Origin of the sequence: uncultured Paenibacillus sp. (assembly GCF_963515335.1) — a bacterium.
GTDB lineage: Bacteria > Bacillota > Bacilli > Paenibacillales > Paenibacillaceae > Paenibacillus_I.
The window spans coordinates 57,257-114,413 of the sequence record NZ_CAUPYC010000006.1; the positions used below are offsets into that span (position 1 = coordinate 57,257).

59 protein-coding genes and 1 pseudogene (1 of these 60 only partly in view) are annotated in these 57,157 nt (G+C 55.2%); 48 read left to right on the forward strand and 12 right to left on the reverse strand.

The features are described 5' to 3' along the window. From RWM61_RS03715 to RWM61_RS03825, 23 genes and pseudogenes are all read left to right on the forward strand, one after another. On the forward strand, positions 1–545 hold the 3' portion of the coding sequence (locus RWM61_RS03715; RefSeq protein ID WP_313997532.1) for a Gfo/Idh/MocA family oxidoreductase. Its footprint begins 451 nt before the window's first position; the window shows 545 of its 996 coding nt (coding positions 452–996); its start codon lies beyond the left edge, outside the window; it ends in the stop codon at positions 543–545. Continuing rightward, a complete protein-coding gene (locus tag RWM61_RS03720; protein ID WP_313997534.1) occupies positions 542–1,555 on the forward strand; it encodes a Gfo/Idh/MocA family oxidoreductase in 1,014 nt (337 codons plus the stop codon). Before RWM61_RS03715 ends, RWM61_RS03720 begins: the two co-directional genes overlap by 4 nt. Further along, positions 1,552–2,580: an SGNH/GDSL hydrolase family protein gene (locus tag RWM61_RS03725; protein ID WP_313997537.1), complete on the forward strand. Its 1,029-nt coding sequence runs from the start codon at positions 1,552–1,554 to the stop codon at positions 2,578–2,580. The genes RWM61_RS03720 and RWM61_RS03725 overlap by 4 nt, the downstream gene beginning before the upstream one ends. 79 nt (positions 2,581–2,659) lie before the next feature. Then, positions 2,660–4,501: a hypothetical protein gene (locus RWM61_RS03730; RefSeq protein ID WP_313997539.1), complete on the forward strand. Its 1,842-nt coding sequence runs from the start codon at positions 2,660–2,662 to the stop codon at positions 4,499–4,501. 51 nt (positions 4,502–4,552) lie between these two features. Then, positions 4,553–5,320 (forward strand): glucosamine-6-phosphate deaminase, encoded by a 768-nt coding sequence (locus RWM61_RS03735; protein WP_313997541.1) that lies wholly within the window; start codon positions 4,553–4,555, stop codon positions 5,318–5,320. After that, on the forward strand, positions 5,307–6,521 hold the full coding sequence (locus tag RWM61_RS03740) for an amidohydrolase family protein (RefSeq protein WP_313997542.1): 1,215 nt from the start codon (positions 5,307–5,309) through the stop codon (positions 6,519–6,521). Before RWM61_RS03735 ends, RWM61_RS03740 begins: the two co-directional genes overlap by 14 nt. A gap of 143 nt (positions 6,522–6,664) precedes the next feature. Beyond that, positions 6,665–6,910, forward strand: a complete 246-nt coding sequence (locus RWM61_RS03745; RefSeq protein WP_313997544.1) for a hypothetical protein — start codon at positions 6,665–6,667, stop codon at positions 6,908–6,910. A gap of 21 nt (positions 6,911–6,931) precedes the next feature. After that, complete coding sequence (locus RWM61_RS03750) at positions 6,932–7,363, forward strand: GntR family transcriptional regulator (RefSeq protein WP_313997546.1); 432 nt, start codon at positions 6,932–6,934, stop codon at positions 7,361–7,363. Positions 7,364–7,387: 24 nt separating this feature from the next. Next, positions 7,388–7,717, forward strand: coding sequence for an ATP-binding cassette domain-containing protein (locus tag RWM61_RS03755; protein ID WP_313997548.1), 330 nt, complete (start codon positions 7,388–7,390; stop codon positions 7,715–7,717). After that, complete coding sequence (locus RWM61_RS03760) at positions 7,714–8,616, forward strand: ABC transporter ATP-binding protein (protein ID WP_313997550.1); 903 nt, start codon at positions 7,714–7,716, stop codon at positions 8,614–8,616. Before RWM61_RS03755 ends, RWM61_RS03760 begins: the two co-directional genes overlap by 4 nt. Further along, positions 8,600–9,904 (forward strand): ABC transporter permease, encoded by a 1,305-nt coding sequence (locus tag RWM61_RS03765; protein ID WP_313997552.1) that lies wholly within the window; start codon positions 8,600–8,602, stop codon positions 9,902–9,904. The genes RWM61_RS03760 and RWM61_RS03765 overlap by 17 nt, the downstream gene beginning before the upstream one ends. A gap of 85 nt (positions 9,905–9,989) precedes the next feature. After that, complete coding sequence (locus tag RWM61_RS20205) at positions 9,990–10,247, forward strand: hypothetical protein (RefSeq protein ID WP_399537829.1); 258 nt, start codon at positions 9,990–9,992, stop codon at positions 10,245–10,247. A gap of 212 nt (positions 10,248–10,459) precedes the next feature. Next, positions 10,460–10,690, forward strand: a pseudogene (locus RWM61_RS03775) (metal-sensitive transcriptional regulator); the annotation flags it as partial. Between the two features lie 56 nt (positions 10,691–10,746). Continuing rightward, a complete protein-coding gene (locus tag RWM61_RS03780; RefSeq protein ID WP_313997555.1) occupies positions 10,747–13,194 on the forward strand; it encodes a heavy metal translocating P-type ATPase in 2,448 nt (815 codons plus the stop codon). A gap of 170 nt (positions 13,195–13,364) precedes the next feature. Beyond that, entirely contained in the window at positions 13,365–13,700 is a 336-nt protein-coding gene (locus tag RWM61_RS03785; protein ID WP_313997557.1) for a four-helix bundle copper-binding protein, read from the forward strand. Positions 13,701–13,904: 204 nt separating this feature from the next. Further along, positions 13,905–14,498 carry a FixH family protein gene (locus RWM61_RS03790; protein ID WP_313997560.1) on the forward strand — a complete coding sequence of 198 codons (594 nt, stop codon included), beginning with the start codon at positions 13,905–13,907 and terminating at the stop codon, positions 14,496–14,498. A 3-nt stretch (positions 14,499–14,501) separates the two neighbouring features. Next, on the forward strand, positions 14,502–14,666 hold the full coding sequence (locus RWM61_RS03795; RefSeq protein ID WP_313997562.1) for a hypothetical protein: 165 nt from the start codon (positions 14,502–14,504) through the stop codon (positions 14,664–14,666). A gap of 89 nt (positions 14,667–14,755) precedes the next feature. After that, positions 14,756–15,700, forward strand: coding sequence for a cysteine synthase A (gene cysK / locus RWM61_RS03800; RefSeq protein ID WP_313997564.1), 945 nt, complete (start codon positions 14,756–14,758; stop codon positions 15,698–15,700). Between the two features lie 16 nt (positions 15,701–15,716). Beyond that, the gene (locus RWM61_RS03805) at positions 15,717–15,983 is read left to right on the forward strand and encodes a DUF2933 domain-containing protein (RefSeq protein WP_313997566.1); all 267 of its coding nucleotides are present in this window, start codon (positions 15,717–15,719) and stop codon (positions 15,981–15,983) included. 292 nt (positions 15,984–16,275) lie between these two features. After that, positions 16,276–17,076 (forward strand): prolipoprotein diacylglyceryl transferase, encoded by an 801-nt coding sequence (lgt, locus tag RWM61_RS03810; RefSeq protein WP_313997569.1) that lies wholly within the window; start codon positions 16,276–16,278, stop codon positions 17,074–17,076. 94 nt (positions 17,077–17,170) lie between these two features. Then, the gene (locus RWM61_RS03815) at positions 17,171–18,049 is read left to right on the forward strand and encodes a cytochrome c biogenesis protein CcdA (protein WP_313997571.1); all 879 of its coding nucleotides are present in this window, start codon (positions 17,171–17,173) and stop codon (positions 18,047–18,049) included. 1 nt (position 18,050) lies between these two features. After that, positions 18,051–18,710, forward strand: a complete 660-nt coding sequence (locus RWM61_RS03820) for a redoxin domain-containing protein (RefSeq protein ID WP_313997665.1) — start codon at positions 18,051–18,053, stop codon at positions 18,708–18,710. After that, complete coding sequence (locus RWM61_RS03825) at positions 18,707–18,988, forward strand: hypothetical protein (protein WP_313997572.1); 282 nt, start codon at positions 18,707–18,709, stop codon at positions 18,986–18,988. Before RWM61_RS03820 ends, RWM61_RS03825 begins: the two co-directional genes overlap by 4 nt. Before the next feature lie 61 nt (positions 18,989–19,049). Here the strand turns inward: RWM61_RS03825 and RWM61_RS20210 are convergent, their stop codons facing one another. Both RWM61_RS20210 and RWM61_RS03830 read right to left on the reverse strand, forming a co-directional pair. Next, a complete protein-coding gene (locus RWM61_RS20210; protein WP_399537833.1) occupies positions 19,050–19,481 on the reverse strand; it encodes a double zinc ribbon domain-containing protein in 432 nt (143 codons plus the stop codon). 15 nt (positions 19,482–19,496) lie between these two features. Beyond that, the gene (locus RWM61_RS03830) at positions 19,497–20,807 is read right to left on the reverse strand and encodes an MFS transporter (protein WP_313997574.1); all 1,311 of its coding nucleotides are present in this window, start codon (positions 20,805–20,807) and stop codon (positions 19,497–19,499) included. Between the two features lie 330 nt (positions 20,808–21,137). Between RWM61_RS03830 and lspA the strand changes: the two genes are divergently transcribed. Then, positions 21,138–21,647: a signal peptidase II gene (lspA, locus tag RWM61_RS03835; protein ID WP_313997576.1), complete on the forward strand. Its 510-nt coding sequence runs from the start codon at positions 21,138–21,140 to the stop codon at positions 21,645–21,647. Positions 21,648–21,668: 21 nt separating this feature from the next. After that, a complete protein-coding gene (locus RWM61_RS03840) occupies positions 21,669–22,832 on the forward strand; it encodes a F510_1955 family glycosylhydrolase (RefSeq protein WP_313997578.1) in 1,164 nt (387 codons plus the stop codon). Positions 22,833–22,853: 21 nt separating this feature from the next. On the opposite strand, the gene RWM61_RS03845 is transcribed toward RWM61_RS03840, so the two are convergent. Then, complete coding sequence (locus RWM61_RS03845) at positions 22,854–23,600, reverse strand: ZIP family metal transporter (protein WP_313997580.1); 747 nt, start codon at positions 23,598–23,600, stop codon at positions 22,854–22,856. A 189-nt stretch (positions 23,601–23,789) separates the two neighbouring features. Here RWM61_RS03845 and RWM61_RS03850 point away from each other — a divergent pair, with 189 nt between their 5' ends. The 11 genes from RWM61_RS03850 (at position 23,790) to RWM61_RS03900 (ending at position 35,025) form a co-directional block, all read left to right on the forward strand. Next, positions 23,790–26,351, forward strand: a complete 2,562-nt coding sequence (locus RWM61_RS03850) for a heavy metal translocating P-type ATPase (protein ID WP_399537837.1) — start codon at positions 23,790–23,792, stop codon at positions 26,349–26,351. A gap of 309 nt (positions 26,352–26,660) precedes the next feature. Then, a complete protein-coding gene (locus RWM61_RS03855; RefSeq protein WP_313997582.1) occupies positions 26,661–27,506 on the forward strand; it encodes a cation diffusion facilitator family transporter in 846 nt (281 codons plus the stop codon). A gap of 113 nt (positions 27,507–27,619) precedes the next feature. Further along, on the forward strand, positions 27,620–27,835 hold the full coding sequence (locus RWM61_RS03860) for an SHOCT domain-containing protein (protein ID WP_313997584.1): 216 nt from the start codon (positions 27,620–27,622) through the stop codon (positions 27,833–27,835). Positions 27,836–27,867: 32 nt separating this feature from the next. Beyond that, the gene (locus tag RWM61_RS03865; RefSeq protein WP_313997586.1) at positions 27,868–28,440 is read left to right on the forward strand and encodes a class I SAM-dependent methyltransferase; all 573 of its coding nucleotides are present in this window, start codon (positions 27,868–27,870) and stop codon (positions 28,438–28,440) included. Positions 28,441–28,578: 138 nt separating this feature from the next. Beyond that, complete coding sequence (locus RWM61_RS03870) at positions 28,579–28,875, forward strand: hypothetical protein (protein WP_313997588.1); 297 nt, start codon at positions 28,579–28,581, stop codon at positions 28,873–28,875. 83 nt (positions 28,876–28,958) lie between these two features. Next, a complete protein-coding gene (locus tag RWM61_RS03875) occupies positions 28,959–29,666 on the forward strand; it encodes a response regulator transcription factor (protein ID WP_313997590.1) in 708 nt (235 codons plus the stop codon). Then, on the forward strand, positions 29,663–31,069 hold the full coding sequence (locus RWM61_RS03880) for a HAMP domain-containing sensor histidine kinase (protein ID WP_313997592.1): 1,407 nt from the start codon (positions 29,663–29,665) through the stop codon (positions 31,067–31,069). Before RWM61_RS03875 ends, RWM61_RS03880 begins: the two co-directional genes overlap by 4 nt. Next, positions 31,066–31,275: a hypothetical protein gene (locus RWM61_RS03885; protein ID WP_313997594.1), complete on the forward strand. Its 210-nt coding sequence runs from the start codon at positions 31,066–31,068 to the stop codon at positions 31,273–31,275. The genes RWM61_RS03880 and RWM61_RS03885 overlap by 4 nt, the downstream gene beginning before the upstream one ends. Before the next feature lie 95 nt (positions 31,276–31,370). Then, positions 31,371–31,703, forward strand: coding sequence for a hypothetical protein (locus tag RWM61_RS03890; protein WP_313997596.1), 333 nt, complete (start codon positions 31,371–31,373; stop codon positions 31,701–31,703). Between the two features lie 296 nt (positions 31,704–31,999). Beyond that, entirely contained in the window at positions 32,000–34,060 is a 2,061-nt protein-coding gene (locus tag RWM61_RS03895; protein WP_313997598.1) for a hypothetical protein, read from the forward strand. A gap of 164 nt (positions 34,061–34,224) precedes the next feature. Next, entirely contained in the window at positions 34,225–35,025 is an 801-nt protein-coding gene (locus tag RWM61_RS03900; protein WP_313997600.1) for a hypothetical protein, read from the forward strand. Positions 35,026–35,112: 87 nt separating this feature from the next. On the opposite strand, the gene spoVAE is transcribed toward RWM61_RS03900, so the two are convergent. The 4 genes from spoVAE to RWM61_RS03920 all read right to left on the reverse strand — a co-directional run bounded on the left by spoVAE (position 35,113) and on the right by RWM61_RS03920 (position 37,610). Further along, positions 35,113–35,463, reverse strand: a complete 351-nt coding sequence (spoVAE, locus tag RWM61_RS03905) for a stage V sporulation protein AE (protein ID WP_313997602.1) — start codon at positions 35,461–35,463, stop codon at positions 35,113–35,115. Then, a complete protein-coding gene (gene spoVAD / locus RWM61_RS03910; protein WP_313997604.1) occupies positions 35,460–36,479 on the reverse strand; it encodes a stage V sporulation protein AD in 1,020 nt (339 codons plus the stop codon). The genes spoVAE and spoVAD overlap by 4 nt, the downstream gene beginning before the upstream one ends. Before the next feature lie 2 nt (positions 36,480–36,481). Beyond that, positions 36,482–36,967, reverse strand: coding sequence for a stage V sporulation protein AC (spoVAC, locus tag RWM61_RS03915; protein ID WP_313997606.1), 486 nt, complete (start codon positions 36,965–36,967; stop codon positions 36,482–36,484). A gap of 187 nt (positions 36,968–37,154) precedes the next feature. Next, positions 37,155–37,610 (reverse strand): DMT family transporter, encoded by a 456-nt coding sequence (locus tag RWM61_RS03920; protein ID WP_313997608.1) that lies wholly within the window; start codon positions 37,608–37,610, stop codon positions 37,155–37,157. Between the two features lie 221 nt (positions 37,611–37,831). On the opposite strand from RWM61_RS03920, the gene RWM61_RS03925 reads away from it, so the two are divergent. Beyond that, positions 37,832–39,082 carry an MFS transporter gene (locus tag RWM61_RS03925; RefSeq protein WP_313997610.1) on the forward strand — a complete coding sequence of 417 codons (1,251 nt, stop codon included), beginning with the start codon at positions 37,832–37,834 and terminating at the stop codon, positions 39,080–39,082. Between the two features lie 116 nt (positions 39,083–39,198). On the opposite strand, the gene RWM61_RS03930 is transcribed toward RWM61_RS03925, so the two are convergent. Beyond that, on the reverse strand, positions 39,199–41,133 hold the full coding sequence (locus RWM61_RS03930; RefSeq protein ID WP_313997612.1) for an ATP-binding cassette domain-containing protein: 1,935 nt from the start codon (positions 41,131–41,133) through the stop codon (positions 39,199–39,201). A 410-nt stretch (positions 41,134–41,543) separates the two neighbouring features. Here RWM61_RS03930 and RWM61_RS03935 point away from each other — a divergent pair, with 410 nt between their 5' ends. The 8 genes from RWM61_RS03935 to groL all read left to right on the forward strand — a co-directional run bounded on the left by RWM61_RS03935 (position 41,544) and on the right by groL (position 47,819). Next, positions 41,544–42,158 carry a 5-formyltetrahydrofolate cyclo-ligase gene (locus RWM61_RS03935; RefSeq protein WP_313997614.1) on the forward strand — a complete coding sequence of 205 codons (615 nt, stop codon included), beginning with the start codon at positions 41,544–41,546 and terminating at the stop codon, positions 42,156–42,158. A gap of 10 nt (positions 42,159–42,168) precedes the next feature. Next, on the forward strand, positions 42,169–42,651 hold the full coding sequence (gene moaC, locus RWM61_RS03940) for a cyclic pyranopterin monophosphate synthase MoaC (RefSeq protein WP_313997616.1): 483 nt from the start codon (positions 42,169–42,171) through the stop codon (positions 42,649–42,651). Positions 42,652–42,695: 44 nt separating this feature from the next. Beyond that, the gene (locus tag RWM61_RS03945) at positions 42,696–43,190 is read left to right on the forward strand and encodes a MogA/MoaB family molybdenum cofactor biosynthesis protein (RefSeq protein ID WP_313997669.1); all 495 of its coding nucleotides are present in this window, start codon (positions 42,696–42,698) and stop codon (positions 43,188–43,190) included. Continuing rightward, on the forward strand, positions 43,187–44,248 hold the full coding sequence (locus tag RWM61_RS03950; protein ID WP_313997618.1) for a molybdopterin-binding protein: 1,062 nt from the start codon (positions 43,187–43,189) through the stop codon (positions 44,246–44,248). Before RWM61_RS03945 ends, RWM61_RS03950 begins: the two co-directional genes overlap by 4 nt. Before the next feature lie 49 nt (positions 44,249–44,297). Then, positions 44,298–44,531, forward strand: coding sequence for a twin-arginine translocase TatA/TatE family subunit (gene tatA, locus RWM61_RS03955; protein ID WP_313997620.1), 234 nt, complete (start codon positions 44,298–44,300; stop codon positions 44,529–44,531). A gap of 53 nt (positions 44,532–44,584) precedes the next feature. Beyond that, on the forward strand, positions 44,585–45,397 hold the full coding sequence (gene tatC / locus RWM61_RS03960) for a twin-arginine translocase subunit TatC (RefSeq protein WP_399537847.1): 813 nt from the start codon (positions 44,585–44,587) through the stop codon (positions 45,395–45,397). Between the two features lie 348 nt (positions 45,398–45,745). Beyond that, positions 45,746–46,027, forward strand: a complete 282-nt coding sequence (gene groES, locus RWM61_RS03965; protein WP_313997623.1) for a co-chaperone GroES — start codon at positions 45,746–45,748, stop codon at positions 46,025–46,027. A gap of 154 nt (positions 46,028–46,181) precedes the next feature. After that, positions 46,182–47,819: a chaperonin GroEL gene (gene groL, locus RWM61_RS03970; RefSeq protein ID WP_313997625.1), complete on the forward strand. Its 1,638-nt coding sequence runs from the start codon at positions 46,182–46,184 to the stop codon at positions 47,817–47,819. Positions 47,820–47,888: 69 nt separating this feature from the next. On the opposite strand, the gene RWM61_RS03975 is transcribed toward groL, so the two are convergent. Continuing rightward, positions 47,889–48,074, reverse strand: a complete 186-nt coding sequence (locus tag RWM61_RS03975) for a hypothetical protein (protein WP_313997627.1) — start codon at positions 48,072–48,074, stop codon at positions 47,889–47,891. A gap of 87 nt (positions 48,075–48,161) precedes the next feature. Then, entirely contained in the window at positions 48,162–48,359 is a 198-nt protein-coding gene (locus RWM61_RS03980) for a hypothetical protein (RefSeq protein WP_313997629.1), read from the reverse strand. 215 nt (positions 48,360–48,574) lie between these two features. Here RWM61_RS03980 and RWM61_RS03985 point away from each other — a divergent pair, with 215 nt between their 5' ends. After that, positions 48,575–49,846: a methyl-accepting chemotaxis protein gene (locus RWM61_RS03985; protein ID WP_313997631.1), complete on the forward strand. Its 1,272-nt coding sequence runs from the start codon at positions 48,575–48,577 to the stop codon at positions 49,844–49,846. 175 nt (positions 49,847–50,021) lie between these two features. Here the strand turns inward: RWM61_RS03985 and RWM61_RS03990 are convergent, their stop codons facing one another. Then, positions 50,022–51,239 (reverse strand): glucose-1-phosphate adenylyltransferase, encoded by a 1,218-nt coding sequence (locus RWM61_RS03990; RefSeq protein WP_313997634.1) that lies wholly within the window; start codon positions 51,237–51,239, stop codon positions 50,022–50,024. Between the two features lie 177 nt (positions 51,240–51,416). Between RWM61_RS03990 and glgB the strand changes: the two genes are divergently transcribed. Next, a complete protein-coding gene (gene glgB / locus RWM61_RS03995) occupies positions 51,417–53,441 on the forward strand; it encodes a 1,4-alpha-glucan branching protein GlgB (protein ID WP_399537851.1) in 2,025 nt (674 codons plus the stop codon). Further along, positions 53,441–55,048: a glycogen synthase GlgA gene (gene glgA / locus RWM61_RS04000; RefSeq protein WP_313997639.1), complete on the forward strand. Its 1,608-nt coding sequence runs from the start codon at positions 53,441–53,443 to the stop codon at positions 55,046–55,048. Before glgB ends, glgA begins: the two co-directional genes overlap by 1 nt. A 216-nt stretch (positions 55,049–55,264) precedes the next feature. Here the strand turns inward: glgA and RWM61_RS04005 are convergent, their stop codons facing one another. Further along, positions 55,265–57,013: an alpha-glycosidase gene (locus tag RWM61_RS04005; RefSeq protein ID WP_313997641.1), complete on the reverse strand. Its 1,749-nt coding sequence runs from the start codon at positions 57,011–57,013 to the stop codon at positions 55,265–55,267. Positions 57,014–57,157: the final 144 nt, after the last annotated feature.

Here is a 57,157-nt window from a genome sequence, read left to right on the forward strand (position 1 = left end):
GAGCATACCCCGAAGGCGAAGGAGACTGGTATCGCGACCGGGCGAAGAGCGGCGGCGTCATCATGGACTTGATGATCCATGACATCGATTTCGCCAGGACCGTCTTCGGAGAAGCAGAGTCCGTCTATGCCAATGTCAGCCGCACGTCTCATCCGGATATGGAATACGCCCAGGTAACGCTCCGCTTCAGCGGCGGAAGAATGGCCATACTGGAAGGGCTTTGGGGGTATCCGGGGGCGTTTACGACCGCTTTCGAAATCGCCGGCAGGCAAGGGGTCATCCGCTTCGACAGCAGTCAGGCGTATTCCCGGATGACAAAGGTTCACGGCGGTGAGAAGGGGCGCGCCGAGCCGGTGCAGGTTCCGAGAAGCACGATGCTGCACGATCCCTACCACGATGAACTGCTCCATTTCATCGATTGCATCCGAAGCGGGAAAGAACCGCTGGTCGGTGTGCGGGATGCGTATGAAGCGGTGAAAATCGCCCTCGCGGCCGAGCAGTCGGTTCGGACGAAACAGCCGGTCGGATTGGAGGATCTGCGATGACGATCGTTAAAGTAGGCATGATCAGCTTCGCCCACATGCACGCCGCCGGTTATTTGCGCGCGCTTCTGCAGCGCGGCGATGTGGAGGTGGTTGGTATTGCGGACGAGAACCGGGAACGCGTACGTCCGCTCACGGAGCAATACGGCATCCCTTATTACGCCGAAGCGAACGAGCTGTTACGCCAATCGCTCAACGCCGTCGTTATTTGCTCGGAGAACAGCCGCCACGCGGAACTGACGGTTTTGGCGGCGAATGCCGGCAAGCATGTGCTGTGCGAGAAGCCGCTGGGCGTCTCGGAAGAGGAAATGCTGGACATGATTCGGGTATGCCGCGAACAAGGGGTTCAACTGATGACCGCGTTTCCCTGCCGGTTCATCCCGGCCGTTATTGAAGCCAAACAGGAGATCGAGGCCGGGGCAATAGGAGACATCGTGGCCATCAAGGGGACCAACAGGGGGACAATGCCGCGCGGGTGGTTTATTGACCGGTCCTTCTCCGGGGGAGGCGCCGTTCTGGATCACACCGTGCATGTGATGGATCTGATGCTGTGGTTCACCGGAAGCGAAGCGGCAGAGGTTTATGCCCATGCCGAAACGCTGTTTCACGAGGTCGATATCGACGATGCGGGCATCGTCCATGTGCGGTTTGAGAACGGCATTTTCGCCACGCTCGACCCCAGCTGGTCCCGGCCGGAATCGTTCCCAACCTGGGGGGATGTGACGTTGGAGATCATCGGCACCAAGGGCGTGGCGACGATTGATGCTTTTGCTCAGAAGAATGAGATTTACAGCGATCTGCACGGCAAAGGGCAGTGGGCTTATTGGGGCGACAACATGGACACCGGCTTGATCGACGGCTTTATCGCGGCTTTGAAAGAAGGGCGTGAAGTCCCCATTACCGGAACCGACGGCTACCGGTCTGCGAGAATCGCGTTGGCGGCTTATGAATCCGCGCGGACGGGAGCCCCTGTCGTGATCGGACCGGCGTCCATGAAGGAGAGATCGTTTTGAGGACCGTATGGCATAGCCCGAGGCGGCAGCCGTTTCATATCGCGGGATTTCCTTGGCTGGAGCGGGACGGCGTTTACCGCAGATTGCCGCTCGACCCGGACGGTTCCCTTCCGCCTGCGGTCGAAGCGCTTGCCGGCTGCACGGCGGGGGGACAAATCCGGTTTCAAACCAATTCATCCCGGTTAGCCGTGAAGGTGCGTTTGACCGGCAAGGCGGATATGAACCATATGCCGGCGACAGGACAGTGCGGCTTTGATTGCTATATCGGAACGCCCGGCGGTTCGATATATTGCAATACGACTAAATATGACCATAGGCAGCCGGAATACGAAATTGTTTTATTCGAAAATTACGCCGGCGGCCTGAAACAGATTACGTTGTACTTCCCTCTCTTCATAGGAGTTGAGGAGGTGTTGATCGGCCTTGAATCGGGAGCGGTCGTTGCCGCTCCACCGCCATACGACAGCGGCAAACGGCTGGTGATCTACGGTACTTCGATCACGCAAGGCGCCTGCGCATCCAGACCGGGCATGGCGTACCCGAATATATTAAGCCGCAAGCTGAACGTCGAGTGCATCAATTTGGGCTTCTCCGGAAACGGGAAAGGAGAAGCGGTTGTAGCGCGCATGGTCAGTGAAATTACGAATCCGGGGCTTCTCGTATTGGACTATGAAGCGAATTGCGGCGGGCCCGAATTGCTGCAAAGCACGCTGCCGGCATTCATTCGCATTTTTCGCGGCATTCATTCCGGCGTGCCGGTTGTCGTTCTTTCACAAATCCGTTTCGCCGGGGAGATGTTCGACCGCGGTCTGCTCGACCTGCGGCTGACGTTGAAAAACATCCAGATGGAAACGGTGCGCGCTTTCCGGGAGCAAGGGGACGGGGAGGTTTATTTTCACGACGGCGAACAGCTGCTTGGAGACGATTTCCATGAATGCACCGTAGATGGCGTACATCCGACCGATCTCGGTTTCAGCAGGATGGCCGAACGGCTTGTCCCGGCGCTGAAGCCGTATTTTCAATGATTGAGGTGCTTGTGCATGAGCCGGACCGGAACGGGGCAAAGTTCGATCGGTTGGCGCACGGGGAAGGAGAGACGGGAAGGTGAAAACAGCGGTATATGATCCTTCGGGGCGAATGGAGCGGTATTTTCCCGGCGCCGAGTCGGTTGGAGATTTGACGGTTCTAACCGGACTCGATGCGGCTGAATACGGGACGGTTATTATTAACGGCTGGCATGCGGGCAAGCCCTTAAGGCTTGACTATGACGTTGCGGAAGCGTTGTGGCGGTTTGTGGAACAGGGCGGTCTTCTCTATGGCGAGATGGTGGAATGCGTAGACTTTCCATCCTCCCGTTTGTTCGGTTTCCGGCAGGATTTTCCCGCCACATTCCGGAGATTGGAGAAGCTGAAATCGGCGAAAGAAAATGTACATTGCCCGGGAGGAAGCCTGCTGGAGTGGAACGGGCCTTTCCTGACCGGATTCCATCTGTGTACCGAGGTGCTTCTGGAAATCGGCGCATTTGGCGAGACGCACCGGTCCGAAGGAGCCGGACAGCAACCCGCACTGATGACGAAGACGCTCGGCTCGGGCCGCGTGGTTTATGCCGCGATTCCGTTGTTCGCGAATGAACAGCCGTGGTCGCTCCGGCCTTATGGCTCATGGGCGGGGATGCTGTCCTTGCTCGCGATCGAGTACGGCTTGCCGTGCAGGTCGCCAGCGCCTTTGATTGGACTGCGAAAACAGAGCGTGGAGGCGGCAGTTGGCTCCGGCGTCCGGTGGTTTACGGATTCCGGCATAATGCCGGATCATGACGGATCCGGGGGCATATATGAGAACATCCACTCCTGCCGCGGCGACATAAGCCGCGATGTCCGGCCGGACTGCAACGCGCAAACGGCACTCATGTTTCATTTATACGGCCGTTATACGGGTGACGCCCGCTGGAGTGAAGTGTCGGCCAATATCGTCGACTTTCTGTTCCGTTCCGGGTTGCAGGATGACGAGGCCGGGTCGCCGACGTACGGATTTTGGAAGTGGTACCGGTTTCCGGCCGACAAGCCGGATCAGATCTTCAGCGACGATAACGCGTGGGTCGCCTTGGTACTGCTCTATTTGTACCGACAAACGGGCATCGAAGCATACAAGACAAGAGGCCTCATGACGGCCGAAGCGTTGTGGGACACGCAGAATAGGCTGGGACTGAGACGGGAGGTGCTGCTCGGCGGCGAGTTGCGCGACAAAGGGAAGGCGCATTTTGCCGCTTATGGCGAGAGCAACATGAACCCTCATTTCCAAAGCGTCGTACATGCCGCGTTCATCCAGGCGTACCTTGTTACGAACGACCGCAAATACGTGGAAAAGGCGCTGAAGGGCACTCATTATTTACTGGAGCATCGGGAAAAGCTCACGTATATGTACAGCAAAACCTCGGGATCCGCCCGGTTTCTTCTTGCGCTTTCCCATCTCTACGCGGTTACCGGGGACAAAAAGATCGAAAAAGGGTTATATGAGGTGTTCGATTATCTCAAGCTTCAACGCCATGCCTCCGGCGGCATCGAAGAGGCGGACAATCCGGATCCGGAGCGCTACGGAAAGGAAGACGCCGGCGTGTTCCTTTACAATGGGGAAGGGATTTCGGATCAACTGTATACGAACAATTTTATAGCGATGAACGGTTGGGAAGCTTGGAAAGCGACAAGGGACGAGAGCTTTTTCGGGTTTCATGACGACATTGCCGGATTTATGGCGAGCATTCAGATTGTCTCGGATCTGAAAGCCTATAACGGCGGATGGTTCAGAGCGTACGACTTGAACCGGCAGGAATATTTCGGGAACAATGGCGACACGGGCTGGGGACCGTACTGCATCGAAAGCGGCTGGACCAACGGGATAGCGGTTTCCGGGCTGTTGTTGAAGCTGTTGGATTCGTCTTTATTGGACTGATCCGTTCAAAACTCGGGTTGCCAGGAACGCAAGATTACGAGGAGGATCGCTATGATGGAGCGCCGGCGTGAGATGATGGTTGACCGTTTGCGTATTGAAGTATATCCCGATCGCCAACGAATGGGGGAGTCGGCCGGCAGAGCCGTCGCGCGACAACTGCGGCGGCTTCTCGCAGACCAGGATAATGTTCGCATGGTGTTTGCCGCCGCCCCGTCTCAGAACGAGTTTCTGTCCTGCCTGCGGGAGGAAGAGGGAATCGATTGGAAGCGGGTGACCGCCTTCCATATGGACGAATATATCGGTCTTCTTCCCGGAGCCCCTCAGTTTTTCAGCCGCTATTTGCAGGATCGTCTATTCGATCATGTCCGTCCCGGAACCGTTCATTTCATGCACAGCGAAGGAGAAGTTTCTAAAGAGTGCGCGCGGTACGGGGAACTGGTTCGGGAGGCCCCGATCGATATCGTCTGTCTCGGCATTGGCGAGAACGGACATCTTGCGTTTAACGATCCGCCGGTGGCTGATTTCAACGATCCGCATACGGTAAAGATCGTCGCACTGGATCCGAGCTGTCGGCAACAGCAAGTCAACGACGGCTGCTTCGCTTCATACAATAAGGTTCCCACGCATGCCTTGACGTTAACGATTCCGGCATTGATGGCCGGACGTTTCCTTTATTGCTCCGTTCCCGGAGCCGCCAAACGGAACGCGCTGACCGCTCTGCGGTCAGGCCCGGTCAACACAGCCTGTCCGGCCTCCATTCTGCGAACGCATTCGGCCTGTCGCCTGTTTGCGGATATGGATGCTTATGGAATGGAATAAGAAAATGGCGGTAACCGGACCATCCGTTTATCGCGGCCGTCATTACCGTCAAGGCCGTCCGATCGAAGTGAGGTGCGAAAACGGTCTGATCGCTGAAATTCGCGATGCCGGTGATACGGGAAACACAGCCGATAACGGAGAAAACGGATCGTTGTACTGGATAGCACCAGGCCTTGTCGATCTTCAAGTGAACGGTTATGGCGGGATCGATCTCAACCGGGAGCCTCTCAATCCTAAAGAGTTTTACGGTCTTATTCATACTTTGTGGTCGCTCGGTGTCACTTCTTTTTTGCCGACAGTGATTACGAACGAACCTTCCGCTATGGGAAGACTGCTGGCATCTCTGAATGAGGCGATAGTTGCTGCCGGTGCGAATAAGAGCCTTGGCGCTTCCGTTCCGGGAATTCATTTGGAAGGTCCCTTTATTTCGCCCCAGGATGGACCGCGGGGAGCACACGGGAAGACATGGGTGATGCCTCCGGACATCGAACGGTTGGAAGAATGGCATCGGCTTTCCGGAGAGCGTCTGCGAATCGTTACATTTTCCCCGGAATGGCCGGCTTCCGAAGCGCTCGCCCGGTGGTGCGGGAGACGAAACATTGTGGCGTCCATCGGTCATACGGCGGCAGACGGGGACCAAATCCGTGCAGCTGTCAAGGCGGGAGCGGCGCTGTCAACGCATTTGGGAAATGGCGCACATCCGGTGCTGCCCCGCCATCCCAATTACATTTGGGAACAGATGGCTAACGATGATCTTGTTGCCTGTGTGATCGCGGACGGCTTTCACCTGTCGGAGGCTGTGCTGAAAACGATCTATCGTGCCAAGGCGGGCCGGATGCTGCTGGTGAGTGACTCGGTTGCGGTCGCAGGCTTGCCGGCAGGCCGTTACCATTCGCCGGTCGGCGGCGATGTCGTGCTGTCTCAAGAGGGCAAGCTGTATTTGGCTGAGGATGAAAGATTGCTGGCGGGATCCGCGAAGCCTCTGATTAAAGGAGTGGAGCATCTGGCGTCGATAGGCCTGTGTGATTGGCAAGAAGCGTGGGAAATGGCGTCTGTCGGCCCTGCTCGTACATTGGGAATTCCGGCAGGCCAAGGCCTTGCAGAGGGCGCGCCGGCAGATTTTGTGTTAATGGAAACCAACGGCCTGTGTTTCTCGATCAAACAGACGGTCAAAAGAGGTCAGCCGGTATATGGCGGGTGAAAGATAAAAGCCGATCCTTGTTTATAACAAGGCTCGGCTTTTTTGACGGGATTAATCAGCAGCGTTGACAACATCAGGAAGCTGCGAATATACTGTATATAAATATATACACACTATTATCAATTTGAGGGGAGGCGGACCGTTTGGGCTTGTGGAAAGGCGCCTGGCGTTTGGCGAGCTTTGAGCTGCGGAGGTCCTGGGGCGGAGTGCTGCTGACGCTCCTCTTTTTCGCCTATATGGCGCTTATCGGCTCTCAATTGATTAATGAAGTGTTTAGCGGCGATTTGCCGCACGGGGTTGAATGGGCGCCGGATTTCATGTTGCTCACGGTCTTACCGAACACATTACGCGAGCCGCGCTTATTAAACGGATTCGCGTCCGGAATTTGACGAGCTGAGAAGGTGAAGCCGATGTGGATCCCGATACAGCTGAACGAGCAGAGCGCCGAGCCGTTATATTATCAGATTGAAGTGCAGTTAAGAGCCTTGATCGTAAGCGGGCAGCTGGCGGAAGGCACGCTGCTTCCGTCGATCCGCGAGCTGGCGAAGACGCTGAAGTGCAGCGTCATTACGGTGCGGCGGGTGTATCAGGATTTGGAGAACGAAGGACTGCTGCGCACCCGTCAAGGGACGGGCACGTTCGTGGCCAAGGTGGGCGATGAGGAGCGCCGCCGGCATCGGACCGAAGCGGTTGTCGAAACGTTGGAGTCCGCGGTCGACACGGGGCTGCAGGTCGGATGCGGCGAAGCCGAACTGAGGAAGCTTTTTGACGAGGTGCTCTCACGCAAGCTGGCGGATCGGCCCGAGCGGCCTCCGCTCGGTGGAGACGGCGGCAATGCATGAAACGGGAGAAGGAGCGGTTGAACGATGGGGAAGTATGCAGTTCGGCTGAACGGTGTGGAGCAGAAACGGCCGCATTTTCGGCTCGGGCCGATCGATCTGGATATACCGAAAGGGTATGTGACCGCGATTGTCGGTCCGAACGGCTCTGGTAAAAGCTCAACGTTCCGGCTGCTGCTCGATCTGGCGAAGCCGGATGCCGGCGAGATCGAGCAGTTGGGGGAACGGCTCGGCGTACGCGACGATGCGCCGCTGAAGCGGCGAATCGGCGGTACTGGTGAAAGAGCGGCTCGGGTCGGGGATACGGCGAGCGAGCCGGAATATCATCGAGTCGGGGGAAGGGAGCAGCAGAGATGAATCCTTTGAAGGTGGAGAATGTCGTCAAACGATACGGCGATAAGACGGCTGTGAACGGTCTTGGCTTCGAGGTTGCGAAAGGCGAAATTTACGGCCTGCTCGGCGGGAACGGCGCGGGCAAAACGACAACGATGCGGATGGTGCTGGGACTTATTTATCCGGATGAGGGGCGGATCTCGTATCACGGCAAAAGCTACGGCGGCGAGCAGCTGCGCGGGCTCGGCTACCTGCCGGAGGAGCGCGGGCTGTATCCGAAAATCAAGGTCAGCGACCAGATTATCTACTTGGCCCAACTGCGGGGGATGAACCGCAAGGAGGCGGACCGCAATTTGCGAAGCTGGCTGGAGCGGTTCAACGTTCCGGAGTATTACGACAAGCGTGTCGAAGAACTGTCGAAGGGCAACCAGCAGAAAATCCAGTTCATTGCGGCGGTTATCCACGATCCCGACATCCTCGTGCTGGACGAAGCGTTCAGCGGGCTGGACCCGGTCAATGTCGAGCTGCTGAAGTCGACGGTCAAGGAGCTGCGCGACGCGGGCAAGACGATCCTGTTTTCGACGCACCGGATGGAGCATGTGGAGGAGTTGTGCCGGAACATCACCATTTTGCACAAATCGAATCCGGTGCTGCAGGGCAATCTGAAGGAGATCAAGAAGCAGTTTCCGAGAGAGCGGGTGATGGTCAGCGTCGACGGCGAGCTGCAAGGGCTGGCGTCGCTGCCGGGAGTCGGCAAGGTAATCAGGCATGAGAACGGCTACGAGCTGACGATCGGCCGGGCCGAGGCGGCGCAATTGATTTTGCGGCATGCGATGGCCCAGGGCGAGCTGACCCGGTTTGAGATCATGGAGCCGACCTTGAACGAAATTTTTATCCGAACGGTAGGTGAGCGCATTGAATAGCTTTGTTACGGTCATGGCGTTTACGCTGCGCAACAAGCTGCGGACGAAAGCTTTTCTCATTACGACCCTGATTATTGCCATTATCCTCAGCGTGGTGGTCAACCTTCCTTATATCATCTCGGCATTTTCTTCCGGTTCGGTCGACTCGATCGGCTACATAGAGACGAGTGCGCCCAAGGTGACGGGGCCTCTGAAGGCGTACTACGACAAGCAGGAAGAGCCGGAGCTGAAGCTGGTTGCGTTCCCGGATGCCGGAAGCGCGGAGGCGAACGAGAAGGCGTTGAAGCAGGCGATCGCCAACGGGGATATCAACGGCTACCTGGCGTTCAGTCCGGGAGAGGGGGCCGATTTTCCGAAGGTGACGTACAAATCGGAGGAACTTCTCGCCATGGGCGCGCCGGGGTCGATCCCGACCGTGCTGCAGCAGATCAAGACGGAAACGGTGCTCAAGGACGCCAATTTGACCGATGCGCAGAAGGCGCAATTGTTCGCACCGGTGGAAATCGACAGCGTGCAGATTACCACCTCGGAGGGCGCCGGATCGGTCGGCGAGGGCAAGACGCCGGAGGAGCGCGGGGTCGCCATGGGGCTCGTGTACGTGCTTCTGTTCGTGCTGTTCCTCGGCATCATGGTCACCGGGCAGCTGATCGCGACCGAAATTACGGCCGAGAAAAGCTCGCGCGTCATGGAGGTGCTGGTCACCAGCGTCTCGCCGCTGAAGCAGATGTTCGGCAAAATCGCCGGCATGTTCCTCGTCGGCCTGTCGCAGATCGCGCTGTATGTGGTCGTGTTCCTGATCAACCTGTCGCTGCCGCATAATCAGGGCATGCTGGAGAGCATGAACATCGACCTTGGCGCGATCGATCCGCTGTTGATCGTGTATGCCGTCGTGTTCTATCTGCTCGGGTACTTTCTGTACGCGACGCTGTTCGCGGCAGTCGGCTCGATCGTCAGCCGCACCGAGGATCTCGGCCAGGCCGTCATGCCGCTCACGTTCCTGTCGCTCGGCGGCTTCTATATCGGCATGTTCGGTATGGCACAGCCGAACTCAACGTTCGTCGAAGCGGCTTCGTTCATCCCGTTCTTCACGCCGTTCATCATGTTTCTGCGGATCGGCCTGGCCGACCCGGCCATATGGGAGGTCGCGCTTGGACTCGGCTTGCTCGTCGTCTCGATCCTGTTCTTCGGCTGGCTGTCGGCGAAGATTTACCGCACCGGCGTGCTCATGTACGGCAAACGCCCGAGCATCAAGGAGCTGCGCAAGGCGATGAAGGCTTATAGGGTTTGAGCTATAAAATCGAGTCCGGGCTTGGAACAAGGAACAGATAATTCCTCCAGTTGACACGTGGGTTGTTGACAACAAATGTGAATATTTGATCGGCGTGGCCAAGCTGATAGCGGAAGGGAAGCTGACGAAGGAGCGGCTCGAAGGTGCGGGTGAGATCAAAAAGGTCGAAAAAATGCTCGCCGCCATCCGCGGCATTGGACCGTGGACGGCTAATTATCAATTCGTGATTCCCGACAAGAATACAAGCGCCTCCGATGGTTCGGGAATTAAAAACCAATCAACGGGGGAGTATATGGGATGGTGTGGTCCCCATCGAAGCGAAACAACAAACGGGGATCGATGACAACCTGAGTACGAGAAGTGAAGTCGTATTGCGACAATAAGCCTAACGATGTTTAACGCCAATATCCGAAAAACGGACATTGGCGTTTTTCCTAGAGCCGTAACATGTTTACTGTCAAATGCACGCACAACTTGGCGGCAAGGAACGATCTTTGAACGTTAAATGATTTTCATCTTGACATACCTACCAGGGGTATAGTATATTCTTTGCGAAAGGTGAACCGGATTGAAGGTCAGATCGGAGGAGTGAGAGGTCTTATTGAGAAAGGCGCCTACTGCGATGATGTGTTGAATCAGATTGCCGCCGTTCAGTCGGCATTAAACGGCGTCGGGAAAATTCTGCTGGAAGGACATATGAAAAGCTGCATGATCGAAAGAATTCAGTCTGGCGATGAGAAAGTCATTGATGAACTGTTGGTTACCGTTCATAAATTAATGAAATAGCGCAGAAGTTAGACGGTATAACGTGGAGAACAAGAAGAATAAGGAGGTCACCGAATATGTCATCGCAAACGAAGGTTATGGAACAATCGGATGCCCAAGCGGCGAAAGAACGCGTCACAATGGCCATAACGGGTATGACCTGCGCGGCCTGCGCCGGCAGAATTGAAAAAAACTTGTCGAAGCTGGAAGGCGTTGCGCAGGCGGGAGTGAACCTGGCCACGGAAAAGGCGAATGTCACGTTTGACCCGGCCAAAGTGTCGGTCGGCAAACTGATCGAAACCGTTAAAAAAACCGGCTACGGGGTGCGTGAGGAAAAGGCGGTGCTTTCCATCAGCGGCATGACTTGTGCAGCCTGCGCGACGCGGGTGGAGAAAGGTCTGCAGAAAGTGGAAGGGGTATTAAAGGCCAATGTGAACCTGGCAACCGAAAAAGCGACGGTCGAGTTTATTCCCGGTCAAGCGGACATTGACACACTTGTTGCCGCGGTCAAAAAGGCCGGGTACGGAGCCAAAAAAGCGGAGGATGTATCTGTCGACAACGAACGGGAAGCGCGTGAAAAGGTGTACAGAACGCAGCGCAATAAATTTTGGATCGGTGCTCTACTATCCGTTTTGTTCCTTCCTCAGATGGTTTCGGACTTGGGGATCCGGTATGGTGTCAATGTCGGCTTTGAATTTCACCTGAATCCCTGGATACAGTTTTTGCTTGCGACACCCGTTCAGTTCTATGTCGGCGGTCATTTTTACAGCGACGCGTACAAGGCGCTGCGCGGCAGAAGCGCGAATATGGCGGTGCTGGTTGCTTTGGGTACTTCCGCGGCTTATTTTTACAGCTTGGTTGCGACGGTGCTGGGCCTCGATATCGGACTTTACTACGAAGCCGCAGCGATTGTCATTACATTGATTGTACTTGGCAAAGTTCTTGAAATCAGAGCGAAAGGGCAGACTTCGGAAGCGATCAAAAAATTGATGGGACTTCAGGCCAAAGCAGCCCGTGTCATCCGTGACGGCCAGGAACTGGACATCCCGATTGAGGACGTGGTGGCAGGCGATGTGATTTTCGTTCGTGCCGGCGAGAAGATTCCGGTCGATGGGGAAGTTGTGGAAGGCAGCAGTTCCGTTGACGAATCGATGCTGACCGGTGAAAGCATGCCCGTGACCAAAAATGTGGGCGACGCGGTGATCGGGGCTACCGTAAATAAACACGGGTCTTTTAAATTCAAGGCCACCAAAGTCGGCAAGGATACCGCGTTGGCCCAAATTATCAAGCTCGTTGAAGAAGCGCAGGGATCGAAAGCGCCGATTCAGAAATTGGCGGATCAAATCTCCGGTGTTTTTGTGCCGATTGTGATCGGGATTGCGTTCCTTACTTTTGCCGTGACGTATTTCTTGGTCGGCTTTGCCCCCGCACTGATCAGTGCGGTAGCCGTCCTGGTGATTGCCTGCCCATGCGCCCTTGGTCTGGCCACGCCTACCGCTGTCATGGTCGGGACGGGCAAAGGGGCGGAGATCGGCGTTCTGGTCAAGAGTGCGGAGCATTTGGAGAGCGCCCATCGGGTAGGCACCGTTGTTTTGGATAAAACGGGAACGATCACCAAAGGTGAGCCGGAAGTGACGGATATCGTCGTCGCAGCCGGAAATTACTCCGAAGATGAACTGCTTCAATTGGCCGCGACAGCCGAAAGGGGCTCCGAGCATCCATTAGGCGAAGCGATCGTGAACGGGGCCAAGGCAAAGGGATTGCCGTTAGGCGAAACGTCGCATTTCAACGCCATTCCGGGCCACGGCATCGAGGTGGAAATTGAGCACAAAAACATCCTTATCGGCAATAAGAAGTTGATGCGTCAACGCAACGTATCGATTGAGGCGATTCTTGAACAAATGGAAATGTTGGAGGGCCAGGGGAAAACGGCGATGCTTATGGCGGTGAACGGCCAGCTGGCCGGCATGATTGCGGTGGCCGATACGGTGAAAGAAACGTCGGCGGAAGCGATTAAGCGTTTGAAAGCTATGGGTATCGAGGTGATCATGATCACGGGCGACAACAAGCGAACGGCGGATGCCATTGCGAAGCAGGTGGGAGTCGATCGCGTTCTGGCGGAAGTTTTGCCGGAAGACAAATCGGCTGAAGTGGAGAAATTGAAACAGGAAGGCAAAGTGGTGGCCATGGTCGGGGATGGCATTAACGATGCGCCGGCCCTTGTCGCGGCCCACATCGGAATAGCGATCGGCACGGGGACCGACGTGGCGATCGAGGCGGCCGACGTCACCTTGATGCGCGGCGATCTGATGGGCATTGTGGACACCATCCGTCTGTCGAAAGCCACGATGCGCAAAATTCGGCAGAATCTGTTTTGGGCATTTGCCTACAATATCATTTTGATTCCGGTTGCCGCGCTCGGATTGCTGAATCCGGTGCTTGCCGGAGCCGCAATGGCGTTCAGTTCCGTATCCGTTGTAGGAAATACCCTGTTCCTGAGGCGCTGGCAACCGATTTCGGTATAGAAAAAGGGTTGCCTCCTCATTTTACCCGCATATCCGTAAAATTTCGCGAATTCGACACAAATAAACTACAATGTGTAGTTTTTTCGAAAATCTCGTTTATCAGGAAACGGGTTGGGTAATATATACAAGTGGTCCTGCAAAAAGGCCAACAATCAAAGGAGGTAGTGTGAATGTCTCACGAGCAATTTAAGCAGTGCATCGAGGAATGTTTACGTTGTATGCAAGAATGCAACCATTGTTACGACGCTTGCCTGAACGAGGAAAACGTCCAGATGATGCGCGATTGCATCCGCCTGGATCGCGAATGCGCGGATATTTGCGCGTTTGCCGCTCAGGCTATGTCCCGCAACAGCCGGTTTGCCGCACAAATTTGCCAACTCTGCGCGACGATCTGTGAAGCTTGCGGCAATGAGTGCAACAAGCATGCGGCTCACTCCGACCATTGCAAGCGGTGTGCGGAAGCTTGTCTGAGGTGCGCGGAAGCCTGCCGCAGAATGGCCGGCTAAAATACTTATATGAACGTGTTCGGCTGCAACATTTACCCCCTCTGCAAACAGAGGGGGTAAATTTATGCCTTTTTGGATGTTCCTGCTCTTGATTTCATTAATTGTACACATATTTTTCACGTTTTGAACAAACCTTTGGTTTACACTCGTAAGCAGGAAATCATCGCAAAATTGCGGTTCTTCGATGGAAGGGGATCATAGAAGTTGAAAGGGTCATTTTATCGAACGGTGCTGCTCATGGCGTTTTTGCTTGCCGCAGGCTCCGGAGCGGCATATGCCGATGTGTCAAACGGTCTCATGATCACGAACATCGCGTTTGACAGTCAATACGCGAACGAGAAGAGCGAGCTGTCGCTCCAAGTCATTCAGGTATGGGTAAAAGAGGGCGATGTCGGCGCGCTCGATGAATTTGCGCCCGTTACGAATGCGGTCGTGAAGGTGACATTGACCAAGGGCGGCCGCCAAATCGAGGTCGACCCTTCTCACGTGAAAGACGGGAACTATAAAGGCACGGTGATTTTTCCGGAACCGGGAAAATGGGACGTGAGAGTGAATGCGAATTTACGGGACAGCCTCAATCATCGCGAGGAGGTTATGCGAACAACGCTGGATGTGGACGGGCCGCGCTCCGAAGAAGAGCAGGCCGGCAAACTGGATAAACCATCGCCTTCTGCTGATAATTTGTCCGGCAAGCCAGCCGCGCCGCCTGCGTTTGTGGTGATTGTCGGCTTGCTGTCGGCCGCCTTGGTCATCGGTTTTGGCGCGTTGTGGACGCGTAGAAAGAAACGGGAGGGATAAAGCATGGGCTGCTGCGGAACGCCATCGCACCGGAACAAAAAAACGGGGCACGATCACAATCCGAAACCGCTTGATTTGAAACCGCTGGATCTGCTGAAAATTCGGCTGGCAAAGGGCGAAATTTCGTTTGAGGAATACGAGAAAATGAAAGTTGTGCTGCAACAGTAAGCGCAACACATTTTGATCAAATTTTGAACACATTAATCCGCTATAGTGGAAATTGAACTTCTACCATCATTCCACAAGGAGGATATGAAATGGCATTAGTATCGCCAAGACCGAAAATTGCACGCAATATCACGGACCTGATCGGAAGAACCCCTTTACTGCGTTTAAATCGTTTGAGCAACCAAACGGGAGTGCAAGTGCTCGCCAAGCTTGAATATTTCAACCCGCTGGGCAGTGTGAAAGACAGGTTGGGGCATGCGATGATTCAAGCGGCTGAGGAGCAGGGGTTGCTCGATCAAGACTCCGTCATCATTGAACCGACAAGCGGGAATACGGGGATTGCGCTTGCATTTGTATGTGCGGCCAAAGGGTACCGGTGCAAATTAGTCATGCCGGACACGATGAGCGTAGAGCGGCGGAATTTGTTAAAAGCGCTTGGCGCGGAACTGGTGCTCACTGAGGGAGCAAAGGGAATGAAAGGCGCCATAGCCGTTGCCGAACAATTGACGGCCGAAACGCCGAATGCCTTTATGCCGCAGCAGTTCAACAATCCAGCCAATCCCGAAGTTCATCGGAAAACAACCGCCGAAGAAATATGGGAAGACACCGGAGGGCTGGTTGATATTTTAATCAGCGGAATCGGAACCGGCGGCACGATCACAGGTGTTTCGGAGACAATCAAGGAGCGGAAGTCATCCTTTTATTCCATCGCGGTTGAACCGGCCGCTTCCCCTGTTTTGTCGGGCGGAGAACCGGGACCGCACAAAATTCAAGGCATCGGCGCAGGTTTTGTACCCGGGGTTCTAAATACCGAGATTTATGATGAAGTGATTACAGTCACGAACGAAGATGCCATTGAAGCCGCGAGGCGGGTTGCGAGGGAAGAAGGCATTCTCGTCGGCATTTCTTCGGGAGCGGCATTGCATGCGGCGGCTGTTGCAGCCGGCCGTCCGGAGCATAAGGGGAAAGTCATGGTCGTCATTTTACCGGACACCGGAGAACGCTATCTTTCCACGGTTTTATTTCAAGATTAAATAGGGAGGGTTTCAGATGTCCTGGCTAACAATCGGATTGCTTTTGGCTTGCCCCCTGATGATGTTTTTTTGTATGAGAGGGATGTCGGGCGGACACAAGAACGCAAAGCCCCATTCAGACCATGACGGCGTCTCGCAAAAAGAGCTTCAGGAGCTTCAAATCAGTATGGCGGATTTAATGGAGCAAAATCACAGGCTGTCAAAGGAAGTTCAATCCTTGAAAGAAAACGCGTCAAACGTGATTGAACTCGAAGAGGAAAAGAACAAGAGGGTAATATCCTGATTCTCATTGATCAACGACTGCAGCAGCGTATTAAAAAAAACGAACGGAAAAAGCGGACTGCCTGTTGAGGACAGTTCGCTTTTTCATGCTTTGCAATGGTGGCACCCGCGTCCATGGCAACAACAACATATACCCGAACCGTTGAGACACCAGCCCGGATAAACACGGCAAATGCCTAGGTGTTCCGCCAATTGCAATTTCATAAATTGCACACATGGTTTTCACGTTTTAAACAAACTTTTGGTTTAAACTCGTAAGCAATCGTGCTTTGCCGAACAAGGAGGAATGGCGGATGTGGTTTCCGGGACCCGTTTTGTTTAACATTGGACCGTTGCCGATCAATACGTTGGGTGTTTCCGTGGCCCTTGCCACACTTATCGCGATTTGGATGATGACCAGGACGGCCAGAAAAGAAGGGATCCAGCCTCCGGATGTGATGATGGACGTTGCCGTCCTCGGTGTGCTCGGCGGGATGATTGGAGCAAGACTGTGGTATGTGCTGTTCAACTGGGATTATTATGTTGAGAATCCGATGGAGATTTTCATGATCTGGATGGGAGGCTTGGCGATTCAAGGGGGAATTCTGGGCGGTACTTTGATCGGAATTTGGATTGCAAAAAAGAAGAAACTGCCGGTTTGGCAGGTAGCGGATATAGTGGCCCCGGCATTGATTCTCGGCATGGCGATCGGCCGTTTCTCCGATTTCCTAACCGGAGATGCTTATGGGATTCCAAGCGATTCGATCTTTGCCGTATCCTATCCACCCGGAACGTATGTCTATAATGTTTTCGGCAGCACGCCGGTCTTTCCTGCGCCGTTGTTTGAGGCGTTCGGTGATTTGATCATTTTGGGTATTTTACTGTTCATGAAAAACCGCAACCCTTTTCGCGGATTCCTGTTCCTGCTGATGCTGGCTCTCTATTCGGCTTCACGGTTTACGCTCGAGTTTTGGAGAGGGGACAGTCTGCGGACGATATATGACCTTAAAGTAGCCCAATTAACCGCTTTGGCGACGATTTTGATTGCTGCAGGTTTTATGATCTGGCGCATCAAACAGATAAGACATCTTAACGAAATATATAGAGCGGAATAAACGTAAACGAAGCGATAAGGTTGTGACCCTTGTCGCTTTCTTTGAGGCCCAACGCCGCCTAAAAAACATTCATCTGGAATCGGTGAGAAATAGTATGGATGCCAACATTATATTCGGAGGTTCAATTGCAGCGGCTTTTATCGCGGGGATTATTGCTTTGTTTGCGCCCTGCTGCATTTCGGTTATGCTCCCGGCCTATTTTGCAAACACTTTTCAGAATCGCCGCATGCTGATCGGTATGACTTTTCTGTTCGCCGCAGGTGTGGCGACCATTATTTTACCGATCACCATGGGAGCGGCTTTCCTTGTTCGTTTCATCAACGCTCAGCACACGCTCATTTATATTACGGGCGGCTTCTTATTGCTTTTATTGGCGGCTTATGTTCTCCTGGGGGGGCAAATCCACCTTCCAATGCCGGGAAGGCGCGCCGGAGGGAAAGCCGGCCCTTTAAGCACTTATTTTCTCGGTGTTTTCTCGGGAATAGCCAGTTCATGCTGCGCTCCCGTATTGGCGGGTGTTATTGCTTTATCCGCTTTCGCTTCATCCTTCGGGCTTGTATTGTTATTAGGCATTGCTTACGTATCGGGAATGGTCGCGCCTCTGCTCCTGATTTCGCTGCTTTGGGAGCGTTATGACTGGAGCAAGAGCCGTCTCTTTCGCCCTTGGTCAGTCACGTGGAAGCTTGGGCCGTGGCAGCGCACGCTGACCGCCACAGGCTTGGCAACCGGCGTTTTAATGTCGGTCATGGGAGCCGGTGCGATCTGGATAGGGCTGACCCAGGATGCGATGCGATCCTCCGGCGGCTGGCAAGCTGCGGTCGCCCTGCGTCTGCAGAGCTTCGCCCGTGTCCTCACGAATGCGCTGGCCTGGATGCCCAATTGGGTGGCGGCCCTGATCCTTCTAACTGCCCTCATTTTCCTGGCGATGCGTGTGATGAAGCTTATGAAAGGGGATAACGACAGCGGTGGATAAAATGAAATTTAAGCGAAACATTCCAAGATCAAGCTTTAAATGGCCAGGCATTGTCTTGTTGGCTGTCAGTGCTTTAGCACTCCTTTTTTATTTTACGAACGCTGATAAAGGTACCGAGGGTGGGAGCGCCGGGCCTGAGAAGAAATACCGCTTTTCCGTTGGCACGCCCAAGGCAGGTGACAAAGCCCCCGATATTGTGCTGCCGTCTACGGCAGATTCCATGTTTGATCTGTCTTCTTTGAAGGGACAAACCGTCCTGCTGTTCTTCCAAGAGGGCATCATGTGCCAGCCTTGCTGGGACCAGGTGAGACAAATTGAAACATCGTTTGACCCATTCAAGTCGCTTGGCATTGACACGATCGTCACGATTTCTACAGATCCCCTGAAGGAGCTGAAGCAGAAAGTTGAGATGGAACGCCTGTCAACGCTGTTTTTGTCGGATGAGTCCGTCCAAGTATCCGAGGCCTACACGACCAATCGGTATACGATGATGGGGAAAAACTACAACGGCCACTCCTTCATCGTTGTAGGCCCCGATGGCACGATCAAATGGCGTGCTGATTATGGCGGATCTCCCGATTACACGATGTATGTGCCCGTTTCCAATCTGTTGGCCGATATGGCAGACGGTTTACAAGGCGAGGGGGAGCAGGCAGGGTGATAAAAGTAACGGTGCTGACCCAAAAGAGTTGTGCATTCTGCGACGATGCCGAAGTATTATTCGAGCGTCTGAAGATGGACTATCCGTTATCGATCTCGTTCATCGATCTGAGTTCCCCTGAAGGACATGAGCTTGCGGTTGAAGGGGGAGTGTTGTTCCCGCCGGGAATTTTCCTGGAAGAGCGACTGTTTTCGGATGGTCCCCCCTCGGAGAGGAAATTGCGGAGTGAAATTGAGCGGCGGCTGTGCATTCTAAAAGGCTCTCCTTCCGATCAATGATCGGAAGGAGGCCTTTTTATTCATTAGGCGCCTCATATCGTTAACGAAGCGGGGTGCTATGTTACCGCAAACTTGTTCCGCATTCCAAACAAAATTTTGATCCCGCAGGAGTTTCATGTCCGCACTTGCCGCAAATGTTTGGGGTTAAGGATTGCCCGCACTGCGAACAATATCTGCTGTACTCCGGATTCGCCGTCTTGCAGGAATTGCATATAACCATGGTTTGCTGTTGTTGCGGCGCGGCGTTTGTACGGTTGTAATTGCCCTCATATTCGGGCCGCCTTCCATGTTTATCGTAATCATTGTAATGTCCATGATGGCTGCCGCGATGATGGTCATTATATCCATGATGTTTGTTGTGGTGGCCCCCATGATGTCCGTCAGTAAGCAATGATTTTATTATTTTCTTGAAACTCATAAACAAATCACTCCTTATCTTTGTTAACAACCAGCTCAATTGTACCATTAGTTTAATGAATGAACAAGTATTCATGTATATGCAGTGCCTCTATTTAGCGGGATTTTTTCTTCCGAATAACCGGTCGTCGGCGGACAAATAACGTTTCTCCTCGGCAGAGTCCCCATCCTTGTTTTGTTCGGCCGCAGTGAATGTGCGTTCTTCTCCCAACGGCAAACGCAAGGGACCCCAAAATCGGAGCAAAAATAAGACTGCACTAATAAGTATGGCTGCCAAGCCATAAACGATCCAGGGCACCAGTGATGTTGCGCCGAAGCTCAACAATTGGGCGCCCGCAAATTTGCCTAGTCCTTCACCTAACCCGGAAACAAAATTGGTGAGTCCGAAGAAAACACCGATCATCCTGGCGTTAGCCATAACGGAAACGGTGCTGTCAATGGTCGGCACGATCAGCATTTCGCCGATGATGAAAATAACGCCGCTCGCCAAAAGGGAATAAAAGTTGGTTGACCAGTACAACGAACCCAACCCTGCGCCGATAAACAACATTCCAAATCCGAGTGAGAAAAGGGAAGGGATTCTGTTTAAAATCCATCGGGAAATCGGAGTTTGCAAAAAAATAACGATGATGCTGTTGACAGTCCAAATCAAACTGACAATACTGGGATCCGGCAATATTTCCGATGCCCGAAGCGGAACACTTAATGATAGCTGCGTATATAACGCCCAGACGAAAACAATAACAATAGAAAAAACGACAAAACCTTTATTGTTCCAAATATCCGCATAAGAGGACAGCGGAATAGCCTTGCAAGGCTGTTCCCCGCAAGACTTGGGCAAAAACATCCAGCTTATAAGGCCGAGTACAACGAATAAGCCCGCCGCAGTGAAAAAACTGAGTGCGGATGCACCGCCCAAAACAAAATAAGTCAACAGGCCCGCGGCTGCTGTGCCGATGTTTGCAGCTATACCTCGGAAGGAAAAAGCAGTTGTCCGGGTATTGCCCCCGGATATCAGAGAAGCGATAGCCGCCTTCGTGGAGGGGGCGTTCAAACCGACCCCCAAACCGCTTAACAACGCTATGCCAAGCAGCAACCACAATGAATCAAACCATACGTATCCGACCAACGACGCCGCATTAAGCCAGGCTCCCAGCGCAATGACGGTCCGTCGCCCGACCCGGTCCGCCAAGTACCCGCCCAGCAAGCTTCCGCCCTGAAAGGAAAACGGAGCAGCCGCCAGTACCAATCCGATTTCCGTTACCGACAGCCCTTTGTTCAATTTCAAAAATATCGGAAGCAGAGGCGCTATCATATAGGTTCCCAGATGAGACAAGAGTACTCCGAGGAGCAGTGTGTTCATGGAGCGTTTGCCGCTTTGAACAGGAAGCGTATCTGCCATCGTTATCACTACCTTGCCGTGGAGTAATTGTCTAATGAGTATCAGCGCACCGGCCGTATTTTATTCATCAGGAAACATCGACAGACAAAAAATTCAGCTTCAATGCTTGAGAAAACCGATCTTTTATTTGCTTCTTGAGTCGATGGGTCTCATCAATAGTTAAGGATGGTTCGGCGGTTAGGTGAACAGAAGAACAATGCTGACAACGATAAAATCGTTGGCCGCTCGGACACAGTTGAACGAGGTCGACTGATTGTCTTTGACAAGCCTCTAGAACAACAAATATGATATAGGTCGGGAGGGTTGGGGGATGGCTCCTGACTCATAACTATGAAAGGGAGTGGATCCTTGCTTCGTTATTATGTCATGGCGGCAATTGCATTGATCGTGGATCAAATCATCAAGTGGAGTGTGGCCACTTATATGGATATCGGACAAAGGATACCGATGATCCCGGGATTCATTCAACTCACCTCTATACGCAATCGGGGTGCGGCGTTCGGTATTTTGCAAAACCAGCGGTTATTTTTTATCGTAATCACGGCTATTGTGCTGGTCGGCATTGTCGTCTACTTGCGGAAAACGTATCGGGAACAAAAACTTCTTTCCTCCGCTTTAGCCTTGATCCTTGCCGGAGCGCTCGGAAATTTTGTCGACCGTGCACGAAATGGCGAAGTTGTCGATATGCTTGAATTCACTTTCATTAATTATCCGGTCTTTAATGTGGCCGATGTTTTTATCGTAACCGGCGTCATCATGGTGATGATCGATACGATAAGACAATCCGTAAAGGAAAAAGCCGGCACCGGGAAGATGCCTCCGGGACAATCGGCGGAATAACATTAAAAAGGGAGATTCGAAATGCGATTTTTTAAAAACACGGGATGGCTGACGATTACGGGTTCGTCTTTGCTGCCTGCTCAAGTTTTTGCGCACGGAGCGGAGGAAGAACCAAAAACGGGGGTTGCACTGAGTACCTATTTTTTGATCGGTACCGGCGTCCTTTTTGTGCTGTTTCTGATTTTATACTGGTTGGCTGCAACCAAGGCAAAACAGCTGCATAATGCGAAAAAACAAGAGGAGCGTAACAGGCGGCAGCAATTGTCGAAGACCGCAAACCGGTTCCGGGCGGCGTGGATATTGTCGCTGGTGGGAGTCGTTATAAGCGGAGCGGCTGGTTCCGTTGGCGGCGGAACAAATGAAATGTCCGTGCCGCATATTCATGGTCTCGGTTACTCAGTCGACGGAGAGCGGCTGTTAATGCCCGCGCACGAAGGCATTATGGCATTTTCCGAGGGGCATTGGTCCCAGGGACCGGGGGAGAAACACGATTATATGGGCTTCTCCGCGGTGGAGGACGGGTTTTACAGCAGCGGGCACCCCGCTCCCGGTTCAGACAAGAAGAATCCTTTCGGCGTGGTGAAAAGCACGGATGAAGGAAAAAGCTTTCAAACGCTTGCGGTATATGGGGAAACCGATTTCCATCTCATGGGTGCAGGTTATAAGACGAAGGCAATTTATGTCGTCAACCCCCAACCCAATTCGCAAATGAAGTCTCCCGGCCTTTACTATTCGAAGGATGAAGGGAAAACCTGGACGCAAAGCGGAATGCAAGGCATGGCCGGCGATCCCGCGGCGATTGCCGTCCATCCGACCAACGACACGGTGGTCGCGATCGGCACGGAGCAGGGATTGTTTGTTTCACAAGACAGCGGACAGAATTTCGAGAAGCTGTCCGACGCGCAGGTAACTTCCCTGTTTTTTAATGAACAAGGCTCGTTATTTATCGGAAGCTATCGGGCCCCTGCGGCTTCGCTCCTTCAACTTGATATTGATACCAAACAGACGGTTGAGATGAAAATTCCTGAATTAACGGAAGACGCCGTCGCCTATTTCGCGCAAAATCCGAAAAATCCGAAGGAGCTTGCGTTTGCAACCTTCAAATCCGATGTGTTTAGATCCGGCGATTCCGGAGAAACCTGGACCAAAATCGCCGATCAGGGCAAAGGGAAAATGGGGGACTGACCGCACACGCGGCGGATCCCCTTACAGAATGGAGATCATAAAGAGCCCAAGCGCCCAGCCGCAAAGGAATCCGATAGCACCTCTTCGAGCCCCGCTTTCTTTCCAGGCGGGGCTTAATATTTCAAAAAAGGTGACATAAATAATCGTTCCGATTGCGACACCCAGCATGAAAGACAAAATCGATGGGAAAACGATGCCGAAGACGTATCCCAGGCCGGCACCCAGCCCTGTAGGGACGGCAACCATGACGGCCGTGATGAGAATGGCTGACGGGCGAACCTTCGACAGCGCCAGGGGAAGGCCCAGAGCTAGTCCTTCCGGTACGGAATGAATGACCATCGCAAAGCTTAAATGCCGAGCGATCTGCGGTGTGCCCATTAAGCTGCTGCCTAAAGCCATGCCGGTCGGGAAATTGTGCAAGCCGACGGCAAAGGCGAGCAGCATGCCCGATTGCAGCAAGCGCTCCTGCCCGGGGTTGTTGGTCATGATAAACACTCGATGAGACAACCTGTCCATTTTTCTTGCCAACGCATAGCCTGCAAGCACGCCGATCAACGTCATGAAGAGCCCGCCTGTCCTGATACTCTCAGGAAAAATTTCAAGCCAGATGAAGGCGGCAATCGTGCCCGTACCTGCCGATACAAAAACAGGGATCATTGGTCTTCGGGCATGAACGATGCCGTAAGCAAGCAACCCGCCTGCTCCAATACCGCTTCCGCCGACTAATAACCCGAATGCGCCTGCCAGGACGATACCCGCAACCTGCATAAATGAATCCCTCCGATCTTGAAAGTCGATCGATCTCCATACCGTCTTATTTTTAGCCCAACAACCCGTGACAGCATAATATATGAGCAACTATTGATTTAAATGATTGACAACCGTGAACCAACGGCATACTATAGTAAATGATATATGAGCAATTAATCATGTATTAATCGGAAGGAGGCAGTTCCAATGGCTTCAAGTTGTTGCAGTCATGAAGATAAACAAAAACAAAAACAAAATCATAGCCATATGGAAAAAAGTTGTTGCGACCACGATCACCACGAGCATTCCCATCATGGACACAACCATGACCACGGTGACGGTCACCATCACCCGGCTCAGTTTACAAGCCAAATGGCATCTTTAACCGGGCTCCATTGCGGAGATTGCGCGACCAAACTCGAAAAGGTAATCTCCCGGATCGATGGAGTCAGTCAGATTGATGTCAATTTTGCGACCTCGAAAATGAGCGTCGGGTATGACGAATCCAAAACGGATTTCGATACGATTGTAAAAAGCGTTCGGAAATTAGGCTACGATGTTGCCCAAACGGCGAATTCCAATCAAAACATAAGCACATTCCGCATCGAAGGAATGGACTGTGCCGATTGTGCGCAGAAACTGGAGAAGAGAGTGGGGGCGATCCCTTCCGTCGTTCGTGTCAGCGTGAATTTTGGCGCAGCCAAAATGACGGTGGAGCATGACGGAAATGCCGTCGAGGCCGTTCAAAAAGCCGTCAGACAGGCGGGCTATTCCGCGATGGAAGAAAAAGAGGGCGCTGCCCGGCTGCAAACGGAGCAGCCGTTCTGGAAGAGAAACAAAAAGGCGCTCACTACCGCTATTTCCGGTGTGCTGTTTCTGCTGGCCTGGATTCCTTCCCTTATGGGGATGATGGAGGAGTCAACCGCGGCTGTCTTATACGCGGCGGCGATCGTGATCGGCGGTTACCGGATCGCCAAGAGCGGCATTTACGGGCTGCGTTCGCGGACGGTCGGCATGGATTTCCTGATGACGATTGCTGCTGTCGGAGCAGCCGTCATCGGGCTATGGGGCGAAGGGGCGGCGGTGGTGTTCCTGTTCGCTTTGGGTGAAACGCTCGAAGCCTATACGATGGACAGAACAAGAAACTCGATCCGTTCGCTCATGAATTTGGCGCCGAACACGGCGACCGTGCGCAGATCCGGACAGACGGTGACGCTGCCGGTCGAGCAAATTGCTGTCGGAGACATGATGCTGGTCAAGCCGGGTGAAAAAATCGCAATGGACGGCAAGATCGCCAAAGGCTACTCCGCGATTAACCAGGCTCCGATAACGGGAGAATCGATTCCTGTGGAGAAGGGGGCCGGCGACGATGTGTTCGCCGGAACCATCAACCAGCAAGGCGCCCTGGAGATCGAAGTGACCAAGCTGTCGAAGGACAATACGCTCTCCCGGATTATTCACCTCGTCGAGGAGGCGCAGGCGCAGAAAGCCCCGTCCCAACGCTTCGTCGACGTGTTCTCCAAATACTATACCCCCGCCGTCATTGCGGTGGCGGTCGGAATTGCGACGATTCCGACGCTGATGTTCGGTCAGCCTTTCGACGTCTGGTTCTACCGGGCGCTCATGCTGCTCGTCGTTTCGTGCCCGTGCGCACTGGTCATTTCCACGCCTGTATCGATTGTTTCGGCGATCGGCAATGCCGCAAGGAACGGAATCCTGATCAAAGGCGGCGCGCATCTGGAACGGCTCGGCACCATCACAGCCGTCGCGTTCGACAAGACCGGAACCTTGACTGCCGGGGTGCCGCAGGTCGAAGAAGTCATTCCGCTCGGTGGAAGCGGCTCTTCCGATGTATTGGCCATCGCCGCTAGCGTGGAAGCCATGTCCGAACATCCGGTAGCGGAAGCCATTGTGCGCAAGGCAAGGCAAGAGGGAATCGGCATCCCCGAATGCTCGGACTTCACTTCCGTAACCGGAAAAGGCGCACAGGCGGAAATTGACGGAACGGTATACCACATCGGCAATCCGCGCTGGTTCCGCGACGATTTGGGCGCTTCTCTCGGCGCGATTCAGTTACAAATCGACCGCCTCCAGCAAAAAGGCCAGACGGTGATGCTTCTTGGGACGAAGGAGCAGGTGATGGCGATCATTACCGTCGCCGACGAAATCAGGGCGAACAGCAAGGCTGCGATCAAGGAACTGCAAGCGGCCGGTATGAAGAAGATCGTCATGCTTACCGGGGATAACCAGGGCACGGCCAAGGCGGTTGCCGCCAAGCTGGGAGGCATTGATTACCGGGCCGAGCTGCTTCCCCAGGATAAAGTGTCGTCCATTAAAGAGCTGATGGAGCAGGAGAATGGTGTGGCGATGGTCGGGGACGGCGTGAACGATGCCCCTGCGCTTGCCGTTTCGACGGTCGGGATCGCCATGGGCGCCGCGGGTACGGATACCGCGCTGGAGACGGCGGATGTCGCTTTAATGGCCGACGATCTTTCCAAGCTGCCCTATGCCGTCGGTTTAAGCCGCCGCGCACTGCGCATCATTAAACAAAATATTACGTTCTCGTTGCTCGTGAAGGCGGTTTTTATGGTTTTGATTTTCATGGGTTGGTCCACGCTGTGGATGGCAGTGTTGGCCGATACCGGAAGTTCGCTGCTTGTCATTGCCAATGGCATGCGTTTGCTGCGGACGCAAAGAAATCCGCTGGATCGGCAAGGGACAGAGGGGCGCCAGCCCGCCGGCACAACCGCCCAGCATGCCGCGAGATAATGGAACGCCCCTGCAAAATGTTGAATTGCAGGGGTTTTTTACGATAAAATCGGGTATTATCCATTTGAACCAGGGAATCCTGTGGGCAGTGTCAGTGACGATAGCCGTCGCAAACACCTCATTAAAACCTGCAAAGGAGCTAACGATATGGGTCAAAAAAACAATCCGAATCATGCAAACCATTCCCATTCTGACGGTCATTCGCATGATCACGACCATTCTCATTCTCCCGGCCAAGCGCATGGTCAAGGTCATTCGCATGGCCCCGGCCATTCCCACAACCACGGGAAAAACGCGAATAAGCAGGCGTTGAAGCTTTCATTTTTTATCATTACCGCGTATATGATTGTCGAAGCGATCGGCGGTTTTATCACAAACAGCCTTGCCTTGATTTCCGATGCCGGCCATATGTTCAGCGATGCCACCGCGCTCGGATTAAGCTATGCGGCGATCACGTTCGGGGAGCGGAAGGCCAGCGAGTTCAAGACCTTCGGCTACAAACGGTTTGAGGTATTGGCCGCGTTTATCAACGGTCTTACCTTGATAGGAATTTCTCTGTACATATTCTGGGAAGCATACAGACGTTTTTCCGAGCCGCCTGAAGTGATGAGCTCGGGAATGATCGTTATCGCCTCGATCGGCCTGCTGGTTAATATCATCGCAGCCTTTATTCTGATGAAGGGCGACAGGTCCGAGAACCTTAACATGAGGAGCGCCTTTCTGCATGTTATCGGGGATATGCTCGGTTCCGTCGGAGCAATCGCGGCAGCTTTGCTGATTATGTTTTTCGGGTGGAACCTAGCGGATCCTATCGCCAGTGTGCTGGTAGCCATCCTGATCATCATCAGCGCCTACCGGGTGACGAGGGATTCGATTCACATCCTGATGGAAGGCGCCCCGTCCCATATCCATGTCGCCGAAGTTCGTGTTAGGCTAGGTTCCATACCGAATGTAATCGAGGTGCATGATCTTCATATCTGGGCGATCTCTTCCGATATCCCTTCCCTTAGCTGCCATATCGTCGTGAACGACACGCAAAGCGGCACGATGGTGATGAAGGAGGCCAAAAAAATATTGGAGGATCAATTCAAAATCAAACATACGACGATCCAAATCGATACGCCGGAGACGGAGTGCGATATCGAGGATCACTAAATCAAGCAGCTGCTTGTGGACTTCATAAGTTCCACACAATTTTTTCATGGTTTAAACAAATGTTTGGTATACACTTATAAGTAATCCGGCTTTGATGATGGGAGGTTACAGGTATGATGAACATGTTTGGCTGGGCCGTGGCGTGGAACATGATTTTTTGGGTTCTGATCATCGGATTGGTGATATACGGGGTCTTGCTGCTTCTGACCCATTCTTTCGCCAAAAAGGAAGATCCGGCGCTTCAGGTGCTGAAGGAACGGTTCGCCCGCGGGGAAATCAGCGAAGAAGAGTTTCACCAGAAAAAATCGGTTTTGTCGCAAACGCGATGACGACATTTTTCACAAAATATTATGATGCGCTCATGGGGCCGCTGGAACGCGGGAGCTTCGGCCCCATTCGCCGCAGTCTGATCGCCGGGGTCCAAGGCCGCGTGCTCGAAATAGGCTCCGGAACCGGCATCAATTTTCCTTATTACGATACTGCCGCGCAAGTCACCGCCGTGGAGCCCGACTCTTCGATGCGCGCACAATCGCTCCCCCGGGCGGTGAACGCGCGCGCGGCAATCTCCGTCCTGCCGGGTGACGCGGAGCGGCTTCCTTTCCCCGACAACGCTTTTGATTCGGTGGTCGCAACCTTGGTGATGTGCACCATTCCGGATCCGGTCAAAGCGCTGGCGGAAATCCGCCGCGTGTGCAAGCCGGAAGGACAGGTGCTATTTTTCGAGCATGTGCGGGTAAACCGTTCTTTCCTGGGAACCCTGCAAGATTGGCTGACGCCGGTTTGGAAACGGATTTGCGACGGCTGTCATTTAAACCGGAACACCTTGCAGCTGATCGAGAATTCCGGTCTTGCCGTCCTGTCCGTCGAGCGCTATTACAAGGACATCTTCCTCGTCGCGAAAGCGGTCAACCGAAAGGTCGTAAACAAGGGGTGAACGACAATGAAAAACGGCTGGTTAAAACTTGCCGGGTTCTCGTTAGCGGGTATCGCTGCAATCGGTCTGCTGAAAATCCTGTTCCGGAGATTTTTTGACGATCCAACCCTAACGGAGGTCGGGACCGCAGCGAGTCCCATGGATTCCGCAGCGGGCGGCGCCGCTTCCGGAGCGATGGGGGGCGGCATGGATATAATGGGCGGCCGGATGGGCCCGGGCATGATGAACGGCGGTATGGGGCCCGGAGCCGGCATCATGAATGGCGGAGAAACGGCCGTGGCGGACGGCGGAGCGACGGGAGAAACGTTTGTTTCCTTTCTCGGTTCCTACTTCAGCTTTGGACTGACGCTTATGCTCGTCCTGGCGGTACTCGGTTTGCTGGCCGGGATCGTCGGTTTTGCCATAAGCCGCTCGGGCAACACCCGCTTGCGGTAAGCAGGCGGGTGACGACCCGCTGCATTTTCCAGTACAATGAAAGGTAGCGGCTGGGGCCGAACTCACGGATCGAAGGAGCGCCTATGCAAAAAATTCACGTGCTTGTCGTCGACGACGAGTGGACGATTCGAAATCTTTTGCGCATATACCTGAGCAAGAGCGGCTTTCAGGTGTCGGAAGCCGGCAACGGCCATGAGGCGCTTGCGCTCACGGGTCGACAGCGATTCGATTTAATTCTGCTGGACGTTATGATGCCCGATATGGACGGGTGGGAAGTGTGCAAACGAATCCGTCAAACGAGCCAAATCCCTATTTTGATGCTGACGGCGCGAACGGAGACCAAAGACAAGGTGCAGGGCCTGAATCTGGGTGCCGACGATTATGTGGTGAAGCCATTCGAACCGGAGGAGTTGATCGCCCGTGTTTTTGCCCTATTGCGGCGTACGAGCATGGCGGATCCCGCGGCGGCGCTTCCCAACACGATCGTCTACAAGGAAATGCAAATCGATTCCGATGCCAGACAGGTGACCGTCAACGATCGGCCCGTTGAGCTCACCCCGAAAGAGTTCGACCTTCTGCGCTTTCTGGCTCAGCATCCGAACCGCGCATTTACACGCGAAGGATGTTTAGAGCAAGTGTGGGGCCACGATTATTTTGGGGATACCCGCACCGTGGACACGCATGTGAAAAATGTGCGGGAAAAATTGCGCGCCGCGGGGCTGTCTTATGTTCCGATCCAAACGGTATGGGGCGTCGGCTATAAATTTCAAGCGGCAGAGGATCATAAATGAACGCGAATCGGATTGTCGTCAAATTGGGCGTTACGATCTTTTCGCTCTTTTTGGTTGTACTCTTTCCTATGGGCTTTGTGATCAATCAAATTTTTTCGGGCTTCTATTACAGTCAGGTGCAGAAGCAGATCGAACAGCTGGCTTCGCGATACGCGGCGGAAATTTCCGCCAGCACGAGCTCCATGACGGTCACTATGATTGAAATGATGTCTGCGTTTGCGGACGTTAAATCGCTTGTCGTCGACGCCGAAGGACAAATTGTGGCCAACTCCGGCGTTTCGTGGAGACCGCTGAACTCGCTTATTCCCAAGGAAGAAATGAATCGGCTGGCGAGCGCAAAAGCGGTTCAAATCGAAATGGTTGATCCTGTCTCCCAAGAAAGATTCGTTGCCTCCGGACAACCCATCGTTTCCGAAGGCCGGTTTTACGGCGCCGTCTATGTCCTCTCCTCCGTGGATGTCATCGATCGATCCCTGCAAAAGGTGAGGGGATCCTTGATCCTTTCCGGCGTAGGAGCCTTTTTTCTCGCGCTGGGGCTTATATTCGTGCTCTCCAGAAAACTGTCGGAGCCGCTCGTGCGGATGGAGAAGGCAACTCGCCGGATCGCCAAAGGGGAGCTTGATACCCGGGTGGATATCCCTTCGAACGATGAAATCGGATCTTTGGCCAAAGCCATCAACGATCTTGCCGTCGACCTGCAGCGGTACCGCGATACGCGAAGCGAGTTTTTCTCCAATATATCCCACGATCTCCGGACACCGATGACCAATCTGGAAGGCTACGCCAACGTGCTGCGGGAAGGGTTGTACGAATCGGAAGAAGAGAAGCATAAATATTTGGACATTATCCATGACGAGTCGAAACGGTTAACCCATTTGATTCAGGATTTATTTGAGTTGTCGAAGATGGAGGAAGGCAAAATCAGCCTGCAAATGGAATGGATCGATTTGACCGAAGTCGTGGAGCTTGCGATCCGCAAAGTGGAGCCGAAAGCCAAACATAAAAAACTCGTCATTCGCGCGGATATGCCGCAGCAGGTGCCATTTGTGTATGCCGACGGGCAGAGAATGCAGCAGGTGTTCATGAATTTGCTCGACAATGCCATCCGTTACACGGAGTCCGGCTCGATCCTCGTTGAAATCAGGCAAGCAGGACCCGGCAAAATCGCAACCGCGGTGGAGGACACCGGGATCGGCATTCCCGAGGAGGAACTGCCGTGGGTATTCGAACGATTTTACCGGGTGGAGAAATCGCGCTCCAGGGAACACGGAGGTACGGGATTGGGCCTTGCGATCGTGAAGCAGCTGGTCGAAATGCAGGGCGGAACGGTTCAGGTATCCAGCGTTCCCGGCAAAGGCACCCGTTTCGAGATCATACTTCCGATCGGAGGGGACAGCCCGTGAAGCGGAACGATTGGTTGCTGGCCATATTCCTTGTGATCGTCGGAGTGTCCTGTTTGGCGATGTCGGCGACAATTATCGTGAATCCTTCCGCTGTGCAAGCGTTTCTATACAACGTGCTGCTCATCTGTATCTGGATCGGCATCCCGGCCTTCATTGCCACGGTATTGTATCTGTTATGGAATCGAAACAAAGGCAGCCGCAAATGAACATTTCATTGCTCCATCATAGAATCATCACGGTTTGAACACATCTGGCGGTTATGATGTTAGTGTAAACTCAGATATGAAGGAGGCAATCGACCATGAAGAAAAAAAGAAATTTGCTCATCGTTTCGTTTGCGTTGGCGGCGGCATTGGTGGTCGGCCAAGCGGCGTTCGCATCCAGTGACAAGGGTGGCGGAACCGGCGATATGGACAGCATGATGAACGAAAGCGGCGGTATGGACAGCATGATGAACGGAAACGATATGTCCGGCATGATGCAGATGATGAACAACGAGGGCATGCAGAAAATGATGAATGCCATGAACACTCCCGAGGGGCAGGAAATGATGAATGCCTGCGGCTCGTTTATGGAGACTAACGGTGACAAGGACAGCAATGTGAAGTCGCCGGCCGCACCGAAAACCAAATAAATTCCCTGACGATCGTCAGGAAATCAAGCGAGCGCTCCGAATGAGGAGCGCTTTCGTTTTGCATGTGCGGAAGCTTGCCGCAAAATGGCCGGCGCCGCGGTGCAAGCTGTACCGCGCAAGGCGCTCTTTCGCCCTCTGCTTGGCCTTCTTGGTCGGGCGGAGGGCGATTTTTTTGTGAAACCATGCTGCTTTTCCTCTTAATGGTGCCGGACTGACTCTGTGTTTCAACAGGTTTTTCGGTTCGTTTGTAGAAAGAGTATAGTATAGTGTAGAGACCGGTCGAAAGGAGACCAGACATGAACCTGAAAATGAGAGCGAAAATATGGGGCATGCTTAATCCGATGGAGTGGAAAAGAGAAATTGAACCATACAAAAATATCGTCGAACGGGAGAATTCCATTCCCCTTGCGGTTGACTTGATCGTAGCGCTGGTTCGGGAGATGGACGAACGGGGACAACGGAAAATGGCCAAGTCTCTCCAATTTTCGTTTGCCAAGCGCGATGCGAGGAAATGGCCCGAAACGATGTTTGTGAAAACGTTCCATTCCTTCCTCAAACAAGCGCAGTATGATTTGGACAGCAAGCAGCGATTGATTTTAGCAGTTTTTCAGGAGGTCTCGCCACTTCTTGAAGACCCGGACGAGACCATTGACTCCTTCATCGGCAAGGAGCGCGATTGGATCGACCGCTTCGGATTGTGGCATTATTACTGGGCGCTTTACTTTCATCCGGGCAGGGAGGCGGCCCCGGAACGGTGGAAAGCACATTCGGAAGCACTGGCGGAAAAAGAGTCCGAACGGAAGCCGGCGCCGATCCGTGAAGAAGAGCGGCAGACCGTTACGGAAACCGGCGCGGCAGCGCCGAGCGAAGAGCGTTCATACCGACGCAAAATTGAGAATCTGGAGAAGAAGCTTGCGAGGGAATCGGAGCTGCGCCGGAATCGGGATCAGGAATTGGCTCGGCAGAACCGGTTGATTCGGCAGAAAGAGAAGGAACTGAAGCAAGCCGAACACCAGCTGGACGAGCAAAGGCAACAAACCGCGCAGGCTCTGAAAAAAGCGGAGGAGGCTGCGCGGCGGCTCCGGATGGAGGAGCAGATGCGCAAACAGACGGAGGCGCAATGGCTTGCCGACAAAGACAAGCTTCAGCAGCAGCTGCGGCTGGGGAACCAGGAAATCGACATGCACAATCAGCAGTTGGAGCATCTCGTTAATGAAAATGGCCGATTGCGCAAGTCCGCGGCGGAATTACAGCGTGCGCTTCGCGATCCGGACGAGCTTATCCGGGTGCTTCTCAATCGGCTGAATGAGGATTTCCGACGAATCGGCGAACAACTGGCTCATTCGCAGGAGGGATCATCCCGCAAGACGCAGCGCCGGCGCATGCGAAAAATCATTGATCTTCTCGATGCCTTGGAAGCATACGATCTCAGGGACGATCTCCCCCATCATGCTGATGCAGAACCTGGGCGGTTCAAGACAATGTCTCCCCCATCGCCGGGGGAGAAAGCGGATGAGGGTGAAAAGGTTCCCGTTTATCCGGGAACCTTTTACCGCCGCGATCACGGAGGCTATATACAACTGGACAACGGTGAAGTGTTCAACATAACGGAGTCCATGGTCATCAACCACAATTTGCAGCATGAAGCGGAAGTGATGTGCCGTCCTTACAAGCAAGAATCCGGAGGCATATTATACGAGATCGAGCTGCTTTTTCAAGGCGATGACACGTACTCGGCAGTCCGGCAGTATGACGGATATATCGAACTGGGCGAGCATTATACGTGGTATTGCGTGGCGTTGAACGATCCGAAACTTCGCTATCCCATCCACCGCAAAGATATCGAAATCCAGCAGCCTGTGGACGGAACGCCGTGCACGTTCAATGTGTCCGCGGAAAGCGAATTTGCCCGTCTGTCACGTGTATACCGGGATTTTACGCCGGCGAATGAGCAGCGAACGGACGCCGAAGCAGGCCGCGCGCAAACGGCGAAGGCGAAACGGAATACGGCTGCCTATTCCTCTAAACCCGAGCCGTTCCTGACCGGATGCACGATTGCCATATTAGGCGGGCAGCGCAAATGGTTCGAAGAGGTCGTGACGGAAACCGGGGCGACTTTGGTCCATGATACGGGCGACCACCCGGAGCGAATCGTCTCCGACTTGCGGCGGTCGAATGCCTTGTTCATGCTGCTCACCTCCACTTCGCATCGCGCGACGTGGGAAGGGGTTGAAATTGCCAAAACCAACTCGATTCCGCATTTCGTCATTCAGGGATCCAAGTCCAATCTTCGTCAGTTGTTGTGGGATAACCGGCAGCAAATAAACGGGCTGGAGCACGATGAATCAAAACAATGATTCATATATATCCTTTGGGAGCTGTTGCTTCAGCGTTTTCCGAAAGGGCGGATCGACGTTAAAAGCTTTTTATCCTGCTGCCGCTTGACAGCGGGGGGCGGAAACAGTATCATTTTCTCTATTGAGAATCATTTTCATTTACGATACTGCAAGGAGGAAAGGCATTGGCTTTTGAAATCAGACAAGGCGAAAGCTTCACTCCTCTCTCGTTCTCGTCCGTTCAGGCGGGAGACGGCACACTCTATGCCGCTTCGCTCGGCGGAAGCATTTACCGGACCGGCCTGGAGGGCGCGTGGGAAAGGCTGAGCAACCCGGTCCCGGAACAACTGACCGTAAACCGAATGGCTTTATACGGTGAACAATTATTCGCATGCACGAATAAAGGACTTTTTTGTCATGGATTCGAACAGTGGGAGGAAGAATTGGAGATTCCATGCTTCCAATATCGTGTCGAGGGCGGGTGCCGGTACGCGGCGACCGCTTACGGCTTGTTTTGCGATCAAACGGGCTCTTGGGGCTCGATTGCTTGTTATGACAAGCGGGTATACGACTTCCTGAACCTGCCGCAGCTTCTCATTCTCGGCCACGAAGACGGGCTTTCCATCTATGACCGGATGACGGATGAATGGGCGGGATTCACAGTGGGTGCCGGCGTGACCAGCCTGGCGGTATACAAGGGACATCTGTTGGGGTCGGGGGAGCATGGAGAGCTTATCGTCGGGAATAAAAAGGGCAGGTTCGAGCGCATAAGGTTTGCCGGTCTGTTTGTTTATTCGGTCATGAAGCGCGGAGGCCATCTATTCGGATGCACGGACAAAGGATTGTATCGCATCGGCATAATCAACGGATATCCTTGGCTTTTTTCCTTCGTCAAGGGAGGCCCGGTCATCGACATCGATGTGCAGAACGGCCAACTGTTTATGGCCACGCTGTACAATGGCGTCAAAACCGTACAATTGAATTAACGCCAACGAAATGTGAATAAGCGCATGCGGCGAAAAAGACAGGCTGGGGGAGAGATTTCCCGCCCTCAGCCTCTTATGCCGTCCGTTTTATCCCTTCGGCTTGGCGATCAAAGCCGCGATGAAAGAGAAGATGATCGCGGCGGATATGCCGGCGCTGGTGATTTTGAATATGCCGGTTATAATGCCGATCCAGCCGTTCTTGTCATATTCGCTCATCGCGCCGTGCACGAGCGCGTTGCCGAAGCTCGTTATCGGTACCGTGGCGCCGGCGCCGGCGAACTCGATCAGCGGATCGTAGAAGCCGAGTCCCTCAATAATCGCTCCGGCTACGACGAGGTACGTCATCGTATGGGCGGGCGTCAGTTTGAAAATGTCGAAGCAGATTTGGCCGATGACGCAGATTGCCCCTCCGACCAGGAAGGCCCACAAATAGATCATGCCGGAGTCACTCCCCTCTCGATGGATACCGCATGTGCAATGCAAGGGATGCTTTCCCCCTGCTGGTAAGAGAGGGGCGACAGCAGCGCCCCGGTCGCCACGACTAATATCCGGTTCAGCTCGCCTTTGTGCATCCGTTTCAGCAAATGGCCGTAAGTGACCACCGCCGAGCAGCCGCATCCGCTGGCACCCGCCTGAACCTGCTGCGTTTCATAATCATAGATCATCATCCCGCAATCCTTATACACTGTTTGATCGATCGGCACTTTATGCTTCTCGAACAAGTCGCGCGCCAGCTGGTAGCCGATTTTCGACAGGTCGCCGGTCACGATCAAATCATAATAGCCCGGCTCTACATCTAGATCGCGGAAGTGCGCCTGAATCGTGTCAACGGCGGCCGGAGCCATGGCAGCCCCCATGTTGAACGGATCCTTAATCCCCATATCGATGACGCGCCCGATCGTGGCGGACGTGATGCAAGGACCTTCTCCCTCCCGCGACAACACGCCCGCGCCTGCGCCCGTTACCGTAAATTGCGCGGTCGGCGGCTTCTGGGAGCCGTATTCGGTCGGGTAACGGAATTGCTTCTCCGCAGTCGCATTATGGCTGCATGCGCTGGCCAACGCATATTCGGCCGAACCCGAATTGACCAGATTGGCCGCAATCGCCAGACTCTCCATCGAGGTCGAGCATGCGCCGAACACGCCGATGTACGGAATGGCAAGCGTCCTTGCCGCAAAGCTGGTGCTGATGATCTGGTTCATCAAATCGCCGCCGACGAAGAAGTTGATGTCACCGTTCTGCAGTCCCGCTTTCTGTACGGCCAGCTTGGCCGCTTCCTCCAGCAGTGTCTTCTCGGCTTTCTCCCAGCTTTCCTGTCCGATCCTGAGATCGCCATGAATCCGGTCGAAATCGGCGGCAAGCGGCCCTTGCCCTTCGAACGGTCCGACGACGGCAGCCGTACCGAGCAGACGCGGGCGATTCTCGAACCGCCAGCTTTGATGGCCCGTTAACATGCCTACGACCCCCCTGCCGCGCCGGGATTCAAAATCCAGTGCACAATGCCCACGACAAAAGCGGCTACCGTTCCGAATACGATAACGGGACCGGACAGCTTGAACATTTTGCCTCCGACGCCGAGGACAAGCCCTTCGCTTCGATGCTCGATCGCCGCAGACGCCATGGTGTTCGCGAAACCGGTAACCGGAACCGCGGAGCCGGCGCCCGCCCATTGGGCGATTTTATCGTATACGCCCAAACTGGTTAATATAACGGAGATCAGGATCAGGACGGCCACGGTGGGGTTGCTCGCCTCTTTCTTGTCGAAGCCGCCCCAACGCACGAACATGTCCTGGATCGCTTGGCCGATGATGGAGATCGTGCCGCCGACAACAAACGCCTTGATACAGTTGCGGAGAACCGGGCGGGACGGCTCCCTCTTTTTCGCGAGCGCCTGATATTCCTGTTGCGTCTTCGTCAGCTGCTTTTTATTACTGTTGGACACGCAGCGTTCTCCTCCTTCGCCCTCCATCGTTGTCAATACTCCAATTGTGTGTCAAAAGGACGAAACCCACACGCAGAATTGTTTTCCAGTAGGGATGCAGGTAAGGCTCACGGGGGTTCGCTGAAGGGGAACTCTTTTTCGTCGAATGGCATAACTGTCCGGAGCGGAGGGAATAATGGGGAACGGTTCAGGTTTGTCTGACGAACAGAAAGAGGCCGAGCACGATCAGGGCCATGCCCGCCACCTTGCTTGGGGATACCGTTTCGTTCAGCAGAAGAACGGCCAGCACGAATGTCACCAGCGGGTAGCTTGCGGTGATCGTGACGACGGTCGTGATCGATCCGCGTGAAAGCGCATATAGAAACGCGACGTATGCGGTCGGGACCAGAATGCCGTTCGTCATCGCGAACAATATGGTGTTGCGGTGAAAATGGAACGGCACGCCTCCCACTTTGGCCGCCATGAGATAGATCGAAGCGACGATAAACATCGTGAAGGTTGTTATAAAATTGACTTCCAGCGGATGGCCGGTCGTAATCGCCTGTCTGTCGATCAGGCCGTTGATTCCCCAAATGAACGTAACGATCAGAATAATCACATAAAGCATGCTTCCGTCCCTCCCGCCGACCTTGTCCGTATCCATGGTTATGCCCTTCCGGCGGTGATTATGACGGATAAGGACGGCGGTTGAGCGATCCGCGCGCGGATTTTAGCCCGCATGAGCAATTGGACGCAATTGGGAGAAAAGGGCTGGGACCGCCGCGCCAGCCGGTCGGAATGGGGTTGTATCGGGTTTGACGGCGCTTTTTCCCCCGCTCTACACTGGGTTTATTGCCCGTTAGGGACGAGAGGGAGAGACATAAGATGCAGACTGCAGCCCACGCGCGCCCGGCCGCCATGCCGTCCGCTACGGTGTTCGGCATTTTGTTTGCCGTCAGCTCCGTACATATGCTTAACGATTCGATGCAAACGGTTGTAACGGCGCTGTTTCCGGTATTTGAACGTTCGCTTCAGCTGACGTTCGCCCAAATGGGCTGGCTCGGATTCGCCCTTAATATGACCTCTTCCGTCATGCAGCCCGTTGTCGGCTTATATTCCGACAAAAGGCCGACGCCTGGCATGCTGCCGGTCGGCATGGCGATCAGCCTGCTCGGAATGGCCGGACTGGCGGTCGCGCCCAATTTCCTGCTGCTCGTGCTGGCTGTCATGCTGGTCGGAATCGGCTCGGCTGTTTTTCATCCGGAAGGCTCGCGCGTCGTTTATTTCGCCGCCGGCGACCGCCGCGGATTGGCGCAATCGATTTACCAGGTCGGCGGGAATGCCGGCTCCTCGCTCGCGCCGCTTATGACCATTTTCATCTTTATTCCGCTCGGCCAATTCGGCGCGATTTGGGGTACGCTTCTTGCGGCCGCCGCCATCGCCATCCTGTTGTTTGTCGTGCCGTGGTACCGTAAGCAGCTTCATGCATACGGGGCTCCTTCGAAACGGAAAGCAAGGCCTGTTGACGCCGAGGCCGGCGGCGGCGGTTCGCTTGCCGCGGCTGCACGAATCGACCGTAAGGTCTGGCTCGCGCTGGCGCTGCTGATCGTGATCGTGTTTGCGCGATCCTGGTACGGGGCGGCCATGGGGTCCTTTTACCAATTCTATCTGCGGGACGATTACGGCATTTCGATCCAAACGGCGCAGGTGGCGCTTTTCCTCTACCTGGCCGCCGGCGTGGCGGGGACGCTGTTCGGCGGCATGGCGGCGGACCGGTTCGGACGGAAGCGGATGATGATCTTTTCGATCGTAGGCGCCGCGCCGTTCGCCCTGATGCTGCCGTATTTGCCCCTGCCGTGGGTGTATCCGGTCGCAGCCGTGATCGGCTTCGTCATGATGTCGGGCTTCTCGGTCAGCGTCGTCTACGCGCAAGAGCTCCTTCCCGGCAATGTCGGCTTGGCATCGGGCCTGATAACCGGCTTCGCCTTCGGCATGGGAGCCCTGGGCGGGGTGGTGCTAGGCAATGCCGGCGACTATTACGGCAGCATGAGCCCCGTCATCCAGGCCAGCAGCTATTTGCCGCTGTTCGGACTGCTGGCGTTCCTGCTTCCCAAGGACCGGCGGGCGGCAAGCTGATGTGCAGCGGCAGACAAAAGTCCCGTTGCACGGCCTTGGAAGGCGAGCCTACGGATTTTTTCTCACCGCCGAACCCGGTCGTTTAGGATGGCTAGGTTGCGGCAGAGGTTTCTCATTTAGGCCAGCAATTGCTCCCACTCGTCGTACGCCGCTTGCAGCGCCGCTTTTTTGCCGTCGATCGACGCCTGCTTCTCCTGCACAAGAACGTAGTCGTTGTATACGGCGGGATCGGCCAATTGCGCCTCAAGCTCGCCGATCTCTTCCTCAAGCTTCGCGATATCGTTCTCCAGCTGTTCAAGCTTGCGCTGCTTCTGGCGCTCATCGCGTTTCGCCTGCTTGTCCGCTTCGTAGGAAGAAAAGATGTCGGCCGCCTGCGGCCGCACGCCCGCTTTGGCTTTGGATGCCTGCTCGCGCTCGAGGCGCAGTTCCTCAAGTTCTTTTTTCTTCTCCAGCATTTCGTCATAATTCCCCAGGAAATGTTCGGCGCCATCGGGGGTCAATTCGACAATGCGTTCGGTCATTTTATTCAGAAAATAACGGTCGTGGGAAATGAAGAACAGCGTGCCCTCGAAATCGAGCAGGGCCGATTCGAGCACCTCCTTGCTGTAGAGGTCGAGATGGTTTGTCGGTTCGTCGAGAATAAGCACATTCGCGCGTTCCAGCATCAGCTTGGCGAGCGATACGCGCGCCTTCTCTCCGCCGCTCAACGCGGCGATTTTTTTCAGCACGTCTTCGCCGCTGAACAGAAAATTGCCGAGCACCGTCCGGATACGCGCTTCCTCCAGCTGCGGAAAGGCGCTCCAAACCTCCTCAAGCACGGTGCTGGAGGCATTGAGTCCGGTCTGCTCCTGGTCGTAGTAGCCAAGCTTTACATTCGCGCCGAATCGGATCGTGCCGGCGTGCGGCTTCAATTCGCCCGTCAATGCTTTAAGCAGCGTCGATTTGCCGATTCCGTTCGGTCCGATCAACGCTACCGTTTCACCGCGGTGCAGCTGGAATGAGACGTTGCGGAACAACGGTTCCGCGACATCGTCGAAGGCGACGGACACATCTCGGACCTCGAGCACGTCCTTGCCGGTCTGCCGGTCGATTTCGAACGCGAAATGCGCTTTTTTCAGTTCGCCCGGCGGCTTGTCCAGCCTATCCATGCGCTCCAGCGCCTTGCGCCGGCTTTGCGCGCGCTTCGTCGTCGAGGCGCGCGCCAGGTTGCGCTGGATGAAATCCTCCATGCGGGCGATTTCGTCCTGCTGCTTCTCGAACTGCTTCAAGGCCGCCTCGTATTCGGCCGCTCTAATCTCGATATAACGGCTGTAATTGCCGGTGTAGCGCTTCGCGGCATGCCGTTCGATCTCGACGATCGAGGTTGCGAGGGCGTCCAGGAAGTAGCGGTCGTGCGAGACGACGAGTATGGCGCCGGGGTAACTCCTCAAATAATCCTCAAGCCACGTAAGCGTCTCGATATCGAGATGGTTTGTCGGTTCGTCCAGCATGAGCAGATCGGGGGCTTGCAGCAAAATGCGGGCGAGCGCGAGCCGCGTCTTCTGTCCGCCGCTCAGCGTCGCTATCGGCGTGTCGGGAGCGAAGCCGCCGAAGCCCATGCCGTGCAGGACGCTGCGGATCCGGTTGTCGATCTCGAAGCCCCCGCGTTCGCGGAACCACTCGGAGCAGGATGCGTAACGCGCGAGCGCGTCTTCATATTTGCCGGTGTCCGCCTGCACGGCAGGGTCGGCAATCCGGGTCTCCAGCTCGCGGAGCTCCCGCTCGGTATCCAGCAGCTCGGCGAAGACGGCGCGCATCTCGGCCTCGATCGTCCTGTCGGATTGCAGCCCGCTGTTCTGCGGCAAATAACCGATGCGGGCTTCCTTCAGCTTATGGATTTGACCGCCGTCGGCCGGCATTTCGCCGGCAATGATTTGCAGCAGGGTCGACTTGCCCGCGCCGTTGACGCCGACCAGTCCGACACGCTCGCGTTCAAGAACCTGAAACGTAATATTGGAAAGTACGGGTTTGGCGCCGTAGCTTTTGGTCAATCCGGATACTTGCAGCAGCATAGTTCCCTCCGTGCATTTGTGCGATGAATTTATAAATTGCAATCCGATCTAAGTGTACCATAACAGCTCGCCCGGCTTCACTAATGCTTTTATAGCAAAAATCCGCCGGAGTTCTCTTATAGGGGACGCGTGGTTCTGCGAAGCGGATTTCCCCTTATTCATTGCCTGTCTACTTTTGCAGCGGAGGTTGTTCGGGGGAAGAGCGACTTGTTTGTGCCCGTTTCCACCTTGCTTGGGCTAATGGGATCAGGAAACGGGCGCGAAACGGAGCGAAGAACCCGAACAACCGGAGCCTGAAGACACCGAACGACCGGAGCCTGTCGGAGCTCTGTTTTCCTTGGCGAATTACGCAAACTGGTGGTAAACTACAATTATATAAGGAAACGACAACAGGAGGGGCGGATGTCCAAGTGGAGGGAGCCGGCACCGGGCCCGTGAAACGCGGGCTGCGGCAAGCGATGTCGGCGGCGCGCGAGGCTTTGACCGATACGGAGCGCCGGGTATTGTCCGCTCGGATATGCGGACATGCCGCGGACTGGCTCGAGGCCGGCGGTTTCGCCAGCTTCATGGCTTATGTGTCGTTTCGCTCCGAGGTCGATACGGCGCCTCTTCTGGAATGGGCATGGAAGCGCGGGCTGCGCGTGATCTTGCCGAAGAGCGAACCGTCCGACCGTTCGATGAGGCTTTTCCTCGCGAGAGGATGGGGGGATCTGGCGCCCGGCGCTTACGGCATCCGGGAGCCCGACCCATCACGGGCGGCGGAATGGCCGGAGCGAGAAGCGCCGGGTGCGCTCCTGCTGCCGGGGCTGGCTTTTGACCGTTACGGTGGAAGGCTCGGCTACGGCGGCGGCTATTACGACCGCTATCTGGATGGACTGCGCCGGCGTTTGCCGGAAGGCTCCGCGCTGCCGCCGTTAATCGGAGTCGGCTACCGGCTGCAGCTTGCGGATCGTCTGCCGCTAGAACCGCATGATGCGCGGCTGGACGGTTGGATCGACGAGGACGGCTTTCATTGGGCCGAATAAGGAGGAGCGCATGAGTTCGGAGTTGACGCATTTCAATGAGCAGGGCCGCGCGCGCATGGTCGACGTGTCGGATAAAGAAGTAACAAAACGAACCGCAACGGCGGAAACGGCGGTGCGGATGGCGGCCTCGACGCTGGCACGCATTAAAGCTGGAACGGTCGGCAAAGGCGATGTGTTGGCTGTCGCTCAAGTGGCCGGCGTCATGGCCGCGAAAAAAACCGCGGATTGGATTCCGATGTGCCATCCGCTGCCGCTGACGGGGATCGACATCGCATTTAGGGATAACGGAACGGACGAACTGACGGTCGAGGCGACCGTCCGGACGACCGGCAAGACGGGAGTGGAGATGGAGGCGCTGACCGCCGTTTCGGCCGCGGCGTTAACCGTCTACGATATGTGCAAAGCGCTGCAGAAGGATATGCTGATCGGCCCGACACGGCTCGTCAGCAAAACGGGAGGCAAAAGCGGCGATTACAATGCCGGACAAAGCTGATCCCGCCAGGGTCAGTCCATCCGTATAGGGGGGAATCGATGTCGATGCGGTGGAAGGTAGCGATACTGACGGCCAGTGACAAGGGCTCGCGCGGCGAGCGCGAGGATACGAGCGCGCAAGTGATCCGCGAGCTGGTGGAAGAGGAAATGGGCGGCGAAATCGTCGACTACAGAATCGTACCGGATGAGCAGGATGAAATCACGGCGGCGCTGATCGAGATGACCGATTATTTTCAGGCGGACCTGGTCCTCACAACCGGCGGCACCGGCCTTGGTCCGCGCGACCTTACCCCTGAGGCGACGCTCCGCGTCATCGACCGCGCCGTGCCAGGCATTGCGGAAGCGATGCGGCTCGGCAGCATGCGGAAAACGCGCGCGGCGATGCTCTCCCGGGGCGTGGCGGGTATCCGGGGACGGTCGCTCATCGTCAATTTGCCCGGCAGTCCCAAGGGCGTGCAGGAGAATCTGATGGCGATCATGGATCAGCTTCCGCACGCGCTCGCCATTCTGACCGGACGGGAAGGTGAACATAGCGAATGAACGAATCAAACGGAATCAACGCAAATGATGACGGCCATGCCGGCGGCGCAGCGGCGACGCGATTGCGCGAAGTGCCGGTTGAGGAAGCGATCGGCCTGCCTTTGGCTCACGATCTGACGCAGATTATACCCGGGCAATTCAAGGGCCGCCTGTTCCGCAAAGGGCATGTCGTGACAGAAGCGGACATCCCCCGGCTGCTGGACATCGGCAAGGCGCATATTTACGTTCTGGAGCTTGGCGACAACGAGCTTCATGAGGACGAAGCGGCTTTGCGGATGGCCGCCGCACTCGCGGGGGACGGACTTGTTTACGGCGAACCGCATGAAGGCAAGGTGTCCCTGAAGTCGGATCGGCTCGGCTTGGCGGAGGTTGATGCCGGGCTGGTCGACCATATCAACGGCATCGGCGAGATCGCGCTGGCGACCGTCCGCAATCACGCCGTTGTCCGTCCGGGCTCGGCGATTGCCGCAACGAGAGTCATCCCGCTGTACGTGGACAAAGCCAAAGTGGAAGCCGTCGAATCGGCCGCCGCGGAATGGAAGCGGAAGAGCGGCAGGCCGCCGCTGCGGGTGCGGCCGCTGCGCACCGTCCGCGCCGGGCTGCTCACGACCGGCGGCGAAGTGTTCAGCGGGCGAATTGCCGACAAATTCGGCCCCGCGGTGCGCGCCAAGCTGGAGTCTTTCGGCTCGGAAGTCGCCGAACAGCGCTTAGCGCCCGACGATCGACAAACAATTGTCAAGGAAATCGGCTATTTGCTCGGCCAAGGGTATGATATGATACTCGTAACCGGCGGCATGTCCGTCGACCCGGACGACCGCACGCCGGGCGCGATCCAGGCGGCTGGAGCCGACATCGTGAGTTACGGCACGCCGATGCTGCCGGGCTCGATGCTGCTCATGGGCTACCTGAAGGGTGTCCCGATTCTCGGTTTGCCGGGCTGCGTCATGCACGATCCGTATACATCGTTCGACGTGCTTTTGCCCCGGATCCTTGCAGGTGATATCATTAAGAAAGAAGATATCGTTTCGATGGGCTACGGCGGCCTTCATAACTGCTGATTTAACTGTGGAATACGCTGTCAATATAGAAGCAAGGAGGTAGGCAAGCATGCCAAACATCGGAGTGACGGGATTTATCCTGCTCGTGCTGATCGCCTTATTGCTTTTCGGACCCAGCAAGCTGCCCGAGCTCGGAAGAGCGTTCGGCCGCACGCTGCGGGAGTTTAAGAACGGCGCAAGAGACATGATGGATGACGACGACAAGAACGACAAAAAGCGAGTCGACGTCAGCCGTTCGGAGAACGACGACGAAGAGCGCAATTCCAAGCGGCTTCCGGATTGACCGGAATACGCTTTTTTTGTGGACGATGATGCTTCAAGGAGGGGGGCGACGGAATGGCCAGCGGCAGCGGACGTTCCGCAAGCGGAGAGAAAGCGCGGCAGTTGGGCGCGGACGCGCGCAAGCTGATGTCGATGATGGAGCATATCGGCGAGCTGCGCAAACGGTTGATGGCGATCATGATCGTCCTGGTGATCGGGCTGGTGATCGGGTTGTTTCTGGCTGAGCCCGCATACGATTATTTGATGAACACCGAGCCGGCCAATGGGCTGCAGCTTCATGCGCTCTCCTTATGGGACGGCATCGGGATGTATATGAAGTTTGCGCTGGTTATCGCATTTATTCCGGTGCTGCCGTTCGCTTTTTATCAGCTATGGGCGTTCGTCAAGCCGGGGCTTGCCCCCCGCGAGCGGACCGCGACGGTCAAGTATGTGCCTTTTGCGTTGCTCATGTTCATGGCCGGGCTGGCATTCTCGTATTTTGTCGTGTTTCCGCTGGCGTTTCGTTTTACACGGGAGGTTACCGCACGCCTCGGCCTTCAGGAAACGTTCGGCATCATTCAATACTTCTCGTTCATGTTCAATATTCTTATTCCGATCTCGCTGCTTTTCGAGCTTCCGATTCTGATCATGTTCCTCACGCGAATCGGGATTCTCAATCCGATGCGGCTGCGGAAAATGCGGCGCCTCGCGTATTTCCTGCTCGTCTTCATAGGCGTGCTGGTGACGCCGCCGGATTTCGTCTCCGACCTTCTCGTCGCCCTGCCGCTCATCCTGTTGTACGAATTCAGCGTTTACCTGTCGGTGACGGTATACCGCAAACGGCTCGCGGCTCGCGCAGCCCTGGAGGAAGAGTTCGGCGGCGCGTGAAGCATCCCAGGGGAAATTCCGTAGAAAAGTCCGGTTTGTTCGCTTGTCTAGCGGGCAGCCGGGCTTTTTGTATGGTGGCACGGGATCGGCGTTGTTCTGGATCGCCAAGAAATCGGTCGATTTGAATGGAGATTTTCCAGCGGAGGACGATCATTGCGCGGAAATGTCGCCTAATGGCGGATGAAATCCAATATGCGTCTCCCAAGCTCCGTCCTTAACTAAAAATTCATCCAAAAAGGGCCAAAAAGACTTGCAATCGCCATCCAAGTTGAGTATTATAAAAATGGTTATTAGCACTAGACGTTGTCGAGTGCTAACAAACATAAAACATGAAGGAGGCTATTTTTCATGATCAAACCTTTGGGTGAACGCGTATTGATCGAGCCCATCGCGAAAGAGGAGACGACCGCAAGCGGCATCGTGCTGCCCGACACGGCGAAAGAGAAGCCGCAAGAAGGCAAAGTGGTTGCCGTAGGCAGCGGCACGCTGAAAGACGGCGTACGCATTGCGCTGGAAGTTAAGGAAGGCGACCGCGTCCTTTTCTCCAAATACGCGGGGACGGAGATCAAGTACGAAGGTAAAGAGTATTTGATTATGAAGGAAAGCGACATTCACGCGATCTTCGGTTGATCCGAGCGCACGAACCGACACCAGAAGTGCGGCCGCGGCCGCATGCCCGACATACAGCATCGGCAAATGACGCTTATATGCCACACAAGCGAGCATTGTACATGGATCGAAACGGAAGCAAACGGGAACGAAATATAAGGAGGTAATCTCGACAATGGCAAAGGAAATCAAGTTTAGCGAAGACGCTCGCCGCGCGATGCTGCGCGGGGTGGACGCTCTTGCCAACGCGGTTAAAGTCACGCTCGGACCGAAAGGCCGCAACGTCGTATTGGAGAAAAAATTCGGCAGCCCGCTGATCACCAACGACGGCGTGACGATCGCCAAGGAAATCGAGCTGGAAGACGCGTTCGAGAACATGGGCGCACAGCTTGTTAAAGAAGTTGCAACGAAAACGAACGATGTCGCCGGTGACGGCACGACCACCGCTACCGTTCTGGCGCAGGCGATGATTCGCGAAGGCCTGAAGAACGTTACGGCCGGCGCCAACCCGATGGTTATCCGCAAAGGTATCGAGAAAGCCGTTAAAGCGGCTGTCGAAGAGCTGAAGAACATCGCCAAGCCGATCGAAGGCAAGCAATCGATCGCGCAGGTCGCTGCTATTTCCTCCGCTGACGACGAAGTCGGCCAGCTGATTGCCGAAGCGATGGAGAAGGTAGGCAACGAGGGCGTTATTACGGTTGAGGAATCCAAAGGCTTCGTAACGGAGCTGGAAGTGGTAGAGGGCATGCAGTTCGATCGCGGCTACATCTCCCCGTACATGATTACCGATACGGACAAGATGGAAGCGGTGCTCGACAGCCCCTACATCCTGATCACCGACAAGAAAATCACGAATATTCAGGAGATTCTGCCTGTGCTGGAGAAGGTCGTTCAATCCGGCAAGCAGCTGCTGATCATTGCGGAAGACATTGAAGGCGAAGCGCTGGCTACTCTCGTAGTCAACAAGCTGCGCGGGACGTTCACTTGCGTAGGCGTTAAGGCTCCGGGCTTCGGCGACCGCCGCAAAGCGATGCTGCAGGATATCGCCGCGCTTACCGGCGGTCAAGTGATCACCGAAGAGCTGGGCCTGGAACTGAAGGGTACGACGGTGGACCAGCTCGGTTCCGCCCGTCAAGTCCGCGTCACGAAGGAAAACACGATCGTCGTGGACGGCAACGGCAACAGCGCCGACATTCTGGCGCGCGTCAACCAGATCAAAACGCAGCTGGAAGAAACGACTTCCGAATTCGACCGCGAGAAGCTGCAGGAGCGTCTGGCAAAATTGGCCGGCGGCGTAGCGGTCATCAAGGTCGGCGCAGCAACCGAAACCGAACTGAAAGAGCGCAAGCTGCGCATCGAAGACGCCCTGAACTCCACCCGTGCGGCGGTTGAGGAAGGCATCGTCTCCGGCGGCGGCGTGGCGCTGGTGAACGTATACAAAGCCGTTCAAGCGGTTCAAACGAACGGCGACGAGCTGACGGGCGTAAATATCGTGCTGCGCGCGCTGGAAGAGCCGGTTCGCACGATCGCCGCGAATGCGGGCCAAGAAGGCTCCGTTATCGTTGAGCGCCTGAAGAACGAGAAAGTCGGCATCGGCTACAACGCCGCTACCGGCGAATGGGTCAACATGTTCGAGTCGGGTATCGTCGACCCTGCTAAGGTTACGCGTTCCGCTCTGCAGAACGCCGCTTCCGTGGCGGCTATGTTCCTGACGACCGAAGCGGTCGTCGCCGACAAGCCGGAGAAAGACAAACCGGGCATGCCTGATATGGGCGGCATGGGCGGTATGGGCGGCATGGGCGGCATGATGTAAGCCGTCATCCGCGCGAACAAATTGAAACGAAACGGGCTCCCGCAGGGAAGCCCGTTTCGTTGTTTTGCTCTATGAGGCCAGTCCCGCCCGGAATTCATCGATGACGCTTACCGCAACGGACTCGCCGATTTTCAGAATGATTGTAAAGTAATCGTACATGTGGTCAAAAACCGTCTCATAACCTTCCAGCTCGTCGGGATGATCTTTCGAATACTCAGCGTGGCTGCGAATGAGCAATGCGGTTAATTGATTCATCAACGATCCTCCAAATCAGCAAACTATGGAATGATGGTAACACAGCAGCCGCGCAAAGTATGTCGTATATTGCCGCCGTACAGACAATTATTTATCGACAGTGTCTGCATGGCCAACCACTTCGATCGTTATTTTCACCTCGGCGTTCCGGTAATCCCGGCAAAGAATATCGCTGAGCGTCGTACCCTCGCTTTTGACATCCCCGACACAGAACGGATACTGGTTCATCCCGTGCGTGACGACGATCCCCGTCAGTTCCCTTTTGGTTGATTTGTCCTGAATCATTGCTCTCACTCCAGCGCTTGTTTTCGGATGGTGGCGATATCATAGTCATCTTTAATAGCATGCCACTTTTCGCGCCGTTCAATAACAGGGCTTATGCCTGATAACAAAGCTTGAATGTGATGATTGTCACAGTTCAGCCGGTTGCCGGAATATATACTATTACCTGTGGATCATTGCGCAAGGAATATAATCACATTCACGAAAAAGGTGACGGTATGAAGTTGGGCTTGGTCAAAAAGATCGTGATCGCGATGGTCGGCGTATCGATGGTCACATACGGAACTAGCGCGTTTTTTATTTTTTATTTGAAGGACATTATCGCGCCGGGGATGAAGGATTGGCTGTATGTGTCCATCGTTCTGTCGCTCGGCATTTTTTGGACGGGTCTGCTTGGATGGATCGGCGCATCCTGGTTGATTAAGCCGCTTGTACGGCTTACCGCCGCGGCCAATGAAGCGGCGGACGGCAACCTGCTCGCGGACATCCCGCTCTATCGCGGGCAGGACGAGATCCGGCAGCTCAGCGAATCGTTCCGGCATATGATCGCCGGCTTGCGGCAGATGATTGCCGATATTTCAAGCAACGCTGCGTTTACCCATGACCAGGCCGGGCTGCTCAGCGGCGGAATGCTGCAGGCAGCCAGGCAAATCGAGCTGATTGCCGGCGCAACGGACACGATTGCGGCAGGCGCCGGCCAGCAGAACGATTCCGCTCAAAGCACGCTGGCGACCGTCAGCCGGATCGAGCTTGCCGCAGCGGCAATCGGGAAGCAGGCCGAAGAATCGCAGCGCATTTCGAGGGAAATGATGCGGACGATCGCGCAGGGCGAGGAGATCGTCCGTTCCCTGGTGGACGGCATGATGAGCCTGGCCGGGTCAAACCGGGAGTCGATCGGCTTCGTCCGGCAGTTGGACGGCAACGCCAAGGAGATCCGGAGCATATCGCAAGCGGTGAAGGCGATCGCCGACCAAACCAACCTGCTTGCGCTGAACGCTTCCATAGAAGCGGCGAGAGCGGGAACCGACGGTCAAGGGTTTGCGGTCGTGGCGGGAGAGATCCGCAAATTGGCTGAGCAAAGCTCTCACGCGGTCAGCGGTATCGACGAATTGATAACAGGGGTCGAATCGGGCATTGCCGCGGTTGTGGCCCAAATAACCGCACAGGAACAGCTGGCGATCCGCGAATCCGGCAAAGGCGCGGCGGCGGGGGAGGCGCTGGATCGAATCGATCAGGCGGTCGGTCAAACGGCGCAAGCGGTGGACAACATCGCCGCCGGCATCGTCGAACAGATCGGGCAGGTCGGGCAAGCTATGGTCCAAACCCGGCATGTCGGCGATATAGCCGACCGGATTTCAACCGAGATCAAGCAGGTTGCCGCCTCCGTTCAGGAGCAAATGGCCGTCATGCAGGAGCTCTCCTCGTCATCCGATATGCTGAAAAGCCGGGCGGATGCGCTGCAAACGAACATAAAAGTGTTTCGCTGCTAGTTATACCAAGGTGACCAGCGAAGATAACTTTCCTGATACCGTAATGAAAAATTAACCGAATCGCGGGCGGATGAAACGCGGAAGCGGCGCAGCCGAACCCGCCCGCAGCAAAGTCCCGTAAACGCCTAAAAGCCGGCAATCCGCTCACGCGATTTGCCGGCTTTGCTTTCAGAGGTTATAGAGTTGAGAAGCCTTCTCTGGCGGCCGCCGCGTCCTGGCGGACCATTCCTTTGATCAGTTCGTTCGTACGGCTGAGCAGCGACGAGCTGCGCGCAAATACAAGCTCGTCTGCGCCGAGCACCGTAATCTCGCCGTCCGGCCGGCCGATCACCGCGCCGTCCTCGATGATGCAGCCTTCGCCGATGATCGCCCGGAATATTTTGGCGTCGCGTCCGATTTTCACATTCGGCATGACGATGCTTTCCTTTACTTCGCTGCCGCGTCCCGTGTGGACACCGCTGAACAGAAACGACCGGTCGACCTCGCCCTCGACCGCGGAGAGCGGGTGGACGACGGCCTCACGAATGTTGGCCAGCGGGTGGCGGTATGCCTTTATGTAAGGCGCAACCTCATTCGTGTACATCGGCCATTTGTCGCCCTCGAACTGCATTTCGCCGTCAAGGATATCCATATGGGCCTCCCACAGGCTTTCGACCGTGCCGACATCTCTCCAGTAGCCTTCGAACGGATAAGCGAAAACCGCGGCTCCCGAGTGGAGCAGTTCCGGAATGACGTCCTTGCCGAAATCGTGGCTGGACGTTTCGTTTTGCGCGTCGGTCATCAGCTTTTCCTTAAGGAAGGCCCATTTGAACAAATAAATGCCCATCGAAGCCAGATTGCTTTCCGGCTTGGGTGGCTTTTCCGTAAACGAGATCACTTTGTAGTCTTCGTCCGCGTTCATGATGCCGAACCGGTGAGCGTCTTTCCACGGTACGCTTTTGACCGCTATCGTCGCGTCCGCGTCATTCTCCAGATGGAAATCTAGCATCTCTCGGTAATCCATTTGGTAGATATGGTCGCCCGACAAAATCAAAACATGCTCGGGCGCGTATTCGTCGACACGCTCGATGTTTTTGTAGATGGCGTCGGCCGTTCCCGAGTATCCGCTGCCAGGCGCCATTCCGCCCGGCAGCAGGAAGAGATCGGCCGAGGGGTCGTCTCCCGACCAATGCCTGCCGTCCTCTATATGTCCGTGCAGCGACTCAGCCTTGTATTGCGTTAAAACCCCGATCGTCGAAATGCCGGAATTAATGCAATTGCTGAGCGGAAAGTCGATAATTCGGTAACGTCCGCCGAAAGGGACTGCGGGTTTCGCCAGCTTTTCGGTCAAGGGCGCAAGCCGCTTTCCCTCTCCGCCTGCCAGCAGCATTGCCATGCATGAATGTCTCGTCATATCGTCCCTCCACTTTGTCATTGGTACTTTTTGATTAAACTTATATTTGTTTTCTGAAACTGAAATGGGAAGGTTATCCGGCCTCCCTTCGCGAAAAAGTTATGCAGGACAATTCTATGAGGATTTATCCGAAAACATGCGTCGTTTTTTTCATATTCGGGTAATGATTCAATTGGAATGTCCGGAGAGATTTCGTCGAGAGGGGTGTGGGAAGTTTTGGCAAGCAGCAGGTTGACGGCGGACGAGATTCACTGGTTCCACGAGGGAACCTATCACCAGAGCTATCGTAAAATGGGCGCACATCCCGCAACCGAAGACGGCAAGTCCGGTGTCCGGTTCAACGTGTGGGCGCCGAACGCCCGGGAAGTCAGGCTGGCGTCGGATTACAACGGCTGGAACGGGGAGAACGACAGGTTCGAGCGGCTGCCGGATTCCGGTTTGTGGACGCTGTTCGTGCCGGATATCGGAGAAGGTACGCTTTACAAGTATGAGATCGTGACGCCGGAGGGCGAGACGATTCTGAAGGCCGATCCGTATGCCTACTATGCCGAGGTCCGGCCGAAAACCGCGTCGGTCGTAACCTCGCTGGAAGGCTTCGAGTGGACGGACAAAGCATGGCTGCGCAGCCGCAAGTCGCCGTATGAGCAGCCGATGCTTATTTACGAAGTGCATCTCGGCAGTTGGAAAAAGCATGAGGACGGCACGCTGCTTACCTATCGGGAGCTGGCCGAGCAGCTTGTGGACCATGTGGCCGAGCTTGGATATACGCATATCGAATTAATGCCGCTTGCGGAGCATCCTTACGACCGGTCGTGGGGCTACCAGGCCACCGGTTATTTTGCGGTCACGAGCCGGTTCGGCACGCCGCGTGATTTCATGTATTTCGTCGACCGCTGCCACAATCGGGGCATCGGCGTCATCATGGACTGGGTGCCGGGACATTTTACGCGCGACGCGCACGGGCTGCGGCTGTTCGACGGCACCCCGCTGTTCGAGCATTACGACCCGATGGTGGCCGACCGGCCGGGCTGGGGAACGCTCGGCTTCGATTACGGCAAGCCCGAGGTGCGGACGTTCCTGATCTCGAACGCGCTGTTCCTGCTGGAGGTTTTCCATCTCGACGGCATCCGGATCGACGCGGTCACGAGCATGATCCGCCGCGATTTCGAGAAGCCGGACGGCAGATGGGTGCCGGGCGCCGGCGGAGGACGGGAGGACACGGACGCGATCGAGCTGCTGCGCAAGCTGAATCAGGCGGTGTTCCTGGCGCAGCCGAACGCGCTCATGATGGCCGAGGAATCGAGCGCCTGGCCGCTTGTCACCGCCCCGATCGAGGACGGCGGCCTCGGCTTCAACTACAAATGGAATATGGGCTGGATGAACGACACGCTTAAATATATGGAGACCGATCCGGTACACCGGCAATACCACCAGAATTTGCTGACGTTCCCGATCTGCTACGCGTACTCCGAGAACTTCGTGCTGCCTTTCTCGCACGATGAGGTTGTGCACGGCAAACGTTCGCTGCTGCATAAAATGCCGGTGGATTACGAGCTGAAGTTCGCGGGTCTTCGCGCCCTGCTCGGCTATTGGTTGACCTTCCCGGGCAAAAAGCTGCTGTTCATGGGCTCGGAATTCGGCCAGTTCGACGAATGGAAAGATGAAACCCAGCTCGACTGGTTCCTGCTCGATTACCCGCTGCATTTCAAAATGCTGCAGTTCACGAAGCACGTCAACCGCCTTTATCTGCAGGAGAAATCGCTCTGGCAGCTCGATCATCAAATGGAAGGCTATGAGTGGATCGATCATCGCGACCATGCCCAGAATGTAATCGTCTATATGCGCAAAGCTAAAGCGAAAAACGACTTTATCATCGTCATCTGCAATTTCTCGCCGGTCACCCGCCAAGGATACCGCATCGGAGTGCCGTCTCGCGGCTCTTACATGGAACTGCTCAACAGCGACGACGTGTCGTTCGGCGGAACGGGGATCGTAACGAACGGCTTCCATAAAGCCGAGAAGGCGGGCTGGCACGATCAACCGTACAGCCTGGAGCTGACCTTGCCGCCGCTCAGCGTCATCTTGCTGAAAAAATCAAAGCGCTCCGGCGCGGAAGCGGAGGAGAAAAAGGAGATCGCAACCGTTACCGTAACGGAGAAGAAAGGCCGGGTAACCAAAAAAACGAAGGAGTTGAACGTTTGATGAAGGTTCTGTTTGCCGCCGCCGAAGGCAATCCGTTCGTGAAGACGGGCGGGCTGGCCGATGTGGCTGGGGCGCTGCCGAAGGCATTGCGCAAGGAGGGCGCCGACGTGCGCATTGTGCTGCCGAAATACGGGACGATCGCGCAATCGTATAAGGATAAAATGAAGCTCGTCGCCGAAATCCGGGTTCCGGTCGGCTGGCGGATGAAATATGCCGGCATCTGGGAACTGAAGCAGGACGGCGTTCCCGTCTATTTTATCGATAACGAGGACTATTTCAAGCGCGACGGCATCTACGGCTATTTTGACGACGGCGAACGGTTCGCGTATTTCAGCCGCGCCGTTCTGGAAATTTTGCCGCATATCGGCTTCAGGCCCGACATCGTGCACACGCACGATTGGCATACCGCGGCGACCGCCGCGCTGCTCGAGAAGCATTACCGCCATAATCCTTTTTATCGGGATATCGGGACCGTATTTACGGTGCATAATTTGCAGTTCCAGGGCCACTACGGCTATGAGGTGCTGCCCGACCTGCTCGGTCTCGATCACGATCATTTCGCAAGCGGACAGGTGGAATATCACGGGGGCGTCAACTTCCTGAAAACCGGGCTCGTATTCAACGACCGCGTGACGACCGTCAGCCCGACGTATGCCGATGAAATCCGCACGCCCGCTTACGGCGAAGGGCTGGACGGCGAGCTTCGCTTCCTCGGAAGCAAGCTGTCCGGCATCGTGAACGGCATCGACGACAAGTCGTATAACCCGGCAACCGATCCCCATATCCCGGTAAACTACAAGAACGATCTGGACAAAAAGCGGCTGAACAAAGCCGAGCTGCAGCGCGCGCTGGGCCTGCCGGAAAAGCCGGACGTGCCGCTGATCGGGATGGTCAGCCGCATCACGGTGCAGAAAGGATTCGACCTCGTCGCCGACGGCCTGTACGGCTTATTGGAGCATAACGACGTGCAGCTCGTCATTCTCGGCGCGGGCGACCGTTATTATGAGGAGCTGCTTGCGGGTCAAGCGCAGCGGTATCCGGAGCAGCTGTCCGTACAGCTGAAGTTCGACGAAGGCCTTGCGCGCCGCATTTATGCGGGAGTCGATATGTTCCTGATGCCGTCGCGCTTTGAGCCGTGCGGCATCAGCCAATTGATCTCGCTCCGGTACGGCACGGTGCCGATCGTGCGGGAGACAGGCGGCCTGAAGGATACGGTGCTTTCGTATAACGAATTCACCGGAGAAGGCAACGGCTTTACGTTCGGTCCGTACAGCACGCACGACATGCTGTTTACGATACGCCGCGCGCTCAACTTTTACCGGATGCCGGATATTTGGAAGGCGATCGTGCGGAACGCGTTCGCCGGCGATTACAGTTGGGGCCGTTCGGCGCGCCAGTATCTGGAACTGTATGAAGAGATCGCCGTACGGCGCAAGGAGGCGCCCACGGCTGACGGTTCCGCGGAGCCGACTGCCGAGGAAATGGTTGAATCGGCCATCAAGGCCGCCGCTTCCCAAACGGCAGCCGCCGAGGAACCGGCCGGGAAGAAAGGCAGAAAGAAAGCGAAGCCGGAGGGCGGCGAATCCGGCGACGTGTTTATTGTGTAAATGCAAGAGAAATGGCTTGATGAGCTGGCGGTTGAGAACAACGTTAACTTTTCGCGAGTACTGCAGGACGGATTAAAAGCGCATCTCGGCGTAACCGAGCGTAAGAAATAACGATCAATGGCAAGCAAAACAAAATTGGCCGGCGTATAAATGACGTCGGCCTTTGTGTTGCGAACAAAACAGCCCCGGCTGCCCGAGGCTGTTACCTGCATGGTTTTATACGATTTTCCGGTACATGATCCGGTAGCCCAGCTCGTCGAGCTCGATGTTCATTACGCCGTCCGTTACCTCCACGTGCTCGCCGGACAGCGCGTCATGCCAGTCGTTCGTTTCCATCGGATGGGAGAGAACAGTCCGTTCCGCCGTGTTGTTCATCCATACGGTGAAATGCATCTCGTCGTCCAACCGCTCATAAATGATGCGGCAGTCGCCGGGCTCGGCCATCAGGAAGCGGAACCGGCCGTGCCGGAGAACCGGATAATTTTTGCGAAGCGCAATGATCAGCTTGTAGAAATCGAACAGCTCCCGGTCCTGCCTGTCGTAATCCCATTCCATGCATTTGCGGCAGTCGGGGTCGGCGCCGCCCTTCAAGCCGATCTCATCTCCGTAAAAAATGCACGGCGTTCCGATGTACGTCAGCAGAAACACGACCGCGAGCTTGAGCCGCCGCTTGTCCTCGCCGACCATCGTCAGCACGCGGGGCGTGTCGTGCGAGCACAGCAGGTTGAAAATGACCTCGTTCGTCTGCTGCGGATAGCGCACGAGCAGCCGGCTGATTTCGTTCGCAAACGTATAGCCGTCCTTGGCGCAGCCCGAGAAGAACGAAAGCGCCTTGTCGGCGAACGGATAGTTCATGACGGAATCGAACTGGTCGCCCATCAGCCACAGCATGGAATCGCTCCAAACCTCGCCTATAATATAGGCGTCCGGCTTGATCGCTTTAACGGCGATCCGGAATTCACGCCAGAAGCGGTGGTCGATTTCATTGGCCACATCCAGCCTCCAGCCGTCGATATCCATCTCCCGCAGCCAGTAGGCGGCGACATGAAGCAAATATTTTTTGACCTCCGGATTGGCTGTGTTCAATTTCGGCATATGGCCGTAGAAGCCGAACGTGTCGTAGTTGGCCTGATTCTCGGCAACCGTCACCGGGAAGCTGTGGATGTGGAACCAGTCTTTATACTTCGAGTTTTCACCGTTTTTCACGACGTCCCGGAACGGGCCGAACTCGACGCCGGAGTGGTTGAACACCGCGTCGAGCACGACGCGGATTCCTTTGTCGTGGCACATCTTTACGAGCCTCTTCAAATCTTTCTCGTCTCCGAACTGCGGATCGATCTCCATATAATCAATCGTATCGTATTTATGATTCGAAGGCGATTTGAACAGGGGCGTAAAATAAATCGCGTTAATGCCCAGGTCCGCGAGGTAGTCGAGGTGATCCATCACGCCTTTGAGATCGCCGCCGAAAAAGCCCTCCGTTTCCGGCTGCCCGCCCCATTCCCCGGTGCCTTCGGGATCGTTGGAGGTGTCGCCGTTGGCGAAGCGGTCGGTGAATATCTGATAGAAAACGGCTTCCTTCGCCCACTCCGGCGCACGGAATATATCGACCGGGTGTATGTAGGGAAATTCGTAGTAGCCGCCGGGAGGCGTCGGCTGCTCGTGATAAATGCCCGATTCGACCATCCATACCGTCTCGCTGCCGGCACGGATCCGGAACCCGTAAGAGAAGCGCTTGTGCTTCGGCCGGATGCCGATTTCCCAGTAATCGAAAAAATGGTCGGAGGCGAGCTTGTCCATTTTCAGTTCTTTATAATGCGCTTCCCAGTCATATTTATCGCCCGTTATGGCGTAGACCTCGTCCACGTCGTCCCTTTTGGTGCGGAATCGGAGGTGGATCGTATTCTCGTCGTAGGCGTAGGCCCAATTGCTTCGCGTAGCGTGATGGAAGCATTCCAGCAGCATGGTTGTGGCTCCTTCCCGAACTCTCTCTATTAGCAACTATATAAACGCGGGCTCGAAGGGCTGAATCATCCTGGCCGGCTTGCTTTCAAGGGAGTGTTTAGCAGATTTTGGGGACGGGTAATCCGGAGTATACGAACGAGCGGA

Bases quoted from the DNA above. Each gene is read 5' to 3' on its own strand.
- RWM61_RS03755 (WP_313997548.1), top strand. From the start codon at position 7,388: ATGGGGAAGTATGCAGTTCGGCTGAACGGTGTGGAGCAGAAACGGCCG.
- lgt (WP_313997569.1), top strand. From the start codon at position 16,276: ATGTGGTTTCCGGGACCCGTTTTGTTTAACATTGGACCGTTGCCGATC.
- groES (WP_313997623.1), top strand. From the start codon at position 45,746: ATGATCAAACCTTTGGGTGAACGCGTATTGATCGAGCCCATCGCGAAA.
- glgB (WP_399537851.1), top strand. From the start codon at position 51,417: ATGTCCGGAGAGATTTCGTCGAGAGGGGTGTGGGAAGTTTTGGCAAGC.
- RWM61_RS03930 (WP_313997612.1), bottom strand. From the start codon at position 41,133: ATGCTGCTGCAAGTATCCGGATTGACCAAAAGCTACGGCGCCAAACCC.
- tatA (WP_313997620.1), top strand. From the start codon at position 44,298: ATGCCAAACATCGGAGTGACGGGATTTATCCTGCTCGTGCTGATCGCC.
- RWM61_RS03740 (WP_313997542.1), top strand. From the start codon at position 5,307: ATGGAATGGAATAAGAAAATGGCGGTAACCGGACCATCCGTTTATCGC.
- RWM61_RS03815 (WP_313997571.1), top strand. From the start codon at position 17,171: ATGGATGCCAACATTATATTCGGAGGTTCAATTGCAGCGGCTTTTATC.
- RWM61_RS03785 (WP_313997557.1), top strand. From the start codon at position 13,365: ATGTCTCACGAGCAATTTAAGCAGTGCATCGAGGAATGTTTACGTTGT.
- groL (WP_313997625.1), top strand. From the start codon at position 46,182: ATGGCAAAGGAAATCAAGTTTAGCGAAGACGCTCGCCGCGCGATGCTG.
- RWM61_RS03840 (WP_313997578.1), top strand. From the start codon at position 21,669: ATGCGATTTTTTAAAAACACGGGATGGCTGACGATTACGGGTTCGTCT.
- cysK (WP_313997564.1), top strand. From the start codon at position 14,756: ATGGCATTAGTATCGCCAAGACCGAAAATTGCACGCAATATCACGGAC.
- RWM61_RS03975 (WP_313997627.1), bottom strand. From the start codon at position 48,074: ATGAATCAATTAACCGCATTGCTCATTCGCAGCCACGCTGAGTATTCG.
- RWM61_RS03945 (WP_313997669.1), top strand. From the start codon at position 42,696: ATGCGGTGGAAGGTAGCGATACTGACGGCCAGTGACAAGGGCTCGCGC.
- RWM61_RS03870 (WP_313997588.1), top strand. From the start codon at position 28,579: ATGGATTCCGCAGCGGGCGGCGCCGCTTCCGGAGCGATGGGGGGCGGC.
- RWM61_RS03985 (WP_313997631.1), top strand. From the start codon at position 48,575: ATGAAGTTGGGCTTGGTCAAAAAGATCGTGATCGCGATGGTCGGCGTA.
- RWM61_RS03950 (WP_313997618.1), top strand. From the start codon at position 43,187: ATGAACGAATCAAACGGAATCAACGCAAATGATGACGGCCATGCCGGC.
- glgA (WP_313997639.1), top strand. From the start codon at position 53,441: ATGAAGGTTCTGTTTGCCGCCGCCGAAGGCAATCCGTTCGTGAAGACG.
- RWM61_RS03780 (WP_313997555.1), top strand. From the start codon at position 10,747: ATGTCATCGCAAACGAAGGTTATGGAACAATCGGATGCCCAAGCGGCG.
- tatC (WP_399537847.1), top strand. From the start codon at position 44,585: ATGGCCAGCGGCAGCGGACGTTCCGCAAGCGGAGAGAAAGCGCGGCAG.
- RWM61_RS03990 (WP_313997634.1), bottom strand. From the start codon at position 51,239: ATGACGAGACATTCATGCATGGCAATGCTGCTGGCAGGCGGAGAGGGA.
- RWM61_RS03875 (WP_313997590.1), top strand. From the start codon at position 28,959: ATGCAAAAAATTCACGTGCTTGTCGTCGACGACGAGTGGACGATTCGA.
- RWM61_RS03880 (WP_313997592.1), top strand. From the start codon at position 29,663: ATGAACGCGAATCGGATTGTCGTCAAATTGGGCGTTACGATCTTTTCG.
- RWM61_RS03890 (WP_313997596.1), top strand. From the start codon at position 31,371: ATGAAGAAAAAAAGAAATTTGCTCATCGTTTCGTTTGCGTTGGCGGCG.
- RWM61_RS03805 (WP_313997566.1), top strand. From the start codon at position 15,717: ATGTCCTGGCTAACAATCGGATTGCTTTTGGCTTGCCCCCTGATGATG.
- RWM61_RS03980 (WP_313997629.1), bottom strand. From the start codon at position 48,359: ATGATTCAGGACAAATCAACCAAAAGGGAACTGACGGGGATCGTCGTC.
- RWM61_RS03850 (WP_399537837.1), top strand. From the start codon at position 23,790: ATGGCTTCAAGTTGTTGCAGTCATGAAGATAAACAAAAACAAAAACAA.
- lspA (WP_313997576.1), top strand. From the start codon at position 21,138: ATGAAAGGGAGTGGATCCTTGCTTCGTTATTATGTCATGGCGGCAATT.
- RWM61_RS03865 (WP_313997586.1), top strand. From the start codon at position 27,868: ATGGGGCCGCTGGAACGCGGGAGCTTCGGCCCCATTCGCCGCAGTCTG.
- RWM61_RS20210 (WP_399537833.1), bottom strand. From the start codon at position 19,481: ATGAATACTTGTTCATTCATTAAACTAATGGTACAATTGAGCTGGTTG.
- RWM61_RS03830 (WP_313997574.1), bottom strand. From the start codon at position 20,807: ATGGCAGATACGCTTCCTGTTCAAAGCGGCAAACGCTCCATGAACACA.
- spoVAE (WP_313997602.1), bottom strand. From the start codon at position 35,463: ATGATCTATTTGTGGGCCTTCCTGGTCGGAGGGGCAATCTGCGTCATC.
- moaC (WP_313997616.1), top strand. From the start codon at position 42,169: ATGAGTTCGGAGTTGACGCATTTCAATGAGCAGGGCCGCGCGCGCATG.
- RWM61_RS03820 (WP_313997665.1), top strand. From the start codon at position 18,051: ATGAAATTTAAGCGAAACATTCCAAGATCAAGCTTTAAATGGCCAGGC.
- RWM61_RS03735 (WP_313997541.1), top strand. From the start codon at position 4,553: ATGATGGAGCGCCGGCGTGAGATGATGGTTGACCGTTTGCGTATTGAA.
- RWM61_RS03860 (WP_313997584.1), top strand. From the start codon at position 27,620: ATGATGAACATGTTTGGCTGGGCCGTGGCGTGGAACATGATTTTTTGG.
- RWM61_RS03845 (WP_313997580.1), bottom strand. From the start codon at position 23,600: ATGCAGGTTGCGGGTATCGTCCTGGCAGGCGCATTCGGGTTATTAGTC.
- RWM61_RS03795 (WP_313997562.1), top strand. From the start codon at position 14,502: ATGGGCTGCTGCGGAACGCCATCGCACCGGAACAAAAAAACGGGGCAC.
- RWM61_RS03720 (WP_313997534.1), top strand. From the start codon at position 542: ATGACGATCGTTAAAGTAGGCATGATCAGCTTCGCCCACATGCACGCC.
- RWM61_RS04005 (WP_313997641.1), bottom strand. From the start codon at position 57,013: ATGCTGCTGGAATGCTTCCATCACGCTACGCGAAGCAATTGGGCCTAC.
- RWM61_RS03750 (WP_313997546.1), top strand. From the start codon at position 6,932: ATGTGGATCCCGATACAGCTGAACGAGCAGAGCGCCGAGCCGTTATAT.
- RWM61_RS03920 (WP_313997608.1), bottom strand. From the start codon at position 37,610: ATGGATACGGACAAGGTCGGCGGGAGGGACGGAAGCATGCTTTATGTG.
- RWM61_RS03760 (WP_313997550.1), top strand. From the start codon at position 7,714: ATGAATCCTTTGAAGGTGGAGAATGTCGTCAAACGATACGGCGATAAG.
- RWM61_RS03895 (WP_313997598.1), top strand. From the start codon at position 32,000: ATGAACCTGAAAATGAGAGCGAAAATATGGGGCATGCTTAATCCGATG.
- RWM61_RS03925 (WP_313997610.1), top strand. From the start codon at position 37,832: ATGCAGACTGCAGCCCACGCGCGCCCGGCCGCCATGCCGTCCGCTACG.
- spoVAD (WP_313997604.1), bottom strand. From the start codon at position 36,479: ATGTTAACGGGCCATCAAAGCTGGCGGTTCGAGAATCGCCCGCGTCTG.